This window comes from Thiopseudomonas alkaliphila (assembly GCF_001267175.1).
Classification (GTDB): domain Bacteria; phylum Pseudomonadota; class Gammaproteobacteria; order Pseudomonadales; family Pseudomonadaceae; genus Oblitimonas; species Oblitimonas alkaliphila.
The window spans coordinates 526,239-583,674 of record NZ_CP012358.1; the positions used below are offsets into that span (position 1 = coordinate 526,239).

A 57,436-nucleotide genomic window follows, 5' to 3' on the forward strand; every position below is an offset into this window, starting at 1 on the left:
TTTGTAGAGCTAACAGCGGTAAGCAACCTATCAGTAAGCCTAAGGTAGTCAGTGTGCCTACACCTTGGCTACGATAACGAAAGGCAAACACATCGGCTAATGAGGTTAACTGATACTTGCGGGCTAACTGTAAAAATGGATGCAGTAGAACTGGAGATAAGAAAAAAGCGCCAGAAATACCCAGATAAATCGCCAAGTAGCCATAACTGTATTGATGGGCTAGCGCCACCGAGCCATAAAATGCCCAAGCACTGGCATAAACTCCCAGAGATAAGACATAAATGGCTGGGTGTTGTTGAATCTTTTGCGGAATCCAGCCCCGTTCGCTGATCCACGCCACGCCAAATAAGCAGCCTAAATACACCAGGCTAATCAACAGTAGCTGATAAAGGCTAAAGTTCATCGTGTTTTCTATGGGGTTGCAAAAAGAAGGTCATCACGATTAAGCAAAACCACAAAATAAAGGGTCGATACCAGCTATTGGTGTTGCTTGCAGTCCACCACTCCATAATCGCTGGGGAAAACAAATACATGCTTACCACCAACATAAGCACTAATCGATGCAGATACATAGTTTGCCTAATTTTGTTGCATTAAACAGAAAATGAAGCTGTCACTTAAAGTAACAATTATTGATTCTTGGGCACAGACTAAGGCGGAACTAAGCAGGGCGCGATTAGACGTATTAACTAGCTAAACCTAAATTTACCCCCTAGAGTATAGAGAGTAACTGACGCAGAAATTACAGGAGTAAGCATGCAAACAAAATCAACAGATGTACTAATCATTGGTGCAGGCACTGCTGGCTTATATGCTTTGAGAGAAGTTAAGCGCGCTAAAAAAGACTATTTAGTCGTCGATACAGGGCCGCTTGGCACCACCTGTGCCCGGGTCGGCTGTATGCCCTCTAAGGTGTTACTGCAAGTAGCACAGGAAAACCAAGCGCTACAGCAACTAGTGCAGGATCAGGTCATTACAGCAAAGCCACAAGCGATTAATGATCAAGCCGCACTCAAGACGGTGCGCCAGTTACGTGACCGATTTGCCACGGGGGCAGCACAAGGTGCTCAGCGCGCAGCAGGTGAACACTTGATTATTGGCAAGGCATCGTTTTTATCACCTAATCGGGTGCAAGTGATGACTGCCGAGGGCCAACAGGTGATCGAGGCGCATTCCATAATCTTAGCCACTGGCTCCAGTCCTGTAGTGCCTGGTTTTTTATCTGCAGTGGCTGATCGCATGTTAACGACAGATGCTGTATTTGAGCTCGAACACCTGCCTAAGCGCTTAGGTATCATGGGGCTAGGTGCCATCGGCCTAGAGTTGGGCTTAGCCCTAGCACGCTTAGGTGTGCAAGTGACTGCAGCCGATATGGCTGATCAATTAGGCGGTATTCAAGATCCCACTATTGCTCAGGCAGCGCAGAAAATTTTCTCCAATGAGATGGATATCTGGTTAGGTCATCCAGCAGAGATTGAGCGTACCGAGCACGGGGTGCTACTCAAAGCTGGCAATCAAGCGGTTGAGGTGGATCAATTGTTGGTGGCATTAGGGCGCAAGCCAAATCTAGCTGAGCTGGCACTGGAGAAAGCAGGGCTACCTGTAGATGAAAAAGGAGTACCACTCTTTGATCCGCATACCATGCAAATTGGCGACACACGTATCTTTATTGCTGGCGATTTAAATGCTGATCGAACTCTGATGCATGAAGCCTGTGATGAGGGAGCAATTGCTGGTTATAACGCCAGCCGTACAGCGGTTACTGCTTTTGAGCGTAAAGTACCTTTAGCGATTGCCTTTACTCAACCAGATATTGTGAGTGTGGGAGCAAGTTTTCACTCATTAACTGCAGGCAATTATTTGGTGGGTGAAGCCAAAGCAAATGGGCGAGCAATTATTAAGCACGATGAGCAAAGTCTGATTCGCCTGTATGCGGACTCCCATTCTGGCAAGCTGCTCGGTGCCAGCTTATTGGGTGTCGATACGGAACACCTTGGGCACTTTTTAGCGCTAGCGATTATGCAGCAGATGACAGTTGCAGATTTGCTGCAGGCACCGTATTACCATCCAGTAGTTGAGGAGCAGCTGCAAGCGGCGTTACAAGATTTACTAAAACAGCTACCGCAACTGCAAACAGGCTTACCTTTTGGATTAACCCAAAAAAGTTAAGTGCACTAAGCTGGCGCTTAAAAATAAGCGCCAGCTCTTCTTAGGAAGTCCAAGGCTGTTGATCAATCAGCACCGAACACCAAGTGAACTAATCTCTAGTTCAGCACTCAATGCTGTGCTTATCTTTAGTAGTTCACAAATTTGCGCTCAATTTAAGTTAAGCTAGACAGGCTGAGTAACTGTTAATGTATGAAATCTTTTACTTACACCATGTCTATTAGAATTTAAGGAGTGTACATGACGCCTGAAGATGATCAGCAGCTGGTAGAGCGCGTTCAAAAAGGCGATAAGCGCGCTTTTGATTTGCTGGTACTTAAATACCAGCATCGAATTTTAGGGTTAGTAGTGCGCTTTGTGCATGATCCACATGAAGCACAGGATGTTGCTCAAGAAGCTTTTGTAAAAGCTTATCGGGCCTTAGGAAACTTTCGAGGTGATAGTGCGTTCTATACATGGCTATATCGAATCGCTATAAACACCGCAAAAAACTACTTGGTTTCACGTAATCGACGTCCACCCAGTAGTGATGTGGATGCGGGGGACGCTGAGTTTTTTGATGGTGATCACGCGCTGAAAGATATTGAAAGCCCAGAACGTATGATGCTGAGGGATGAGATCAAGTCAACGGTACAACATAGCATTAGCCAGCTACCAGAGGACTTGCGAGTAGCTCTCACTTTGCGTGAGTTCGAAGGATTAAGTTATGAAGACATTGCTACGGTTATGAAATGTCCCGTTGGAACGGTACGGTCACGAATTTTTAGAGCCAGGGAAGCAGTAGATAAGGCGCTACAACCTTTATTGAATAATGAAGCTTGACGAGTAATCGGTTGAGCAGGAGTGAGAGTAAATGAGTAATAAAGAAAGCTTGCAGCAAGCGTTATCTGCTTTGTTGGATAATCAAGCAGATGACTTGCAGTTGCAACGAATACTTCAATCCCTAGATGACTCAGAAGTACGTGAGACCTGGGTGCGCTATAATGTGGCACGCGATGCAAGTCTAGCTGCAGATGCACAGTTTGCAGGTGTCGATCTCTCTGCAGGCATCAAACAGGCGATCGAGCAGGCTGAAGATAGCTTAGATACTCAAACCTCTGAGCAACCAGCCGCTCGCTCAATGCCTGTTTTTGGTCGTTTAAGCAAAGTCGCGATTGCAGCCTCAGTGACCTTAGCGGTATTGGCTGGTGTGCGTTTTTTCAATCAGAGTGAATTAGCTTCCACAGAGCTTACGGCAGATGCTGGTGAGCCAATGGAAATGCTTGAAGCTGTGGGCATGCCTGGACAAACCTCCGAGTTAACCAGCTTTAATGAAAGCAAACATAGCCCAGTGGCAGAGGCCTTAGAAGGTGAGGGTAACTGGCATAATGATCGTCTGCCAGAGTATTTACGCCGCCATGCCCAGCAAGCACCTGCTCACGCCGATACCGATACCCAAGTAACGCCAGTTAATACCGCACAAGAGTAACCTCAGCATGAAATGGCTATGGGCTATCAGTATCCTGTGTATGACTAATAGCCCTGTGCTTTTAGCCGATCAAGCAAAAGACCTTACTTCCGAACAGTTGGCTTGGTTAGCGCACGCGCAACAAGCCGCTGTTCATACCAGTTACAGTGGCCACCTAGTCTATGAGCGCAAAGGCGTATTTGCTACCTACGCCACTCATCACTTGGCTCAGAATCATGGCTTTACCCAACGCATTGTTCGGCTAGATAATGCCCAGTATGAGTTGCTACGTAATCAGGAGGGTGTTTTGTGCAGTTTTTCAGAAACCAGCACGCAAACACCTTTTTATTTGTCTGACTGGCCAAGCAGCCTCGCGAGCTTACAACATATAGAGCAGAACTATCAGTTAAGCTGGGGGGAAGAAAGCCGAATTGCTGGCCGCCCAACCTATAGCCTCAACTTTGCCGCAAAAGATTCTTATCGCTACTCCATGCAACTCAAACTGGATCAACAAACGGGGGTTCCCTTACAAACCTTGCTGCTTAATAACCGCCAACAGCTGTTAGAGCGCACGCAGTATGTATCATTCGCTCCTGGCCAACCTGTTCCCAGTGCACTGCAGGCCTCAGCTAACTGCAGTCGCCAAACAGTGCAACAAAACTCGCATTCAGATAGCGTATGGGATCCTAAATGGGTGCCAACAGGTTTTGTTAAAGTGCAAAGTAGCGCTTTTCAAGTAGCAGGTAAAACCAATACCTACAACCGTAGTTACAGCGATGGTTTAGTACACTTTTCTGTATTTATTGAACCTAATCATTCGCGGGTTCGCTTGCCAGAAGTTAAAAAGTCACGCACTTTAGGCCCCACTGCGTTAGTCAGCTTATCTGGCTGTAAGCACGTTAAACCACCAGTGGTCATTACGGTTATAGGGGAGTTGCCGATGTTAGCTATAGAGCGTGTTGCGCATTCTGTATGTCCTAAAGGTAAAGGTCTGAACAGTGATTAAAGAGCAGGGCACAATTATTGCAACCGATGCCGTCAATCAAGTGGCTTGGGTTGCGGTACAAAAGCATACAGCCTGTGGAGCCTGTAAGGCTCGAGCAGGTTGCGGCCATGGTAAATTAGCCGATTTATTGCAAACAGCTAACAGTCCACAGGTAAGCACCCTTAATCTTCCTTTAAACTCCAACCAATATTTTACTCCAGGGGATACCGTCGAAGTGGCTATTCCCGAGCAAGGGTTATTGTTGGCTTCTGTTCTGGGCTATTTGCTGCCATTGCTTGGGCTATTGTCAGGCTTACTAACGAGTGCTGCATTCGATGCCTCAGAGCCACTGATAATTCTTTCAAGTTTTTTCGGGCTCTTTGCAGGCTTGCTGCTTGCTCGTATGATAAGCAATCGGTACATGCGGCGGGGCACGCTTGCTCCGCAACTTAGCAAAAGTTCTTCAATTACTAATTTAAGTTAATCTGATCGACGTTCTTATCATTTAGGAGTGTTAAATGAGCAAAATGAAAACGTGCATTGCCGCGGTATTTTCAGTCTTTTTATTGAGCAGCAATGTAACTCTAGCTAAAGAACTGCCTGATTTTACTCAGCTGGTAGAGCAGTCCTCCCCAGCAGTTGTAAATATCAGTACGCGGCAAAAAGTTAACACCCAGGCGCAGCGAGCACCACAGCATTTAATGCCAGACCTCGAAGGTTTGCCGCCCATTTTCCGTGAATTCTTTGAACATAGTTTCCCGCAGCCACGCCAAGCGCCACGCGGTCAGCAACCACAAGCACAATCTTTAGGCTCTGGTTTTATTATCTCGCAAGATGGTTATATTTTAACCAACAATCATGTGATCGATGGGGCTGACGAGATTTTAGTTCGCCTATCAGATCGCAGCGAGTTACAAGCTAAGCTAATTGGCGCTGATCCTCGCACTGATGTGGCGCTGCTTAAAGTAGAGGGTAAAAATTTACCTGTGGCTAAAATCGGTCAGTCGAACGATCTAAAGGTGGGTGAGTGGGTATTGGCCATTGGCTCACCTTTTGGTTTTGAACACTCGGTTACCAAAGGCATTGTTTCAGCTAAAGGTCGTAGCCTGCCCAACGAAAACTATGTGCCTTTTATTCAAACTGATGTTGCAATTAACCCAGGTAATTCTGGTGGCCCTTTATTTAACCTTAAAGGTGAGGTGGTGGGGATTAACTCACAAATCTTTACCCGTTCAGGGGGATTTATGGGGCTTTCCTTTGCGATTCCTATGGATGTAGCAATGGGTGTTGCCGAGCAGCTAAAAGCTGAGGGTAAAGTGAATCGTGGTTGGTTAGGTGTCATTATTCAAGAAGTGAATAAGGAATTAGCTGAATCCTTTGGTTTAGATAAGCCCGCTGGTGCTTTAGTGGTGCAGATTTTAGAAGATGGCCCTGCAGCTAAAAGCAAGCTACAAGTAGGCGACATTATTTTATCCGTAAACCAGCGAGCAATTACTTTATCTTCAGATTTACCGCACTATATTGGCACTTTAAAAGCAGGCGATACCGCCAAGCTGGAAGTGTTACGCTCGGGTAAAAAACAAAATATTGCAGTTAAAGTGGGTGGCTTGCCTGAAGAGGGAGCAGCACAAGCTAGCGCTGCTAAGCAAAGCAGTAATAGCCGCTTAGGTATGAGTGTGCAAGACTTGACCAAAGAGCAATTAAAGCAGCTGGAAATTACGAGTGGCGTGGTTGTGAATCATGTTGAACAAGGTCCTGCGGCATTAATTGGATTGCGTCCAGGTGATGTTATCACACACTTGAACCAGCAAACCATTGAGTCAGCTAAAGCCTTTAGTAAAATCGTCGCTGAGTTACCTGCCGGCAAATCATTGTCGATGCGAGTGCTACGTCAAGGGCGAGCCAGCTTCATTTCATTTAAATTATCTAAGTAATTGATAACACTCTAAAAAGCGGCTGAATAAGCCGCTTTTTGGTTTTTCTGGTTCGCATTTGCGAACAAAGGTGACGAGCGCTAGTTAAATCAAGTAAACTTAGCCCTATTTTTCGGCCAGCATCAGGTTGGCGCTACTTATTTTTGGTGAAGTTCTGTGAGTGACTTGAGTCATATTCGTAATTTTTCAATCATTGCCCATATTGACCACGGTAAGTCTACCTTGGCAGATCGATTCATTCAGATTTGTGGCGGCCTTAGTGAACGTGAAATGGCCAACCGCGTGTTGGACTCCATGGACCTTGAGCAAGAGCGTGGAATCACCATTAAAGCTCACAGTGTGACCTTAGGTTATACCGCAGAAGATGGTAAAACCTATCAGCTAAACTTTATTGATACGCCAGGCCACGTTGACTTTAGCTATGAAGTTAGTCGCTCATTAGCAGCCTGTGAAGGCGCATTATTAGTAGTCGATGCTGGACAGGGGGTTGAAGCTCAGTCAGTGGCTAACTGTTACACCGCCATTGAGCAAGGCCTTGAAGTGATGCCGGTGTTAAACAAAATTGATTTACCCCAGGCTGATCCTGAGCGGGTACAAGAAGAAATTGAGCACGTCATTGGAATTGATGCAACGGATGCCGTGACCTGTAGCGCTAAAACCGGACTAGGAGTAGAAAACGTTATTGAGCGTTTAATCAAAACTATTCCTGCTCCAGAAGGTGAAATTAATGCACCACTACAAGCCTTGATCATCGACTCTTGGTTTGATAACTACTTAGGCGTCGTTTCTTTAGTGCGCGTCAAACACGGTCGCGTGAAAAAAGGCGATAAAATTTTAGTGAAGTCGACGGGTAAAGTTCACCAAGTTGATAGTGTTGGGGTGTTTAATCCTAAACATACCAATACGGCTGAACTTAAAGCCGGTGAGGTTGGCTTTATTGTTGCGGGTATTAAAGAAATTCAAGGCGCACCAGTTGGTGATACCTTAACCTTATCTAACACACCTGAAGTAGAAATGCTGCCCGGATTCCAACGGGTAAAACCTCAGGTTTATGCCGGTGTATTCCCAGTTAGTGCCGATGACTTTGAAGCCTTTCGTGATGCTTTAGAGCGTTTAACCCTCAATGATGCCGCGCTACAATACGAGCCCGAAAGCTCGGAAGCTCTTGGTTTTGGTTTCCGGATTGGCTTTTTAGGCATGTTGCACATGGAAATTATTCAAGAGCGTCTCGAGCGTGAGTACGATCTTGATTTAATTACTACTGCACCAACGGTTGTATTTGAAACCGTGATGAAAAATGGCGACATTATTTATGTCGACAACCCTTCCCGGATGCCTGATCCTGCCAACATCCAAGAAATGCGGGAACCGATCGTTAAAGCCACGATCCTAGTTCCTCAAGAGCACCTTGGTAGTGTGATTACGCTCTGCGTTGAAAAGCGTGGGGTGCAAACTGACATGCAGTTTATGGGAAATCAAGTGCAAGTCTGCTATGACCTTCCTATGAATGAAGTGGTGCTTGATTTCTTTGACCGACTAAAATCAGTGAGCCGTGGTTACGCCTCACTTGACTACGCTTTTGATCGTTTCCAAGCAGCGAATTTATCGCGCTTAGATATTTTAATTAATGGCGAAAAAGTCGATGCATTGGCGCTGATTGTGCACCGTGATATTGCTGTTAGTCGTGGCCGTCTACTGGCCGAAAAAATGAAAGACTTAATTCCGCGGCAAATGTTTGATGTGGCCATTCAAGCGGCTTTAGGTGGACAAGTGATTGCCCGTACCACAGTTAAAGCACTACGTAAGAACGTACTGGCCAAATGTTATGGTGGGGACGTTAGCCGTAAGCGTAAACTGTTAGAAAAACAAAAAGCAGGTAAAAAACGCATGAAGCAAGTAGGTAACGTAGAAATTCCACAAGAGGCATTCTTAGCTGTGCTAAGAGTGGATGATTAATGCACATTGATTTTCCCTTGCTCTTAACCCTTGCGGTTATTATTACTGGAGCATTGGCATTAGTTGATAAGTTCTACTTTGCCAAGCGCCGAGAGCAAGCAGTTGAGCGTTATCGGCAGTCGGTAGCGACAATTGCGCCAGAAACCTTAGAGCAGTTGACTAAGCAACCCGCTGTACTTGAGTTTGGGCGCTCATTATTTCCAGTGCTGGCATTTGTTTTTGTATTGCGCTCATTTTTATTTGAGCCGTTTCAAATTCCCTCAGGCTCGATGATTCCCACTTTACAAGTAGGGGACTTTATTTTAGTGAATAAATTCTCCTACGGAATTCGCTTACCAGTGATTGATAAAAAGCTGATTCCGGTCGGTGATCCGCAGCGTGGCGATGTTATGGTGTTTAAGTACCCAGAAGATCCACGAATTAATTACATTAAGCGGGTAGTTGGGGTGCCAGGTGATCACATCGAATACACCTCAAGCAAGCGCTTGGTAATTAATGGCCAATCAGTAGCTGAGCAACTCATTGGCTCAGAGCCTGGCAGTTTAGGTAGTGCTAAAATTTACGCTGAATCCTTAGGGCAAGCAGAGCACCAGATTCGCAAAGAAATGGATCACTACCGAATTGAGCCAAGTCGTGAGTGGACAGTGCCTGAAGGGCACTATTTTATGCTTGGCGATAACCGTGACCGCTCAAAAGATAGCCGTTATTGGGATGATCCCCATATTAGCCCTGAGTTACAAGGTATGGTGCCAGATCATTATATTGTGGGCAAAGCCTCAGCCATTTGGATGACTTGGAAAACGCCAAAATTTAGCCATTTACCGAGTTTTGAACGCGCCGGTTTTATTCAATAATTGTGGCTCGCTGCTGCAGGCTACAGTAGCGAGCACCTCCTTCCGTTTTATTTAACAATACGTGTGTATTTCTAGTGAGCAACTCCCTACAAAAGCTACAAACTAAACTTGGCTACGAGTTTAATGATGCTGCGCTACTCAAAATTGCGCTAACTCACCGCAGTTATGCGGGAAAAAACAATGAACGCCTCGAATTCTTAGGCGATGCAGTTTTAAACTTTATTGCAGGTGAAGCCTTATTTAAGCGCTTTCCTGAAGCGCGCGAAGGACAGTTATCACGTCTACGCTCTCGCTTAGTTAAAGGCGAAACCTTAGCTATTCTGGCTAAGGGCTTACACCTAGGCGATCATTTATTGCTGGGTTCTGGCGAGCTAAAAAGTGGTGGGTTTCGTCGTGAATCTATTCTTGCCGATGCAATGGAAGCCATTATTGGAGCGATTTATTTAGATCGTGGTATGACAGCCGCTGGTGAGCGCATTTTGTTTTGGTTAGAGCCGCACTTTGAAACTTTAACGTTAGTTGATACCAATAAAGACCCTAAAACTAGACTGCAAGAACTTTTACAGTCTAGAGGCTGTGAACTGCCTAATTATGAAGTGATTAATATTCAAGGCGAGCCGCATTGTCGTGTATTTGATGTAGAGTGTAGCGTAAGTCTCTTAACTGAAAAAACCTATGGTCAGGGTGCTAGTCGCCGAATTGCAGAGCAAATGGCAGCAGAAGCTGCATTAACTGCGTTAAATCTTGAGAAAGGGGCAAAGCATGAGTGAGTTACGCTGTGGTTATGTCGCCGTGGTGGGGCGTCCAAACGTAGGAAAATCTACGCTGGTCAATCATATTTTAGGGCAAAAATTAGCCATTACCTCGCGCAAGCCGCAAACCACTCGGCAAAACATGCTTGGCATTAAAACCGAAGGTAACGTACAAGCAATTTACGTAGATACCCCCGGCATTCACCAAAACACGGTGACTGCCCTGAACAACTACATGAACCGCGTAGCCCAGCAAGCGCTACGTGATGTTGATGTGGCGCTGTTTGTGGTGGACCGGATGCGCTGGACCGAAGAAGACGAACTGGTGTTTAATCGCATCAAACACCTTAGTTGCCCATTAATTGTGGCGGTTAACAAAGCTGATCGCTTAGAAGATAAAACACAATTACTTGAGCACTTGCAGTGGCTGTCAGAAAAAATGCCCAATGCCGAGATTGTGCCAATTTCGGCGTTGCATAATCAAAACCTGGAGCGTTTAGAGCAGTTGGTTAATCAGTCTTTGCCAGTGAGTCCTTTTTATTATGCAGAAGAGCAAATTACTGATCGCTCCAGTCGTTACCTTGCGGCTGAATTAGTCCGCGAAAAAATCACCCGTCAGCTGGGGGCTGAACTGCCTTATCAAGCAACCGTTGAGGTGGAAGACTTTAAGTATGAAGGACGTATTTTACATATCCATGCGCTGATTTTAGTGGAGCGGGATGGACAAAAGAAAATCCTGATTGGTGAGAAAGGTGAGCGGATTAAGCGCATCGGCCAAGAAGCGCGAAAGGATATGGAGGTCCTATTTGACAGTAAAGTCATGCTGAATTTATGGGTTAAAGTCAAAGGTGGTTGGTCGGACGATGAGCGCGCGCTACGCTCGCTGGGTTACCTCGACTAACCCATGCATGCCTATGTGTTGCACTCACGGCCTTACAAAGAAACCAGCGCCTTGCTCGATGTGTTTACCGAGCAAGGACGACAACGGGTAGTATTGCGTGGGGCAAGGCGCAGCAAAGGGCATAAAGTGCAGCTATTTAGCTTATATGCCATTGAGTGGGCAGGGCGCAGCGAATTAAAAACCCTAACTCAGTTTGATAGCCTTGAGTTTACGCCACCACTTATCGGCGAGCGATTATTTTGCGGCTTTTACCTTAATGAACTATTAACTCGCTTATTACCCGAGCACGACGCTTACCCAGTCTTGTTTGAGCTTTATCAGGTGGCTCTTTTCGCGCTACGTGAACAGCAGCCCATTGAGCCGATATTACGGCAATTTGAGTGGCAGTTAATTGTGCAACTAGGTTATGGCTACTCATTAACTGAAGACAGTGACCAGCAACCGTTACAAGCTGAACAGTATTATCAACTACAACCCGATGTGGGCTTTTGTGCAAGCTATCCTCACCAGCAGCATTATCTCGGAGCTGATATTTTATGCTTATCCGAGGCTGACTGGGAGAAACAACACACCTTGCGCGTGGCCAAGCGTTTAATGCGCCAGACCTTAGCCTTTCACTTAAAAGGTCAGCCTATTATTAGTCGCGAGTTTTTTACTCGACCATTATGAGGAACAGATTATGAATCTTAAGCAGCGTATTTTACTGGGTGTAAACATTGACCATATTGCCACTGTTCGCCAAGCCCGCGGCACCAGCTACCCTGATCCAGTTAAAGCCGCGCTTGATGCCGAGCAAGCCGGAGCCGATGGCATCACCATCCACCTGCGTGAAGATCGTCGACATATTCAGGATCGTGACGTAAAACTGCTAAAAGCAGTAATGCAAACCCCAATGAACTTTGAAATGGGGATCACCGAAGAAATGCTGCAAATGGTAGAGCAAGTTAAACCCGCGCACGTTTGCTTAGTACCAGAAACCCGTGAAGAGCTAACCACTGAAGGCGGCTTAGATATCTTAGCCCAAGAGCAGCGAGTGCAGCAGGCGGTAGAACGCCTAACTAATGCTGGCTCAATCGTTTCAATTTTTATTGATCCAGAAGCCGAGCAAATTCAAGCCGCTGCACGTGTAGGCGCCACCACTATTGAGCTGCATACTGGCCGTTACTCTGAAGCAAACTGTGTGGCTACACAAACTGCAGAACTTAAGCGTATTCAAGCAGCGGTTAAAGCAGCGCAAGCACAGGGATTGATCATTAATGCGGGGCACGGCCTGAATTATCACAACGTAGAGGCCATTGCCGCGATCCCTGGCATTAATGAGCTAAATATTGGCCATGCCATTGTTGCTCATGCGCTATTTGTAGGCTTTGCTCAAGCTGTGAGTGAAATGAAACAGTTGATCACTGCTGCAGCTCAAGCTTAAGTCACTAGGGCCACCAAGTCTTTTAGTGACCAGTTATAGAGTTATAGTTTTAATACCGACTCTAAATAGGCATACTAGGCTTATCTGAAACTGACTTGGTGGTCTTATTATGCAAACAGTACCGCGTAAAGTTCGCGAATTTAAACGCCGTGAACAAGAAATTTTAGATACAGCGCTGAGTTTATTTTTAGCCCATGGTGAAGATAGCGTCACCGTGGAGTTAATTGCTAATACCGTTGGGATAGGTAAGGGCACTATCTATAAGCACTTTAAGTCAAAAGCTGAGATTTATTTGCGCCTAATGCTCGACTATGAGCGCGATCTTAACGCCTTATTTCAGTCTGAAAGTGTTGCCCGTGATAAAGAAGCTTTGTCGCGAGCTTATTTTGGTTTTCGCATGCGTGACCCACAGCGCTATCAGCTGTTTGATCGGCTGGAAGAAAAGGTCGTCAAAGGTCAGCAAGTGCCTGAATTGGTAGCCGAACTGCATGCTATCCGTGCCTCAAACTTTGAGCGCTTAACCGATTTAATTAAAGATCGGATTAATGAGGGCAAGCTCGAAGATGTGCCCCCGTATTATCACTATTGCGCGGCCTGGGCCTTAGTCCACGGCGCAGTAGCACTTTATCATTCGCCATTCTGGAGTAATGTTCTGGAGGACCAAGACGGTTTTTTCCAATTCTTAATGGATATTGGGGTGCGCATGGGTAACAAGCGTAAGCGTGAACACGACTCCAAGCTTGAAACAGAAGAATCTTAAGATCAGAGGTGAACATGAGCCAGTTGTTTCCTATTGAGTACATTGAGCCGGTGTTTCGTCCACCGAGTGAGGCCAATTCGTTAATTCTGCCGGTAACCAATGGTTGTTCATGGAATAAGTGCACTTTCTGTGAAATGTACACTGCGCCGCAAAAAAAATTTCGTGTACGAGATGAAGCGCAAGTCATTGAAGAAATTAAGCGCACCAGTGAGCAGTACCAAGTACGACGAATCTTTTTAGCCGATGGCGATGCCATGGCGCTTTCAACCCGGCGCTTAGTAACGATCTTAGAAGCTATTCGCCAATATATGCCTGAGGTGGAACGGGTCAGCAGTTACTGCTTGCCGAGTAATTTGAAAAACAAGTCCGTGGCAGAGCTCACAGAACTAGCTGAGCTGGGCCTAACCATGGCCTATGTTGGCTGCGAATCTGGAGACGATGAAGTACTACGTTTAGTCAATAAAGGCGAAACCTTTGCTAGCTCTGAAAGTGCCTTAAATAAACTCGGCGCTGCAGGGATTACCCGCTCAGTAATGATTTTAAATGGACTCGGTGGGCAACGCTTATCAGAGCAACACGCTACTCACTCGGCGCAGCTAATGAATGCTACCCAGCCAGAGTATGTATCCACGCTGGTGGTTAGCTTTCCTTTAGGCGAACAGCGCTTTCGCAGTGAATATCCCGACTTTCAACCCTTAACCCAGGTGCAACTTTTTCAAGAGCTTGAGTTATTTTTAAGCACGCTCAATTTACAGCAAACCGTATTTCGTAGCGACCACGCCTCCAACTATTTGGTGCTAAAAGGGGTGCTTGGAAAAGATCAAGCGCGCTTATTACACCAAGTGCGTCAAGCGATTGCCCATCCAGAACAGGCACACTTACGTCAAGAGTGGCAACGAGGACTCTAATCATGGCCAATACGCTGAGCTTGCAACAACTCGCCGAGCAATTAGAGCAACAGACCGAAGCGCCTGCGATTAACCAATGGCAACCCGCTGACTGTGGCCCTTTAGCCATGCGGATTGATCACCGTGGCCAATGGTTTTACCAGGGAGAGCCAATTCGGCGGGAGGCTTTAGTCAAGATCTTTAGCGATATTTTGCGCAAGGAAGGTCAGCATTATTATTTAGTAACGCCAGTAGAAAAATTTCAAATTCAAGTGGATGACTTACCCTTCATTACACAAGAGCTAGAAGTGAAGCAAGACCCAATAACCCAGCAGCAGCTACTGGTTTTAACCTTAAACCACGGGCTTAGCGTTACCCTCAGCCAAGCACAACCACTAATATTTGCGCCTAATGCGGAAGGTGATCTTTTGCCGGCAGTGTATGTGCAGCGCCAATTGTTAGCGCGTTTACATCGCAATCATTATTACCAGTTAGCTGAACTTGCTGAGCCAGCTGACTCCAACGCAGCTCAGGACTCAGAGCAATGGGGTGTATGGAGTAGCGGCCAATTTTTTCCGCTGATGCCGGCTGACCCTTCAGCCAATTTTAATCTCTAGGTAAAGCGTGCAGTTTATGTCAGAAGCATTAGTTATCGAAAACCTAAAAAAGGTGTATGGCAACGGCCATGTTGCCCTAAAAGGTATTGACCTTACCGTGCAAGAGGGCGATTTCTTTGCCCTGCTAGGTCCCAATGGGGCAGGAAAATCCACCACTATCGGCATTCTTTCGACCTTAGTGAATCCCAGTAGTGGTCGGGTCAAGGTGTTTGGTCACGACCTAGCCACTGACCCTTCGGCAGTTAAGCGCTGCCTAGGTCTAGTGCCTCAAGAGTTTAACTTCAACCAGTTTGAAACAGCCTTTAGTATTTTAGTTACTCAAGCAGGCTACTACGGTATTGCCCGTAAAACAGCGGTAGCACGTGCCGAAGCCTTACTTAAGCAGTTAGGCCTATGGGATAAACGTGATACCGCCTCACGCATGCTCTCTGGCGGCATGAAACGCCGGTTAATGATCGCTCGCGCGCTGATGCATGAGCCACGCTTGCTGATTCTTGATGAGCCAACAGCAGGGGTAGATATCGAATTGCGTCGCTCGATGTGGGAATATCTGACCGAGCTGAATCAACAGGGCACGACGATTATTTTAACTACTCACTATCTAGAAGAAGCTGAGCAACTGTGCCGCAATATAGCCATTATTGATCAGGGCGAAATTGTTCAAAATACCAGTATGCGCAAGTTGCTTGATCAGTTACGGGTAGAAACTTTTATTTTAGATTTAGCCCAGGCGCAAACTAAAGCCCCAGAACTACAGGGTTATCCCTGCCAATTAACCGATGCCCAAACCTTAGAAGTGCAGGTCGATAAAATTATGGGCATTACTGGTTTGTTTACCCAATTGGCCGAAAAAAATATCGAGGTGATGAGCTTACGCAACAAAAGCAATCGCTTAGAAGAGCTGTTTGTGTCCTTAGTTGATAAGCATTTAGAGGAGAAAAAACATGCAAACTGAGTTCGCATCTAACTGGATTGCCTTAAAAACTATTGTTTACCGCGAAGCACGCCGTTTTCTTCGAATTTGGCCGCAAACGTTATTACCTCCGGCTATTACCATGGTGCTGTATTTTGTTATTTTCGGTAATTTAATTGGCAGTCAAATCGGCGATATGCGCGGCTTTAGCTATATGCAATATATTGTGCCCGGTTTGATTATGATGTCAGTGATTACTAACTCGTACAGTAACGTGGTATCGAGTTTTTTTAGTGCTAAGTTTCAGCGCTCGATCGAAGAGATTTTAGTCTCACCGGTGTCTCCGCATACGGTATTGATCGGCTTTGTTTTAGGCGGTGTGATGCGTGGCCTGCTGGTAGCGGTGATTGTGACCTTACTGTCACTATTTTTTACCAAACTCACGATCACTAACCTATGGATAACCATCGTTGTGATTTTCTTTACCGCGACGGTATTTGCCTTAGGTGGCTTTGTTAACGCGGTGTTTGCCCGCAACTTTGATGATATTTCAATTATTCCCTCGTTTGTTCTAACCCCTTTAACCTATTTAGGTGGGGTGTTTTACTCGATTGACTTGCTCTCGCCATTTTGGCAAAAGCTGTCGCTGGCTAATCCAATTTTGCACATGGTTAACTCCTTTAGATACGGCATTTTAGGAGTTTCAGATATTAATATCTGGACCGCTATCAGCCTGATGCTAGTGACCACTGCTTTATTGTATGTATGGTGTATTCGCCTGCTAAAATCAGGCCGCGGCATGCGTCAGTAAACGTGACTTAGATAAACTCACTAAGCATAAAGTCACACAATTGGGTAAAAAGTTTGCAAGTTAAAATAGGGGCGTGCAAAATACGCCCTTATTCTTTTCCCGCAGATTGATGCTATGGACTCTATCAAATCTTTTTTGCGCTTGGTGACGCCTTTAGGGTTAGCTACTTTACTCTCAGCCTGTGCTTCTTTTAATGAACAGACCGAGTTGCGTGCGCATCCAGTGTCGGCCAAACACGTTAGCGCCAAGCAGCATGCTAAAGCCGAAGCCATTCACAGCTTACTGGACGATATTGAACAAACCACCAGTGACCTATTACTCGACAACAATGAATATCAGCTGCCAAGTTTAGCCGACTCTATTTTAGAAGGCGGCTTAAAGTTATTGGGCACGCCCTATGTTTGGGGCGGCAATAACTTAAAAACCGGATTTGATTGCAGTGGTTTTATTGGCTATGTTTATCGCAAGCAAGCCGGTATTGAGCTGCCACGAACTACAGCTGATTTGTACCGTATGGATGCCCCGGTAATTGCCCGTGCTGATTTAATTCCAGGCGATTTAATTTTGTTTAATAAGCGTGGGCGCGGACAAGTCAGCCATGTAGGCATTTACATGGGGGAAAATAAGTTTTTACACGCATCTAGCAATAAGCGTACCGGCGGGGTACGGGTAGATAGCTTAAGTAATAGTTATTGGAGCGCCAGCTTTATGCGCGGCAAACGTGTGCTTGAAGAAGGTTTTGCTGAGACTGCGATTAACTTAGCCAGCAACAAGTAATCAGCTGTTACTGGCAGCGATTGATCATTAATAGGGGTAACGATAGATGCCTAGAGTATGGTTAGTGGGGCTGGGAGTCAGTCTATTATTAGCAGGCTGCAGCAGTCAGCCTAAAGCGCCTAGTAGCTCCGTGAGTCAACCGTTACCTGAAATCACCTATAAACCGCAGACTGGGCACTCACAAAATGTCTTATTCCATGCGCTTGGTTTAATCGGAACACCCTACTTATGGGGCGGCAACACCCCCGAAACGGGCTTTGATTGTAGTGGCCTGATTGCCTATGTATATGATCAAAGCGCTGGGCTGCAATTACCCCGTACCACCTCGCAGATGCACAGTTATAGCTCAGCCCCCAAAGTGGCGCGTAATCAATGGCGTAGCGGCGATATACTTTACTTTGCTACTGCCGGCAATGGCAAAGTGAGTCATGCGGGTATTTATGTGGGGGAAGGACGTTTTGTGCATGCGCCGTCTTCTGGTGGCACCGTGCGTTTAGATCGCATGGATAATAGCTACTGGAGCAAAGCGTATATTGGTGCTAATCGTCCGCTAGCTAAAAACTAAACAAATTAATTCATCTATTTATACCGCCCCAGTGCTTTTTTGTACTGGGGCGTTTTGCGTTAGGCTAAGCCTAATAAGTTGGCCACATAGTCTGCGTCCTTATCACCACGGCCAGACAGGTTTACTAAAATCCGTTGTTCAGGATCCAAACTTGGTGCAGTTCGTATAGCCCAAGCTACCGCATGGGCACTTTCTAGAGCGGGGATAATACCCTCAACCCGAGATAAGCGCATAAAGGCATCTAAGCATTCTTGGTCTGTCACGCTGTCGTACGTCACTCGTCCATGATCTTTTAGATAACTGTGCTGTGGCCCTACGCCTGGATAATCTAAACCCGAAGCAATTGAGTGTACTGGCAGTGGTTGACCTTGTTCATCCTCTAATACATAACACGCCATGCCATGCAAGGTACTAGGTTTACCTAGTGTTAAAGTGGCTGAGTGCTGATCGGTATCAAGCCCTTTACCTGCAGGCTCAACACCTACCAGTTTCACTTCAGGATGGTCTAAAAATGCACTAAACATGCCAATTGCATTAGAGCCGCCACCGACACACGCAGTTACGTAATCTGGCAGTTGATTAAAGCGCTGAGTAAATTGCTGCTTTGCTTCTTTCCCAATAATTGCTTGGAAGTCACGTACCATTTTTGGGAAAGGATGAGGGCCTACCACAGAGCCAATAGCATAAATAAAATTATGGGGATCTTTTAGGTATTCTTCAAAGGCACTATCCACAGCATCTTTTAAGGTTGCAGTACCACGGGTTACAGGCACGATAGTGCAGCCTAAAATCCGCATTTTAACTACGTTGGGATGCTCTTTTTCAATGTCTACTTGGCCCATGTGAATTTCACAGGGGATTCCTACTAAAGCGCAGGCTGTAGCCAGTGCTACACCATGTTGACCGGCACCGGTTTCTGCAATTACCTTGGTTTTACCCATATATTTGGCAAGGAGGGCTTCACCTAAACAGTGGTTAATTTTATGCGCACCGGTATGGTTCAAATCTTCACGCTTTAGATAAATTTGTGCGCCGCCTAATTGCTCACTGAGGCGTTTGGCATGAAAAATCGGACTAGGGCGGCCAACATAGTCAGCAAATAACGAGGCCAACTCTGTTTTAAACTCATCACATTGGCAGATTTCTTCATAGGCTTGATTAATCTGATTCATGATTTCTTTGAGTGGCTCAGGCACAAACTGGCCACCATACTCACCAAAGAAACCTGCTTGGTTTGGCATTTCTGCAAACGCTAAGTCACTCATTGACAGATCCTTAATACTGTATTGTGTAGTTATTGACAATCATCGGCTTGGGCAGCGCGAACTTTTTTTACCGCAGTCACTTTAAAGCCACTACTATAGGCTTGACATAATTCACAGTCTGCCGCAGGTTGTTTAACCCCTTCCAATTCGGCAAAAACCTCTTGATAGGGTTCTACTGTTAGATTGTCATAGGCTGTTTGCAAGGTATTGAGCTGCATTTCATCGCCATACAACCATGCATCATCCTTGGCTTTACATTCCTTAAAAGCACTGACTTCATGGCCTAAAATAATATGCCCGCGCACTAACGAAGAAGAGGAGCTTGAAGAACAGGCAGAGAGCAAAATAAACGAGGCCCCTAACAGTAAGTGGGAGCAAGAAAGTTGTTTGAACATAAATTTCCTAACTGAAGGAGCTAAAATAAGGCTTCAGTATACGCATTATTCAGTAAGCTTTTCTGTACATAGAACTACACTGTAAGCATTAATTAGCGGTAGTCAATAATCAAATTATAGGCAACTTACTCTACGTAATGGTAAGTTAACCTTGACTTGAAAACCCATGGGTAGATTGCTAAAGCACAGCTGCCCTTGGTGCTGCTCTATAACTCGCTGCACAATGGTAAGCCCCAAACCGTAACCCTCGGCTGCATTCTGCCCAGCCACCCGATAAAAGGGCTCACTTAGCTTAGCTAAATGCTCTTCAGCCACACCTGGTCCATCATCACAGATAGTGATGCAAAGTTGCTGCTCAACTAACTGCCAACTAATTTGTACCTGATGCTGGGCAAAGCGCCAGGCATTACGCAGCAGGTTATCCAATGCTCGCTCAAAGGCAGCAGCTTGCACCTGTACCGATAACCCTTTAGGCCCTTGTAGCTTGATGGTTTTTTCCGATACGAGGCCTTGATAGGGACTAATTAATTGTTCGAAGAAATCATCTAGTGATAACCACTGCCAACTATGACTGTGGTCATCCAATCTAGCCAAGTCTAAAATTTCGCTAATTAATTGATCCAAACGATCACACTCTAGCTCCATTCGCTGTACTTGAGTTGGCAATTGTGTAGGCGTACTACGCTCAGTAAGTGCTAAAAGTAATTTTAAGCGGGCCAGTGGCGAGCGCAATTCATGGGAAACATCGCGCAATAACTGTTGCTGTCGATCGAGTAAGTGCTGTAAGTCCGTACCCATGCGTTTAAAGTCACGTGCCAACATGCCTAACTCATCCTGCCGCTGGGATAAAATCATTAGCGATTGCTGCTTAAAATTAGTATTAGCTAAATCTTGCACGGCTAAACGTAGGCGTTGAATGGGGCGAGTGATTGATAAACTTAAAAGCAAGCTAATGACTAATAGCAACAATAAAGTTACTGCTAAATAACTGCTTATTTTTAGCCAATGATTAAGCTGCCAGCGCTGCAATTCTTGTTGGGCGATTCGATAGACAAAGAGTAATTCTTGCCCTGTTGGAGTGTGTACCTCTTGGGTCACCCGGCGCCAGCGCGGGCCTGAGCCATGGGCCAGCCGTTTATCATGGTGTTTGGCAAGTTCTGGCGAGCGACTGACTAGTTGCTCATGATCTTCATTAATATCAAACACCTGAATATAGATACTGTGCTGTTTGCGCACTTCTTTAAGTAAGCGCGCTGTAGCTTTCGGATCATTGCTGGCTTCGGCTTGCTGCCACTGCTCTGGAAACTGCTGCAGTGCAGGGTGGTGATTTAACAACCAATAGTCTTGGTTAAAGAACTGCGCCAAGAGAAAGGTAGCGCCAACCACCAAGATTAATGCCAACCACAAAGCGGCAAAGACGCGCCAAAACAACGAGTGAAAAAATGTTGGCATTAATCTTAGCTATCCTACTTGAGGGTTATTAAGAGCGGTGCACCCGAGGTTCTGCGCTATCTGACTTGTGCTTGCGCTCTGGCTTATGTATGCCTTTATGATGCTTTTTCATGGTTGAGCGATGCTTTTGTTTTAACTCACTCCATTGCTTGCGCTGCTCTGGTGTTAAGATCTCTTGCATTTTTTGCTGCTGTTTTTCAGCTGAGCTTTTAAACTCAGCATGCATAGCTTTGCGCTTAACTTCAGGCAAGTATTTATCTTGAATTGCGCGTCGCTCTTGGCGTGAAGCTTCACGCACTGCTTGCAGTTGCTTAACTTGCTCATCACTGAGCTTAAGCTCCTGCTGCATTTGCTGAGCGTAACGATCATGCTTGGTCGTACGGCGAGTTTCTGCGTCTGCTGCTACTTTGGGTGCTGGCAATACTTTATGGATACCGGGTTTATTTAAGTATTGCTTGGCTTCTTCAGGTGGCATGGCAAAGCTAGTGATTGGAAGCGCGATACTGGTAATCAAGGCTAAAGGCGTTAAAAACTGACGCATAAGATGTTCCTCTCAATGACAGGGGTAAATAATTGAGTAATACCTCACTCAATGTCGATGGGGCTAGTATGCCAGATGCACAGTTTAGTGCTGTCAATCGAGTGTAAAGCTTAGGTAAAGGTGCGGTTACTGTTTAACGTAAAAATAACCACGACCACGTAGGGCCTGGATTCGGCTACTGCCATCAGCTAAATTACCCAGCTTTTTACGCAGGTTACTGATATGCATATCAAGACTACGATCAAACGCAGTTAATTTTTTTTCCAATGCTTGCTCAGACAACTCATCCTTACTCCATACTTCGCCAGGTCGGCTGAGGAGTAGGTCCAACAAACGTCCCTCAGAAACGGTGAGCTGATTTTGCTGATCGAAGGTTAATACATTGCCCGTGCTGCGCTGAAAGCGTAGATCGCCATATTCAAGCCAATCCTCCAGGGCCTTAGTATTATCTTCGGTAGTTGACTGGATCCGCCGATAAATTGCCTTGAGCCGCGCACTTAACTCACGGGGGTCGCAAGGCTTAGCTAAGTAATCATCGGCTCCCAGTTCTAACCCCAGCACCCGATCCATAGGCTCACCACGGGCCGACAGCATTAATACTGGCAGCTGTGGTAAGTTTTCCCGTAGTTCTTTTAACAGCTCTAAGCCATTGCCATCAGGCAGCATGACATCCAAAATCACTAAATCATAGCTCGCTTCAGTGCTCAGTAACTGCCGCGCATGTTGTGTGCTGTGGGCATAAAACACCTGATAGCCTTCTTGACTCAACCAAGCGCCTAATAGCTCGCAGAGCTCCACATCATCATCAATTAACAATAGCTGCTGCATGGCTTATTCAACCACAGGTAAAACCTGTTTAAAGGGTTTAACTATGACCTGCTGATAGACCTGCGCCGCACAATAAGGATCGGCTGCAGCCCAAGCTTTAGCCGCGGTCAATGACTCAAACTCAGCCACTACTAAACTGCCGGTAAACCCTTCAGCGTCGGGGTTAGGGTGGGGGCCAGCGAGCACTAAACGCTGCTGTTGCTGTAGCTGCTCTAAGCGCGCAAGATGAGCGGGACGTGCTGCCATACGTGCTTCTAAGCTGTCAGGCGCATCAGTGGCGATAATTGCAAATAAAGACATGGGCTTAATCCTTAGGTTGGTCGGAGCTGGCTGTATCGGCTTCCGGCTGAATATGACGTGCCATATAAATACCTTGAGCGACTAAAAAAATTAAGGTCATGCCTAAACTGCCAAACACTTTAAAATCGACCCAGATCTCATGGAAAGTAAAGGCAACGAACAAGTTGGCAGCGCCAGAAAAGATGAAAAATAGCACCCAAGCCCAATTTAGCTTGCGCCAAATCGCATCGGGTAGGTTAACTGCATGCCCCATCATGCGCTGAATCAATGGCTGCTTGCCGATAAACAAGCTGGCTAAAAAACCACTGGCAAATAACCAATTGACGATGGGCGCCTTCCACTTAAGGAAGGTTTCACTATGAAAGGTCAGCGTTAAGCCACCAAAAAACAAACAACCAAGTAACGTCAACCACTGGCCTTTCTCTAAACGCCGCTGAGCGATGAAAAGCAAACCATAGACAATCACTGAACTGATGATTAGCACAGCGGTAGCACTAAAAATACCACCAAACTCAAAACTATGGCCTAGTAACTCAACCGTATTAGGGCTGGTTTTATAGACGATGAAGAATAAGATGAGGGGGATAAAATCGATAAACTGTTTCACAATACAAGCCAATAGTGGATAGAGCAGGCATAATAGCAAACCCAGCCTAAAGCGTAAGCCCTTGATTTATGGATATTGATCTACATTGTCACAGCACTGCCTCCGATGGCGTTCTTTCCCCCACTGAACTGGTGCAACGCGCCGCTGCGCAAGGGGTAAAAACGTTAGCTTTAACCGATCACGACACCATTGAAGGCTTAGCTGAAGCCCAGCATGCAGCCAAACAGTGTGGGATCCAATTAATTAATGGCATTGAGCTATCGTGCAGCTGGAATGGCGCCACCATTCATATCTTAGGTTATGCCTTTGATTCACAACATCCGGCGATTATACGGGTGACTCAACAAATGCATCAGGCCCGCTGGGAGCGTGCAGAGCTGATTAGTCAGCGTCTAGCTAAAAAAGGCTTCCATGATGCGCTGGCCGGTGCCCAAGCAATTCAAGCAGAGTTAGGCGATAGCCAAAATGCTCCCGCACGCCCACACTTTGCTAGCTTTATGGTCCAGCAAGGTTGGGTAAAGGATTACAATGAAGCTTTTCGTAAATGGCTAGGAGCTGGCAAAGTCGGCGATGTTAAACAACATTGGCCAAGTTTTGAGGCAACCTTACAGGTATTAAAAGAAGCTGAAGCACTGATTAGTTTAGCTCATCCTTATCACTACAACTTTACCCGTACCAAGCGCCGGCGCTTGGTGGCTGATTTTGTCGAGCACGGTGGGCATGCTATTGAAGTAGTCAACGGCTGGCAGCCGGCTGAGCAAATAGGGGTGTTATCAATTTTAACTCGAGAGTTTGGCTTACGTGCTTCCGCCGGCAGCGACTTTCACTTACCCAAATCTTGGTCGGAACTAGGTAGCTACCGCGCGGTTCCAACAGATTTACCACTGTTATCTGAGTTATTTGCTTAAACGGGAGTTCTATTATGTCGAGTTTTTTTCAAATCCATGCCGAAAACCCACAGCATCGCTTAGTGTTGCAAGTGGTGGAAGTCCTCAAGCAAGGAGGAGTAGTCATTTATCCTACTGACTCATCCTATGCGCTTGGCTGCTTATTAGGTGAAAAACAAGCGATTGACCGTATTCGACAGCTACGCCAATTAGATGATAAGCATAATTTTACGCTGATTTGCCGCGACTTATCTGAGCTAGGGCTGTACGCCAAAGTTGATACCGTTGCTTTTCGCTTACTGAAAGCCCATACCCCAGGGCCTTATACCTTTATTATGAATGGCACCCGTGAAGTACCGCGGATGTTGATGCATGCTAAGCGCCGCACCATTGGTATTCGGGTACTGAGTAACCCCATTGCTCAAGCTATTTTAGAGGAACTGGGCGAGCCAATGTTAAGCGTCAGCTTGATTTTACCAGGGCAAACGCAGGCGATGAATGATCCCTATGAGATTCGTGATGCCTTAGAAAAACAAGTGGATTTAATTATCGATGGTGGCTTTACTGGCACTGAACCTTCAACTGTAATCAATCTGGTCGATGACCAAATTGAAGTGATTCGAGTCGGCTGCGGTGATCCGGCACCTTTTATGAGCTAAGCATGGAAACTGCCTCCCTAGTTACAGCCACTGAGCCTGCAATACTCACAGAACCACTGGCCCGGGTTTACGGTCAAGCGCTGATTGAAGCCCCACAAGACCTATATATTCCACCAGATGCATTGGAAGTGATTCTTGAGGCTTTTGAAGGGCCACTGGATTTGCTGCTGTACTTAATCCGTCGGCAAAATATCGATATTTTAGATATTCCAGTAGCGCAGATTACTCATCAATACATGGGCTATGTTGAGTTGATGAAGGCGGTCAAGCTGGAGCTTGCTGCTGAGTACTTAGTAATGGCTGCCATGCTGGCGGAAATTAAGTCGCGGATGCTGCTACCAAAGCCAGAGCAAGCGCCAGAAGAAGAGGCTGATCCACGGGCTGAGCTGATTCGTCGCTTGCAAGAGTATGAGCAATTTAAGCAAGCCGCTGAAGATTTAGATCAACTGCCACGCTGCGAACGAGATGTGTTTCCAGTGCAACTTGCTGCGCCCATTGCACCACAAGCAGCCACAGTATTTACCGAAGTAGCATTGCAAGAAGTATTACAGGCCATGGCCGACATCATGCGCCGCAGCGAACTATTTGAAAGCCATCAAATAAGCCGCGAAACCCTTTCGACTAGAGAGCGCATGAGCCTGATTTTAGACAAAGTAAAACAGGGCGGTTTTGTGCCTTTTTCTGAGTTATTTACCCTTGAAGAAGGGCGGTTAGGAGTGGTGGTTAGTTTTATGGCGACCCTAGAACTGGTGAAAGAAGCCCTGATTGAACTGGTGCAAAACGAGCCCTATAGTCAAATTTATGTTCGAACCCTAAGTCATGAGTAATGCCATTATCCTTCCTGAGCTGGTCCGCATCCTTGAAGCCTTATTACTGGTGCATCCTAAACCATTAACTATTGAGCAATTGCAACAGCTCTTAGAGTCAAAAGCCTTCACAGCCAGTAAAGCTCAATTAAAGCAGGCTCTGACTGCGCTAGCTGATGCCTATCAACAGCATGCATTAGAGTTAGTCGAGGTTGCTAGCGGATATCGACTACAAATCCGTAGCAGCTATAACACCTGGACCCAAGTTCTGAGCGAGGAAAAACCCAGTAAGTTTTCTCGGGCAATGTTAGAAACCCTAGCGCTGATTGCCTATCGCCAGCCGATTACTCGCGGTGAAATTGAAGAAGTGCGCGGAGTCAGCGTCAGCAGCAATATTATGCGCAGCCTACAAGAGCGTGAATGGATTCGCGTGGTAGGCTATCGAGAAGTACCAGGTAAACCGGCAATGTTTGCTACCACTAAAGCGTTTTTAGATTACTTTAATCTAAAGGGGTTAGATGAGTTACCGAGCTTGATGGCGCTCCGGGATTTATCTGAAATCGAGCGTAGCATTCCACAACAACTACCGTTAACGGCCAGCAACGAAATCACCACCGAAAAACTCTTAACCGAACACACCCAAGCAACAGAAGAAGTCAGCTTCAGAAGTTTGCTCAATGAGCTCGATGCGATGGAAGAACATCTAGTCACAGAGTTTAAAGACTTAACCCCAACAGATGCGGCGCAGGATTAATCAATGCTGAGTCTGGTTAGCGCTAAAGCTTTGGACGCTAGCAAACCAACTACTGTTATGACGAGTCAGACATAATAGCTATAATCAATATTATGTTAAATTGCGGCTATTGCATGTTTTACTTTTACTTGTTGTCGCTGATTGGTTTACGTTATGGCCCTGCTCTTGATTAGCCAGTTGCCTGAATAAATAGTCGTTGATAAAAAGCTAACTCGCGCTGCAAAGCATCTGCCAATATTTGGCTATCTCTAAAACCGTGACCTTGGTTTGGATACTCATAATACTCGGTTAGCACTTGGTTACGCTGTAGCTGTTGCCACATACTTTGGGTTTGCTCAGGTACGACCACCACATCTAACGCACCTTGAAAGAAAATCAGCGGAGTTTGGATCTGATCAGCTAAATAAATTGGGCTATGGGTCTGATAATAATCACGCGCTTGCTGCGGATCACCCAGCAGCCAATCTAAATAGTCACCTTCAAATTTATGAGTCGCTTGGCGTAAATTCAGCGGATCAGTCACCCCGTACCAACTGGCCGCTGCGGCAAAGATGGGCAGTTTTGCCACAGCCATTAAGGCACTGTAGCCACCGGCACTGGCGCCTCGAATGACTACTTGGGCTGGATTAATCGCGGCATGTTCGATCACATAATCTACCACCGCTGCAATATCGGCAATTTCTGCCTCTCCCCAGCGCTGCTGCAAAGCATAACGATAAGTTCGGCCAAAACCGGTACTGCCACAATAATTAATATCCACCACTGCAAAACCGCGCTGCGTCCAAAACTGGATTCTCGGATCAAACACTGGATAAGCTGCCGAAGTTGGTCCACCATGCAAAAACACCACTAATGGCGTTAATTGAGCGCTATCTGGTAGCGAATAAGCGCTATTTTTCGCCTTAAACAAAAAAGCGTGGGTGGTTTTTCCAGCGCTTGTCGAAATGTGTAGTGGCTCAGGAGTCGCAATGTCACTGCTATTTAAGCCAATACTCAGTTGCTTAATGCAGTGCTCTGTAGCGCTGGCTCGATGCCACAACATCACAGCAGACCCCGCTTGACTGTAAGAAGCAATAGCAATGATATATTCAGCGGTAACCGCTAGATGCCGAATCCGCGACGCAGAATTAAAGAGCTGTTGAGTCATGCTGTGAGTGCTCAGCGAATAAATTCCACAATGGCCAAAGCCTTGCTCAAACCAAGTGATCAGCAACTGGTTCTGATCCAGTGGCCAATAATTACAGCCGCCCATCTGCCATGGTGCACCCGCCATATCAGCCTGTAATTGGGTTAACTGAACAAAGCTGCTATCCGACTGCTCAGCCCATGGCTCCCAGTAGCCGGCTTGATCATTAAGTGCAAACAGCTGCTGTCCATTAAATCGTGGTTGCTGCAATGCAGCATCACCTTGCTCACCCGCTATAGTTTTAATCGTAACCCCTGGATCAAACCACGGCGTACTAACTGCAGCGCGCTCAGCTAACAGTAACCGAGTTTGGGTCCAAGGTTGATCAGGACGATCCCATTCAATCCAAGCTAGGCGTAAACCATCGGCACTTAATACCGGCGAGCTATAAAAGTCAGCGCTTTGCTGTAATACCTGGCGCGCCACTAACTTAAACTGAGCATCCAAACGCAAACAAACTAAGCGATGCACTACCCTTGCCGCTTCTTCAGCTTGCTCAATTGCAATCAGGCAATGCTGCGCAGAATCATACAATGGCTCGGCATAACGACAGTGTGGATAATCAGTAATTGGTTGCGGCTGGCTTAAAGCCACGCGCCGTTGCAGATAAATTTGCTGATCTGCTTCGTTAATAAATAACCAATGCAGATCGTCGATCACACTAAAAGCACCACCGCCATACTCATTAACTCTAGAGCGTACGGAGTAATCTTCGCAGGTCAATAACACTGGCTGACGCTGGATAAAGTCTGCGCTATAGAGCAAGGTGCGACCATCGATTGGACTGTATTCAGTCCAATACACTGCTTGCTCAGTTGCTTTAAGCTCCATTAGCTCAGCACTGGCTTGGGCGGCTAATTCAGCGCTCCAGCTGCTGCGCCAAAAACCTGGTAAGTCCTGCATAATTTAAGCCTTAGCGATCAATTTGGAAGCGGCGGCATTACGAAACTGCATATCGGCCACGGTTAACTGGCTAGTATCTGCAGCGTAGCGCGCCTCAAGAATAACCCCGTGATAGTCCGACTTACTGCACACAGGGTCGGCATTTTCTGCTTGTCCCGTCAGCATATAGGCCTGACAGCGACAACCGCCAAAGTCATGTTCTTTTTCAGGGCAAGAACGGCAAGGCTCGGGCATCCAATCAAAGCCTCGAAAGCGATTAAAGCCAAAGGAGTCATACCAAATACTGTGCAAACTTTGGTTTTTAACATTCGGAAATTCGATCGGTAATTGCCGCGCGCTATGGCAAGGCAAAGCTGTACCATCCGGGGTAATATCTAAAAATACCGCCCCCCAACCACTCATACAGGCTTTAGGTCGTTCCTCATAATAATCAGGGGTCACAAAAATCAACTGGCAAGGATGATTTTTCTGCTGCAGTTTTTCTCGCCAGCGCTGGGTGGCTTGCTCTGCGAGCACTAATTGCGCCTTAGAGGGCAATAACGCTTCACGGTTTAAGTGAGCCCAACCATAAAACTGGCAAATAGCCAACTCGACAAAATCAGCTTCCAACTCAAGGCAAAGCGCAATAATTTGCTCAATTTGAGCAATATTTTGCCTATGAATGACAAAATTCAGCACCATCGGGTAACCAGCTGCTTTAACTGCTTTAGCCATAGCTAGTTTTTGCGAAAAGGCTTTTTTCGAGCCAGCCAACATATCGTTAACACTGGCGTCTGCGGCCTGAAAACTAATTTGAATATGATCTAACCCTGCCTCGCTTAAACTCTGCAAGCGAGCTTCAGTCAAGCCAATTCCAGATGTAATCAGATTCGTGTAGTAACCTAAATCTCGGGCTGCTTTAACTAGCTCCGCTAAGTCTTGCCGGACTAACGGCTCGCCCCCTGAAAATCCCAGCTGCGCGGCACCTAATTTACGACCTTGTTCAAACACCGAAATCCATTGTTCAGTGCTAAGTTCTTGTTTGCTGTGGGCAAAGTCGGTCGGGTTAGAGCAATAAGGACACTGCAATGGACAACGATAGGTCAGCTCGGCCAATAACCAAAAAGGTGGCTTAACCAAAGACTCATTACTAGCAGTTTTCGATCCAGAACTTAGCATAAGCCTCCTCCAAAAATGCGAGCACATCATCAGTCAGTGCAGCATCGGCTTCTGGAAACTGAAGCTGTAAAGCCTGAATGATTTGCTCGACGTTTTGCTCGGCATTGACTTGCTGCAAAATACTGGCCGCACTTAAATTAAGTTGAATCATGCCTTCGGGATAGAGCAACACATAACCCTGCTGCACCTCCTCCCACTGCAAACGAAAGCCTCGACGAATCCGCGGAATAGCCGTTAACTCAATACTCATAAGCTAATCCCCTTATGCCACACAGGCTGGTCAGTTACGCTATGGTACGGTGGACGATTTAACTCATAGGCCATGCTCATGGCATCTAACATGCACCATAAAACATCCAATTTAAATTGCAGTATTTCCAGCATTCGCTGCTGTTGTTCATAGCTGGTGTAGTGCGCCAAGGTGATTTGCAAACCATGCTCTACATCGCGCCGAGCTTGACTAAGACGAGTCCTAAAATAGTCATAACCGCTTTGTTCAATCCATGGATAATGCGTAGGCCAAGCCTCTAAGCGTGATTGATGAATATGCGGAGCAAATAATTCGGTCAGCGAACTACTGGCTGCCTCTTGCCAACTGGCACGGCGTGCAAAGTTAACATAAGCATCCACTGCGAAACGCACCCCTGGCAAAACCAGTTCACCGGATAATACTTGGTCCCGATCCAAGCCAACAGCTTCGGCTAAACGCAACCAAGCTTCAATCCCGCCTTCACTATCAGGTAAACCATCATGGTCTAACAGCCGCTGAATCCAATGCCGACGCACTTCTCGATCGGGGCAGTTAGCCATAATTGCCGCATCTTTCATCGGGATATTAATTTGATAATAAAAACGATTAGCCACCCACCCCTGAATCTGTTGTTTAGTTGCCGTACCGTTATGCATCGCCACATGGTAAGGATGATGAATATGGTAATAGGCCCCTTTGTCTCGGAGCGCCTGCTCAAATTCGGCAGGGCTTAATGCACTTGCTTGCTTCATGGCCGGCCTTACACTTCAAAGTGCATCCCATCAAATGCGACTTCAACATTCGCTGCCTGCACCAAGGCGCGCTCTGGCGAGTCTTCATTTAAAATGGGATTAGTATTATTGATATGAATTAAAATTTTTCGTGCTTCGGGGTAAGCACTAAGCGCTTGCAGCATACCGTGCTCGCCACTTTGTGCTAGATGCCCCATTTCACTACCGAGCTTGTCACCCACGCCAGCTAATTGCATTTCATTATCATGAAACACGGTGCCGTCCACCATTAAGCAGTCGGCCCGCTGCATCCAACTGGCGACATAGTCATCAACCTGCCCCAAGCCTGGGGCATAAAATAAGCTGCGCTGACTGCGTAAATCCTCAATAAACAGGGCGATATTATCGCCACGATCAGGATTGTTACGTCGTGGCGAATAAGGTGGTGCATTGCTTAAAATAGGTACTGCGGTAATCTGCAGTTGTAGGCAGCCAGGTATGCTAAACGGTGTAAAGTCTAAAGCAATGGGCTGATACTCAAGCCCACCATTCCAGTGCGATAAAATATTAAATACTGGAAAGCCTTGGCTTAAATCCTGATGTACCTGAGGGGTGCACCACACCTGATGCGGACAGCCTTCACGCAAGGTCAGTAAACCTGTGACATGATCAATTTGACTGTCCATTAAAATAATTCCGGCTAAAGCAGTATCGCGTTTTGCCCGTGCCGGTTGGAGCGCAGAAAACTGCTCAAACTGCTGTCGAATATCAGGTGAGGCATTGCATAAAATCCATTGCTCGCCATCATCACTAATGGCAATTGAGGATTGGGTTCTAGCCGTTGCCTTAAGCGTGCCCTGACGTAAGCCATGGCAGTTATCACAATTACAGTTCCACTGGGGAAAGCCCCCACCAGCAGCCGATCCTAACACATGAATATACATGCCTGACTCCCTAAAAGCCCCAGCGAACTGGGGCTTTATCGATTAACGATTGGAAATATAGAGCGTTACTTCAAAGCCCATACGCATATCGTTATAAGTCGGTTTAGTCCACATAGCACATTCCTCATTGTTATTAGAATTCCGGTTAATTCCGGAGCTCTATTAATAGCGATTTATGCCTCAGTTAAAAACGGCACTTTAGAACTAATTTGCGCAAACATTAGTACTCTGCTTTAGAGTGCTCCTCTGGCCAATTAGTTTGATTAAAAAAAAGCGCAGTCCTTAGACTGCGCTGTTTACCCTCGCTGTTTATCAGCTCACTGCTTAGAAGAAACCTAGCGGATTAATGTCGTAACTCACTAGTAGGTTCTTGGTTTGCTGATAATGAGCCAGCATCATTTTATGAGTTTCACGGCCAACCCCTGATTTTTTATAGCCACCAAAAGCCGCATGAGCAGGATACAAGTGATAGCAGTTAGTCCAGACTCGGCCGGCTTGAATACCACGTCCCATGCGATAGGCACGATTGATGTCACGGGTCCACAAACCTGCACCTAAGCCAAACTCGGTATCATTGGCAATGGCTAGCGCTTCAGCTTCATCTTTAAAGGTGGTTACAGCGACTACGGGGCCAAAAATCTCTTCTTGGAAGATGCGCATTTTGTTATGGCCTTTGAGCATGGTTGGCTGAATATAATAGCCATTGGCATAATCTCCCTCTAACTGCTCAGCCTGACCGCCGGTGATCAGTTCAGCGCCCTCTTCTTTGGCAATATCCATATAGGAAAGAATCTTCTCAAACTGCTGTGCAGATGCTTGAGCGCCGACCATGGTCTCAGTATCCAGTGGGTTACCCCGACGAATCTGCTTAACCTTCTGCATCACCACTTGCATAAACTCGTCGTAAATCGACTCTTGGATCACCGCTCGCGAAGGACAGGTGCACACTTCACCTTGGTTAAAGAACGCCAGTACCAAGCCTTCAGCGGCTTTTTCAATAAACTCAGGCTCGGCCTGCATAATATCTTCAAAGAAGATATTGGGTGATTTTCCGCCTAACTCCACCGTACTCGGAATAATATTTTCTGCGGCACATTTCATAATATGTGAGCCGACTGGTGTAGAGCCTGTGAAGGCAATTTTTGCGATACGGGTACTGGTTGCCAACGCCTCTCCAGCTTCACGACCAAAGCCTTGAACGATGTTGAGCACGCCTGGTGGCAATAAATCGCCAATGACTTCCATTAAAATGGTAATCGAGAGCGGAGTTTGTTCAGCAGGCTTCATCACAATACAGTTACCAGCTGCTAAAGCAGGAGCCAGTTTCCATGCGGCCATTAGCAGTGGGAAGTTCCATGGAATAATCTGCCCAACTACGCCTAGTGGCTCGTGGAAATGATAGGCTGCGGTATGCTCGTTAATTTCCGCTGCAGTCCCCTCTTGAGCACGTAAACAACCAGCAAAATAACGGAAGTGATCAGCGGCTAAGGGGACATCGGCATTGAGTGTCTCGCGCACGGCCTTGCCGTTATCCCAAGTCTCAGCAACAGCTAGTAACTCTAGGTTTTGCTCAATTCGATCAGCAATTTTCAACAAAACTAAGGCGCGTTCTTGAACTGAGGTCTTTCCCCAAGCACTGGCAGCGGCATGGGCTGCATCAAGAGCTAAATTAATGTCATCGGCATTAGAGCGTGGGAATTCACCACAGATTTCACCGGTGACTGGGGTGGTATTAGTAAAATATTCGCCATTCACTGGTGGCACAAACTCACCATTAATATAGTTACCGTAACGGGGCTTAACGGTGAATAAAGCGCCTGGAGTACCTGGTTGTGGGTAAATCATCTGTCGTTTCCTCATTATTGTTGTGCTAACGCTGTGTTATCTAGTCACTGCTAAGCAGTCACTGCACTTGCATACTTGGATCATAGCGACTGAATAAACTCCGCCCTATTCACCTAATGCAGCAGAAATCTACTCATTTAGTAGTAAGCGAATCGAGTAGTAGTGCCTAACCATTGCTTAACGCCAGGCTTAATCAGCGCTATTGAGTAATTGAAAAGCCTGCTTTTCGTAGGTTGGATACAGATGGCTAACCGTCCGCGTCAGCTCATAACGGGTCAAACTGATTGATTTAAACTGTGCTGGAATATCACTACGCAGCACTTGATTCATATCTTCACCAGTGGCGGCCGCGTGACGCAACAATTGATCCAGCCAATTTAAATAGGCATGCATTTGTGCAAAAGGTGCTTGATTGTTAGCTATCGGTCCATGGCCTGGCACAATCACACGCCATGGCAATTGCTCTAACTGAGTTAAATCAGCCTGCCAAATAGCTAACCCAGGGGTGTGCGGGGTGGTCAAAGCGCGCTGATAAAAGACTAAGTCACCGGCAAATAACACCCCTGTTTGTGGATCAAATACGACTAAATCAGCCCCGGTATGGCCGCTCAAAGCATACAGCTGTAACTGATAGTCGCCTAGTTTAAGTGGGCCGGCAGCTACCTCTACATTGGGCAGTAACACTTCGGTGCCGCGCATCCCATCTCCCACTAAGCGATACATATTTTCCGCCAGTGCTTCACCCTCCTGCGCCAGTAACGCGGTAGTTGATGTTAAGGCCGCAATAGGAATATCACTAAAGGCTTGATTGCCCAAAACGTGGTCTGGGTGATGATGGGTAAGCAGAACCTTAATGATCGGTTTATCACTAACCTCGGCAATCGTTTGCCGAAGCGCTTGCCCATATAAAAATGAGGGTCCGGTATCAATCACCACCACACCGACCGGCGTTTCAATAAAGCCAACATTAACAATGTTACCGCCATTTTGCGGACTGAAATTATCAGTTGAACCTTCAACCACCCAGGTGTTTGCAGCGATTTTTTGGGCGCTTAAGGTGTATTGAGCTTGTAACTCAAGGCTGCATAAACAGATTAAAACACCTGCCACTAATCGACGTAACACAGGCTTTACCTCGCTCCAACGGTTGCGCAAATAGACACACCTTTAACCGGCTAAGGCAAATGCGCTAAAAACTGATTGCCATTATTATCGCTGAGCCATAACTCTGTCGCTTGATGCTGAGTAAGACCCAGAGTGAGTGTTGGATTTTCACTCAGCGCAGCAAACAACTCTAAATCAGCTAGCACTTCGCCCCTGGCAGTACGCAGCTCGGCCTGATTTAAATAAAACTCAGGAATAGCACTGTTTAATCCATTATCCATAGGATGAGCAATCGTGAGCCGTAAGCGACTATGGCTGCCGACTTCAAAACGGGCCCCCAACACCTGTCCTAGGTTTTTCTCCCAGCCTGCTTTCGCCTGTAATGTACTGGGCATGGTACAACCACCTCCAGCAGCATCAATCCAAGCACTGCCCACATGCCACAGCCCATCATCCATTAGTAATGCTGCTCGGATCGGTGTAGCCTGCTCCACCCGAATGCGCACCGCTAAGAAGTTTTCCACCTGATCGGGCTGCAGTACGTTTAAGCTCAATACCTTGGGTATTGGATTTAATTCTGCCCAAATAATCATCTTTTGCACTTTACCCGTCAGGGCACGGGCATCGACTTCAATGGGTACCTGGGCAGAGTCTTCAGCAAACGCTGGCACACTGACCTGAACCTGGGCGTCAAATACATAGGGCTGCTGCTCGAGCATTCGCAGATGAAAATAATCCCACATCGACGACTGTAATGGGTCTGCTGGCACCTCAGCCCACCCCCAAGCAGGTGCAGCCAGCAATCCAACGACTAACAAACTTCGAGCTAACTTCATGGGCTCAGCTCCTACTTGGCAGGCGGTATAGGCTTACTCTTCGACGCGGCTTTCAATATAGGTTCTGATCGCCCAGAGCGCTTCTTGACTAATAAACTCGGCCATTTTTGGCATATAAATCGCCCCATTGCGCACCGCACCATTAATCACCCGCTCTTTGTACCACTCATCCCCTTCAAGACCTGGCTCAAGTAAGCGTAAGTCAGGGGCAATACCTCCTGATACCGCTTCTAAACCGTGGCAGCGGGCACAGTTTTGATTATAGGCAGATGAGCCAATTTCAACGGCTAAGGCATGATCTTTATTAGGTTCACGGTAGGGGTTTTCATCTAGCCACTCCTCACCTAATGGCGTCAGTCCGTCCACATTCACAGCTTGAGGTACCACATCGCCATGGGCATTGGCCAGCAGGTTAAAACTAAAACCTGCAATTAGAGCTAAGGCGGTGCTTGCTTGTGTTATTTTCATTATTCTCACCCTTGAATTAAGCGCTGTAACGCATAAAAGAAAATTCAGGGGCTCATCTTAAAAAGCTGCTTCTAGGCTGAGTACGCTGCTTTAGTTTCCTCGCTCTCCTCCCTTAGTACAGGGTGTAAAGATGCGGTTTCTCTTGGCTTAAGTGCTAGTGCCAAGTTATAGCGCTACTGGGAATTTATCCCGTAAAGTGCGGGAGTTTTTCCGTAGTGTTTTGTTGCGTAGTTTCCCAACATAAGCCCAGTCGCCCACTGCAACTATTTCAGTGTTTGACCTAATAACAACAATTGATGGGAAGTACGCTAATGACCATGAACTCATTACCTAGCTCTGCCAAACCCTTAGCTTTGTGCGTTAAAGGCATTGCCTTAGGCATTGGCTTGCTGGCTGCCACTAGCAGCTTGGCCAAACCTGTGACTTGGGAAGATATTGCTAAAGATCACCTCACAACCACCAACGTCTTGCAGTACGGCATGGGCACTAATGCACAGCGCTATAGCCCGTTGGCTGAAATTAACGATCAAAACGTGTTCAAGTTAACCCCTGCCTGGACTTACTCTTTTGGCGATGAAAAACAACGCGGCCAAGAATCTCAAGCGGTGGTGCATGATGGGGTCATTTATGTCACTGGCTCTTACTCACGGGTTTGGGCACTGGATGCCAAAACCGGACAGCGCCTCTGGAGTTATAGTCATCGTCTACCCGATGATATTCGTCCTTGCTGTGATGTGGTTAACCGTGGTGTGGCGATTTACGGTGATCTGGTTTATGTGGGTACCCTCGACGCCCGCGTCGTCGCACTGAATAAAGACACCGGTAAAGTGGTATGGAATAAAAAGTTTGGTGACCATGCCGCAGGTTACACTATGACTGGTGCACCGACTATCATTAAAGATAGTCAGTCGGGCAAAGTTATGTTAATTCACGGCAGCTCTGGCGATGAGTTTGGCGTGGTGGGTCAGTTGTTTGCTCGCGACCCAGAAACCGGTGAAGAACTATGGATGCGCCCCTTTGTTGAAGGGCACATGGGCCGTTTAAATGGTAAAGAAAGCACTCCTACCGGTGATATTAAAGCGCCTTCTTGGCCAGATGATCCGAACCACCCTACAGGTAAAAAAGAGGCCTGGAGCCAAGGTGGCGGAGCGCCATGGCAGAGCGCTAGCTTCGACCCAGAAACCAATACGATTATTATTGGTGCCGGTAACCCAGCTCCGTGGAACGGTTGGGAACGTACCGCCGATGGTGGTAACCCTCGTGATTACGACAGCCTTTACACTTCAGGGCAAGTTGGAGTTGATCCCACCACTGGTGAAGTTAAATGGTTCTACCAACATACTCCTAACGATGCCTGGGACTTCTCTGGTAATAACGAGCTAGTGCTATTTGATTACAAAGATAAAGATGGCAAAGTCACTAAGGCCACAGCCCACGCGGATCGAAATGGTTTCTTCTATGTGGTTGACCGTACCAGCGGCAAGCTAAAAAATGCCTTCCCCTTTGTCGATAATATTACCTGGGCTAGCCATATCGACCTAAAAACCGGTCGCCCGGTTGAGGTTGAAGGGCAACGCCCACCTAAACCGGCTCCTGGTGAAAAACGTGGTGCCTCGGTTGAGGTCTCGCCACCATTCTTAGGTGGCAAGAACTGGAACCCCATGGCTTACAGCCAAGATACCGGCCTATTCTACGTACCAGCTAACCACTGGAAAGAAGATTACTGGACCGAAGAAGTGGCTTACAAAAAAGGCTCAGCTTATCTAGGTCAAGGCTTCCGAATTAAACGCATGTATGACGACCACGTAGGTATTCTGCGAGCAATGGATCCAACCACAGGAAAAATTGCTTGGGAACATAAAGAGCGACTACCGTTATGGGCAGGTGTTTTAGCCACTAAAGGTAATCTTGTCTTCACCGGAACCAGTGATGGTTACTTCAAAGCCTTTGATGCCAAAACCGGTAAAGAACTGTGGAAATTTCAAACCGGTAGCGGCGTGATTTCCCCGCCTGTGACTTGGGAAATGGATGGTGAGCAGTATATTGGCGTGACCTCAGGTTATGGCGGTGCCGTACCATTATGGGGAGGCGACATGGCGGAACTCACTAAACCCGTTGCCCAAGGTGGATCATTCTGGGTGTTCAAATTACCGGCTTGGGATAAATAATCGCTAAGCACTACTCGTCAGCCACTGAATATCAGCCATCACCGCCAACTATAAGGTGATGGCTGCTTTAAGGAGCGCGTTTTATGTATCAATACACCCTACCTCTACTTGGCTTAGTTTTCAGTTTTAGCGTGCTAGCCGATGACGACAGCCAGGCTCGCAGCATTAATGGCTGCACCTTAGAGCCCGGCGCTGACTGCCCGGGAATGGATTTACGCCAAGCCGATTTAAGTAACTTAGATCTTAGCCGAATCAACTTAAGCCAAGCCAACTTAAGCGGCGCTAACCTTCGGCATACCAAGCTGGACTTAGCTAGCTTAGAAGGCGCTAACTTAAGTCAGGCTAACCTCACCCGTGCCAGCTTGCAGCAGGCTCGTTTACAAGGTGCTAACTTATATAAAACACAATTAGTGGCGATTAATGGCTGGGCCATGCTGGCCCAAGGTGTACAAGCCGAAAAAGCTAACTTCTATGCTGCTAACTTAGAGTTTTCTCGCCTGTCCGGAGCCAAACTCATGGGCGCTAACTTGACTGCCAGCAATTTAGAGATGGCTTGGTTTACCCGTGCTGATTTACGCAAAGCCAAGTTGATAGACAGTAATATGCAAGAAGCCAAACTGAGCGAAGCCAATATGGCCAAGGCTGATATGAGTGGTGCACGCCGGCATTACGCCACCTTTTTAGGCGCGCATATGGATGGCTGTAAAAACTGCCCGTTAGACTGGTAACCCATTATTAGCCGCCTACGCAGGGTGGCTAACCAGCCTACTCTGGTGAGTTTACGCTAAGCGCACCAACCCCATATCAATGGCTAAATGCACTAACTCCGCCTGATTACTGATCTGCAGTTTATGTTTTAACAAAGTCATGTAGTTAGCAACCGTTTTACTACTGATACAAAGAGTCTCAGCAATCACTGCAGTACTCATGCCCCGCGCTACCATTAAAAACACCTCGTGTTCCCGTGGTGTCATGCTAGCTAAGCGGCTGTCAGTTTGGTTATCCGTGCTCTGCTGATAGGCTAATTGCGTGGCCAACTCGGGCTCAATAAAGTGATAACCAGTAACTAAACGCTTGATAGCTTCTTGCAGTAGCGCCAGCGAGCTAAATTTAGAGAGATAACCTGAAGCACCACTGGCTAAAGCTTGGCGTACAGTAGCTAGCTCTCGATGCTGAGTTAAAAAAGCCACCGGCAGTTGCGGAAAACGCTGTTGTAAGCGGCGACACAGCTCGATTCCACTGAGCTGCGGTAGACTTACTTCAAGCAGCACCAATGAAGGTATACGCTGATTGAGTACAGCTAAAGCCTGCTCGGCGCTATCTGCCTCGAGCAACTCAAGCTCAGAAAATAACGATTGCAAGATCGTGATTAAGCCTTGACGTACTATTGGGTGAGGTTCAACCAGTAACACTTTCATCAGCACTCCATAGCAGGTTATTAATCGAGTCACTAGCCTAACCAGAGAGCGCCCTATACCATCCACTACCTTGGTACTGCTTCGCTGCTACTTTATAGCGGCTTTTGCCATTACCCAGCCGCTCAGTATCGTCACTTAAATTAACGCTAAACAGCAAAAGCAGTACTTTAGTACTGGGTTTCACCGCTTAATGTAGGATGTTCAAGCCGCTCAATTTTGCATTAAATGCCTACTCCTTGGTGTGTAAGGCTGTTGCTATGTCGATGCTTAAGTTCTCTTGGTGCCTGTTACCAGGCCTACTTTTTAGCAACTGGCTTGCCAGTACTGCCGCGATGGCCAGTCACTTTTCCGATGAAGGCTATCGAATTCAACATTATCGCAGCCCGACACCGACCACGAATGTCTGGGCTCAGGTGATTACTGCCGAGCAACTACTCGCGCTTCGCACTACCTATCCAGAACTGGTCTTGGTCGATGTGTATCGTAATCCTTGGTTGCATGGCCAATTTACCGCTACTGAACCCCATGCTAATCTGCCGGGCAGCCTATGGTTAGCCAACTGTGGGGATGGTGTTTTAAGCGAGGCATGGCTTAGCTATTGTCAACAATATTTAGCCCAAGCAACCGCGGATAATTTCCACCATCCGATCGTGTTTTACTGCCGCTCCGATTGCTGGCTTGGTTGGAATGCCAGCCAGCGGGCTTATCAATGGGGTTACCGACAGCTGTATTGGCTACGTAATGGCATTGATGAATGGCAACAACAAGGGTTGCCTTTAGTCACGGCGCAGCCTGCTCCCTTTATTCCTTAACTGCCTTTAGCTAACTAACAATAATGAGGTCAATGACCATGTACAACATCCTAATTGCCGATGATCACCCATTGTTTCGTGAAGCGATTTGCGGCGTGATTCAAGCGGGTTTTCCAGGTGCTCACTTGGTTGAAGCCGAAGATCTAGACACCGCGATGAGCTTAATCCAAGCACAGGAGGATTTTGATTTAATCCTCTTAGATTTAAATATGCCTGGCATGCAAGGGCTAAATGGCCTAGTTAATTTACGTAATGAAGCACCAACGATTCCGGTGGTGATTGTCTCGGCCGAGCAAGATAAACACATTGTGCTGCAAGCAGTAACCTATGGCGCCGTGGGGTTTATTACTAAATCTACCCCGCGCGAGCAAATGACCGCTGCCTTAGAGCAAGTGCTCAATGGCCATATTTATTTACCGTCCGATATCATTCGCGCCGAGGCCAGTCAGCGCCGTGCTCCTAAAGAATCCAGTATTCCACCGGAACTACTGCAGGCACTCACGCGTAAACAGTTACAGGTGCTAGAGCGCATGACCAAAGGCGAATCCAATAAACAAATTGCTTATAATTTAGATATTGCAGAAACTACAGTCAAAGCGCATGTTTCGGCGATTTTACGCCGACTCAATGTACACAACCGAGTCCAGGCGATTTTGTCGGTCGGCGATATTGATTTTTCAGTGTATCTACGCCGCTAGCTGCTATTAGCTCAGGATTAGACTTGACGCTGTTGCTCCAATAGGTGGCCCATAGTGATCTTTAAGCGCATGGGCTTCACCGGCTTATGCAACAAAGTGTAACCGAGCTGGCGCATTTCTTGTTTTAACTCTTTGCTGTAGTTGGCGGTAATCATTAACGCTGCTACCGGCTGCTGTCGCTCCTGATTAATTTCTAATACTACATCTAAGCCATTTACATCATGATCGAGGTGATAATCAGCAATTAACAGATCTACCGGCTGATTAAGGCCACCCACTTGCTGTGCCAAGTCAGTTTTTGATAGTCCCGTATGAACCTCACAGCCCCATTCCCCCAGCAAAGTCTGCATCGCTTGGCAAATAGCAGGGTCGTTATCTAGCACCCAAACTTTAGCACCTTGCAACTGATTTAAGCTGTGGGTAGGCAACTCTAGCTCACTAACCAAAGGAATATCCGTGGTGCGCGCTAAAGGCACTTTAATACTAAAACAAGAGCCTTGGCCTAAACTGGAGCGCACTGCAACAGGATGATTTAAAATCCGCGAGATTTTATCAACGATCGCCAGCCCTAGCCCCAAGCCTCGATCATGCTGCGCTCCATGCCAATCACCACGCTTAAACTCTTGGAAAATTTCTTGTTGTTTGTGCGGGGCAATACCTACACCGGTATCCCACACTTGAATCAACAGCGCCCCTGGCACACGGCGGCAGCCAAGTAATAAGCGGCCGTGCTCAGTATAGCGAATCGCATTGGTTAAAAAATTCCGCAAAATGCGTGCCAGCAAATGAATATCACTATTCACCACCGCCGTTGATGGTACAAAGCTTAATCCTAAGCCCACACTGCTGGCTAGTTGTCGATACTCTGCTGCTAGGTTTTCCAGTAAATCATTAATTGCAAAAGCGGCTAAATCCGCTTTAATAACCCCTGCATCCAGCTTAGAAATATCCACTAAAGTCCCTAGAAGATTTTCCACATCATCCAATGAGTTACCAATATTGCGCATTAAATGGCTGTAACGTGAGTCTTGTAACTGTTCAACCAAAGCGCCAGTAAACAAGCGCGCCGCATTCAATGGTTGTAATAAATCATGGCTTACGGCAGCAAGAAATTTGGTTTTAGAAAGGTTAGCTTCTTCAGCCTCACGTTTAGCTTCTAGTAAGCGGGTTTCGATTAATCGGCGCTCTTGAATTTCAAGCACTAATTGCTGATTTAATTGCGTCAGCTCAGCGGTGCGCTCGGCTACACGCAATTCAAGATTTTGATAGGCTTGATGCAAGGCTTCAGCGGTGCGCCGCCGTTGGGTAATATCACGCACCAGAACGAAAATACCCACCACTTGGCCATCGGCTTGGCGGTTAGGCACATAGGAGCGCTGCATGAAGCAAGTGTGTCCGCGCTTATCGGTTTCCGCCACCTCGAAAGTTAAACTTTCTCCGGCCAGTGCCCGACGGATATAAGGCTCTAAACGGGTCATATGCTGTTGGTTATGCACTTCGCTTAACGGCAAGCCTATCGCTGTGCCTCGTGGCCAGTCATACCATTCTTCATAGACCTTATTTAAGAACTCATATGAAAGGTCGCGTCGAACATAAGCAATCATGGCGGGCACATGATCGGTAATTAAACGGATCCAATTTTCACTTTTACGCAGGGCTTCTGCGTGTTCATAACGTTCCGTAATATCAGTAAAGGTGGCAACATAGCTACCTTCAGGCAGGGCATGGACACAAATATCCAGCATCCGCCCATCGGTCAAACGCTGCTCACTTTGCGCACAAGTGGCTAACTCATTCGGCAAGTTGAGCGCACACTGAGTCTGCATGAGCTCAGTAAATAGTGTATTCGGAGCAATGTCGGCTAAACCATACAACTCTAAAAAACGATGATTCCATAGCTCAAGCACACCTTGGGAGTTCACCATGGCCACCCCCTGAGATAGGTTATCTACGGTTTGCTGTAACAACACTGTTTTCTGCGCCAGCGCTTGCTCACGCTGTAATTGTTCACGTAGTTTTAACTCGGTAATATCGGTGTACAAAATCACCAAGCCACCTTCAAGGGTCGGGCGCTCAGTTACCTGCAACCAACGCCCCGAAGACAAGCGATACAGCATACGCTGGGCACCACTGCGTTGAGTTTCTTTAACCAGCCCCGAGCGTTCGATAATACGTTTCGCTTCAGCTAAATGGATACCGGTACTGATTGGGTTACCGTGCCTAGCCCAGAAAGACTTAAAGTGCCGATTAAATAAAATAATCCGCTGTTGTTGATCAAACAGCACAAAACCATCACTAATACTTTCAATCGCATCGACTAGATGTTGGTGTGCAACTTCTGCTTTGTGTCGTTCTTGGGTCAGCAAGCTATTACTGGCTTTGAGTTGAGTTAAGGCATGGGTGAGTTCATCGGTGCGTTCACGCACCTGTTCGGCTAAAACCACCGAATGACGAAATGCTGCGTAGGCTTCATTGCTGTGCAGTTTGCCGGACTCTACCCGTTCAATCAGCGCCGCATTAATTTTACGGAGCCTGGCTATTTCTTGATTAGCGGCAGCCAGTTGCTCTGCAGCTGGCTGTTGCGGCTCAGCTGCGGCGTTGTTTGTATTTTTTTCCAATGGCCACCCCAGTAAAGGTTTGATTGACATGCATCCCGTTAATTTGCTCGCCGTAGGTATTAAAGCCAACCACCTGCTGCTCGATTAAAATTTGCTCAACCCTTTGGTGCTGTCCGGTAATTTCGCTTTCTAAGCGGCGAAGCACACAGTCGCAACCGATCGTCAGTAGTAACTCGCCTAGGCGTTGATTAATGCCTGCAAATAACTGATTTAAGGTGTCAATTAAGCTCTGACGCTGCATAGCGGTCAGTACGATGCCATTATCTACTGCACAGTAAAAAGTCAGGCTTTGATTAGGATTAGCTTTTTGAATGGCGCGGGGATAATAGTTTTCACCAATTTTAACCGCCAACGGATGGCAGGCAAACACATCCATTCCCAATTGCTGCGCAGCGGTTAGTTGCTGATAAGCGCTTACTGCAGGTTCTGCATTCACCTCTAATACTTGGCGCAGCTGGCTATCAACCTTGGTCACCACCAACTTTTCGGCCGAGGGTGTGAGGTGGTGCATATTAAATACCTCAAACTCCAATGGGGTATTAATCAACACCACAATCGCTGCCCCACTATGAAAACGGCCCTGATAATAGACATGGGTTTGACTTAAGTAATTGTCATCACCGGCCGAGCCACCAAATAAAGGAATACCACCTAAAGCAGCGCTAAGTGCAGCGAGCACTGTTTCTTCGCGGCTAGCTAGACCATCAAATAAGGTTAAAACAAAACTATGGTCTTTAATTGGTAGCACCGCTTGGGTGCTGCTGCGGCACTGATTAATTAGGCTTCCGACCAATTCTTGGGCTTTGATCAGCGAGAACTGCTCCATTTCTTCAATCAGTGCGGCCCCTACAGTAAAAAGCTGACGACTAAAACCAAGGGCACAAATACACCCGCGAGCATAACCAAAGGGGGTAATTTCTCCGGCGGTGGTGCAACCAACCACCATCACCTCAGGCTGACTTTGCTCAATGGCTATCGATAAGCGAGCCAAATCAAATTCTGCCGAGCAAAAAAACAGCACAAAACCAATCTCAGGATCAGCCAGTTGCGCGGCTAATTCTTGCGCCGCCTGCTGGGTGTCTAAGGCATAAGAAACCGCACGGGTAATTACTTGATTCATTTGCTGCATCGCCCTGCTGCTCCTTATTAACCCTAAGTAAAGAATGGCCTACCAGCAAACTCTTCATGCTTTATAGACAGCGCACAATGCTTAAAGACCGAGCTAAATATTAGCAGTCTTTAAGCATTGAAAATGGACTATTCTTTACTACTTTGTGGCTACCAATTCACCACTGCACCTACAGCAAACGTATTAGTCTTTTCGTTCAGTGCCTTGTTTTTATGGCCCTCCAGCTTAAACTGGTTGTACTCTGCCACTAACTGTAAATGGCTATTCACCTCTCTAAAATAAGCCAGTGCCCGCGTATTGTAGTCGGCTCCGCTGGAGACTAAGCCATTGCCGTCATCTTTGGTTTTGCCATAGCTCAGCGCCACACGGTTTTTATCAAAGCGATAGGAACCTTGCAGTAAATAACCGGTGCTATCAATATCTCGCAAAGTGGCTTTACCTAGATTATTGGTAAAGAACGGATTTAAACCCTTCGCAGTAAAACCTGAAGCGGTTAACATCAGATCACCCAGGGTCGCCTGCACCCCATAGCCTAATCCTTTAGAGGTGACGCGGCGCTGTGTTGCGTCGGTATTATCTGACGTTTGATGGGTGCCATTGAGCCATGAGTAAATAGTGGCCTTGCTTAAGTCTAAGTTATAAGTGACTTCGCTCTCAAAGCGTGGGTTTTTCTGATAAGCCTTACCCAAGGCCCCATTATCCGTGGTATCGACAGGATCCATTACCCCAGCAGCCACGCGCACCCCGTGGAACTGAGGAGAACGGTAAGTAATTTGCGAAGTAGGAAATGGATAAGGATAACCACTGCCAATATTACCAAAGGACACCCCACCGCCATCGACTAAACCCAAGGTGTCACTGACCTGACCATAACCTGCAAGCAAATGATCAAGTAAAATATTCGAACGTGCAAATAAGCCAAAGTCCTTACCAAGTAATACCTCACCCCACGACCCTTTAACCGTCCCGTAAAATTGGCGCACATCGATATCTGTACCGGTGCCATTATCTTGGCTGTCATTAATTGTTACCCAAAATGAAGCCCGGGCGCCTAGGGTTAAATCATCAATTTGCTGGCTCATATTAAAGCCAAGATAATTAGGCAAAAATCCCATTTTTACCCGTGATTGCCGCCGATCTAGCGACTCACCACTGGCTGCATCGCGCTTAATTTTACTGTTGACATAAAACGCATTGATATAACCATCGGTCGCAAAGGTCGTCCCCTCTTGCTCGTATAGCATAATTTCAGCATGGGCCATGGGCGTTGCACCTAATGCAGCACTGGCAAGGGCTAGCGGTAAAGCCGCTTTAAAATACTTAGTCATCATGTCTCTCCAGAAAGTGTGGGCTGAGGGTTCAACCACTGAAGAGCGATTTTTCATGGTCTGCCGAGGGAAACCTACAGCGTTTTGGTTGCTGTTTACCTCTCTTTGCTGCTAGCTCGGCTTATGTAACGCCGCCGCGACTTAAGTCCTTGTGCGGCCTAGCTAAGCCGTGTTGTTATAGTCGCACAGTGCTAAAGTCATAATTTTGTCATCTGTAACAGAGCTAATAGTAATTAGCCCTTACCAAGTGGCCATGCCATTAGTTAGCCACGACACAGTTTGTCGCGCATAGGGTGTTTAATCCTTTTCTTAGGTTAGGAGTGTTGAATGGATTGGAATCAATTACTAAATCGTGAACGTCTCTGTAAGTTAACCCACAGCCCTGAAGAGCTGGGGCGTAGTCCATTTCATAAAGATCATGACCGGATTATTTTCTCGGGTGCTTTTCGCCGCTTAGGCCGTAAAACCCAAGTACACCCTGTATCCAGCAATGATCATATTCATACTCGTTTAACCCACTCATTAGAGGTGAGTTGCGTCGGGCGCTCGCTGGGCATGCGGGTTTCCGAGATGATCCGTGATCAATTACCTAGTTGGTGCAGCTCGGGTGATGTGGGAATGATTGTGCAATCGGCCTGTTTAGCCCACGACATTGGTAATCCGCCCTTTGGTCACTCCGGTGAAGACGCTATTCGCCATTGGTTTGCTCAAGCAGCCGAGCGTGGCTGGTTAGACGATATGGGCGATAAAGAGCGCAATGACTTTTTAAGTTTTGAAGGTAATGCCCAAGGCTTGCGCGTCCTCACTCAGCTGGAGTATCACCAGTTTGATGGTGGTATGCGACTGACTCACGCCACCTTAGGTGCCTTTTTAAAATACCCTTGGACCTCTGAATATGCACCGGCCGATGGCTATAAAAAGCATAAGTTTGGCTGCTACCAAAGCGAACTACCTTTGCTGCGCACCATTGCCGAAAAACTAGGACTGCCTGAAATCGAGCCTAACCGCTGGGCCCGTCACCCGCTGGTGTATCTAATGGAAGCAGCAGATGATATTTGCTATGGCCTGATTGACTTAGAAGACGGCCTAGAAATGGAGCTATTGGAATATGCCGAAGTGGAAGCCTTACTCTTGGGCTTGGTTGGTGATGACTTACCGGAAACCTATCGTCTACTTGGCCCCCAAGATTCACGCCGACGCCGTTTAGCGATTTTACGCGGCAAGGCCATCGAGCACCTAACCAATGCCGCGGCCAATGCCTTTGTTGAGCAATTACCCGCCTTAATGCAAGGCGCACTGCCCGATGATTTAGTTGAGCACATGCATGGCCCAGCAAAAACCTGCGTGCTTTCGGCTAAAAAAATGGCGCGGGAAAAAATCTTCCAAGATAAACGCAAAACCTTGCATGAAATTGGTGCCTACACCACCCTCGAAATTTTACTCAATACCTTTTGTGGTGCCGCTCTGCAGCAGCACAGCGGTCAGGCTTTGTCGTTTAAAAATCAGCGCGTTTTTGATTTACTCGGTAATAACGCACCCCGCCCAGAAGATACCCTGTATATGGCCTATATGCGGATTATTGACTTTATTGGCGGTATGACCGACAGCTACGCCACTGAAATGGCCAAAGAAATGACTGGTCGCTCAAGCCCGACGTAACTTAAGGAGTTCTAATGTCACTCTCAGATCGAGCCCTTGGCTGTTTACTTGGCTTAGCCATTGGCGATGCGCTAGGCACTACCTTGGAGTTTTGCCCACGCGACAACTACCCAGCGCTGACGGATATGATCGGCGGCGGCCCATTTCAGCTACAGCCTGGGCAATGGACCGATGACACCTCGATGGCGTTATGTCTGGCCGATAGTTTATTAGCCGTGCAAGGCTTTGATTCTGCCGACCAAATGCAGCGTTACCTTAACTGGTATCGCTTAGGTGAGCGCAGCAGCACTGGGCAGTGCTTTGATGTGGGTTGTACCGTAGAAGATGCGCTGCTTAGTTTTACGCAAAACCAAAATCCGTATGCCGGCAGCACCGATCCCTATAGCGCCGGTAACGGCAGCTTAATGCGCTTAGCCCCGATTGCCTTGTATTATCATCGCTCACTGGCCAATACCTTGCATTACGCTAAGCTCAGTTCGCTAACCACCCACGGCGCGCCCGAGGCAGTAGAAGCCTGCGTGCTGTTTGCTTGGCTATTAAATGCCTGCCTATATCAAACTTACCCTAGCATTCAGCAGCTATTAACCGCCCCTGCGCTAACGCAACTGAATCTGCAATGCCCCAAGCTGCAAGCCATTGCTAAGGCTGATTATTTAACTAAAACACGCACCGAAATTCATAGCAGTGGTTATGTGGTTGATAGTTTAGAAGCCGCGCTCTGGTGCTTTGCGCAAACCGACAACTTTGATCAAGCGGTACTGATGGCGGCCAATTTAGGCGATGATGCCGATACCGTAGCGGCTATTTGTGGGCAAATCGCTGGCGCGTGGTATGGACTTAACGCAATTAATCCAAGCTGGCGCCAACGCTTATACCTAGCCGATGAATTGCAAACCTTAGCTAAGCAGCTTGTCGCTTAGCTAGGTAGCACGATCGATTTACTCGGATTAGCGCCGCTATTTAGCTTATACTTTGCCAGTACCAGACAGAATCAATTTTTAAGAGCGCTCTTAACTTAATGGCTAAATTCTTTTTATTTTTTATTCTATTTATTTTATTTCTGATCATTCGCGCGCTTTATAGAGTGACCCGTACCGCGATTGATGCCGGCAAAGCTGCTTATGACTCAATCACTGATAGCCGCAACTTTGACGAGGCCTATCAAAACTTTGCCAAGAATCTTAACCAATCACGCAATACACGCCGCCAGTCAGCTAAACATAGCCAACTTCAGTTATTAGAAGAAGTGGTGGCGTTAATGGCTAAGGTTGCGGCCAGTGATGGTCGCGTCAGCCGTGCTGAAGTGGAGTATATGAGCGATACCATTGTCAGCATGACCGATAGCCTACGTGCTGCAGGCGTACAGCCAAGCATTACCGAGCAGATTAAACAAAACCTGTTTAGCCTGGCCAACTCAGCTAAACGCGATAACCAACCGCTGGCTTATTACACGCGTATACTCGCGCGCACTGATACTGAGCTGCGCAAACGGGTAATGCTGCAACTAATTAGCTTTGCCAGTATTGATGGCATGAGCCAAAATAAATTACAGCTATTAGTCAGCATTGGCGCTAACCTAGGCTTTAATTCAGCAAGCGTACAACAGTTTATCCAGCAGGTCTTTGGTAATAGCCAGCAAGCCGAAGCAAAAACCACTAATCCCTATGAGGTCTTAGGCTGCCAAGCAAGCGACAGCTTCGACACCATCAAACTCGCCTACCGCCGCCTAGTAAAAAAATACCACCCCGACTACATGCACGGCCAAGGTGCCGACGACGAAGCCGTTCAACAAGCCACGCAAAAAATCCAAGAAATTAACGCGGCTTATGAGTTGATTAAGAAGATGAGGGGGTAATGTGCTCATCTTCAGTTACTAGCCATAGGTAAACCGTGTCTTTTACGAATTATAGTTTTCTATAGGCGTATTAGCGGCACCGAAAGGGATATGAACAGAGGCGATAGAGTCTGCTGTTTTTTCAACATGAGTTACTTGATCATCAAAGAAAATATGGGGCTGCAAGATTTCTAGCACTTTTCTTTTTTCGATCCCTCCCAGAAAAAACGCCTCATTAATTGTCTCTATACCCCACGAGCGCAATGAATGTATCACTCTTTTATGAGCAGGAGCATTTCGTGCGGTAACGATAGATATCCGTAGTCTACTTCTATATTCTGGATGCGCTGCCTGATACCTTAACTCTGCACTTTGCAACCTGGAAAGTTGTTTTAATAATCTATGAAGAGGTCCGATATTGGAAGGTTGTTCAGCTAAATTACTTTCATTTTCAATGAATGCGGGTAATCCACCTTCTTTGAAAACTTTTTCAGAAGCATCATCAGCAATAACCCCATCAAAATCAAACGCAATCCTTAGTTCTTGATCATTTTCAAAGTCTACTATTTGTCCTTTTAGTATAAGTCCCGCAGGATAGCCCGCATTAATTGCCTGGTTAACATCAGCTTCATTTGCAGATAAAAAAAGACTAATGTTAAGCGCATTTATATATTTGTGAGGGGTTCTTCCCTGCAAAAAAATAGCTCTTTTAATATCAAGATTATAATGCTCAATAGAGTTCATAACTCGCAACCCAGTATTGGGATCATTACGAGATAATAAAATTACTTCTACAAATGGCTTTTCTTTTGGAAAAATACTATTAATACTTAGCAACCGCTGAATAAAAGGAAAAGCAACTCCTTTTTCTAAAGGCGTATTTTCATTTAGTTTTTGATACGTACGGTACTCCAGCTCTCCTTGTGTTCTAAATACTTGATCAGATTCCTCTAAGTTAAATAAAGCACTCGAGGCTAAACCTATCACTAGCTTTTGCTCTAAACTATATCCACTCATTCTTATCTCCTTATAATTTAGCCTCTAAACCTCTCATCCAACCGACTCATCCCCATGCCCTGCCCTTTACTGACTTTAATTTGCACTGGAATACGTTCTTTAAGGGCTTCGACGTGGCTAATGACGCCTACCATTTTGCCGCTAGCATTTAGGTGATCGAGGGCTTCTAGGGCGATATCCAGGGTTTCGCTATCAAGAGTGCCAAAGCCCTCATCAAGAAAGAGTGATTCAATCTTGGTTTTATGACTCACTAAATCAGACAGCGCGAGCGCTAAAGCTAAACTCACTAAAAAACTCTCACCGCCGGATAAGGTTTTAACATCCCGCACCGCATCGGCCTGCCAGGTATCTTCAATGGCTAGCTCTAACTCTTTATTCGACTGGCGCACCAATACATAACGTCCATGCAAACGAGCTAAATGCTGATTAGCCAAATAAGTTAGCTGATCTAAGGTAATGCCCTGCACATAGCGTCGGTATTTAGCACCATCAGCCGAGCCAATTAAGCCATCTAAACGTGCCCACTGCTCACACAGTGCCTGTTGCTGTGCTATTTGCTGCTGTACGCCAGCTACCGTAGTGCGTTGTGCCTGATCATTTTCCAGCTTGCTGGTAATCGAACCAAATTGTTGATGCAGTGTAGTCAGTTGCGCTTCTAGCGTTAGCAGTTGTTGCTCAATTTCTGCCAGCGTAAATTGAGGCTGGCTGGACTCATGCTTAAAGCGAGCCAATTGAGTTTCTGCTTGCTGCAGCTGCACTAAAGACAGCTGCTGTTGCTCAGTCAGTGTTTGTAATGTTTGCTCAATTATTGCCACTTGCTCAGCCGACAATAATGCTGCGTTAAACGCTGCCTCACTGGCAAAACCCTGCTCTGCTAATAAGCTCTGCCATTGCCGTTCTTGCTCGGTCAGTTGCTGGTGCTGCTGTTGTAGTTGTTGCTGCAGTAATTCAAGTTGCGAGTTTTGTTGTTGATAGCGAGCCAACAATTGATTAAATGCCTGCTGCTCAGGCAAGGTTAATGGCGCGCAGTCTTCAGTCAGTCCAGTTTCTGGCAAGGCTAACTGCTCGGCTTGAGCCTGCCAAAAGGTCAGCTGCTGAGCTAACTGCTGTAACTTAGCCTCTTGCTGAAACGTACTTTTTTCCAGCTCAACCATCTCAGTTTGCCATTGCTGTGCTTGCTTTAAATTCTGCTGCTGCGCTTGTAGCCATGTTTTAACCGCGGCGTAATCAGCCAAAGCTGCCGTAACCTTGGCTGCAGTTAGTTGCTGCAACAAAGCATTTTGCTTAGTTTGCTCAGCCTGCTGCTTTTCTGTCCGTTCAGCAGTTGCTTGACTTAACTGCAGCTCGTACTCAGTTAAACGTTGAGTTTCAGTCGTTTGCTGAGCAGTTAGCTGCTGCAGAGCAATGGCCGCCTGCTGCTTGGCCGTGGTGAGCTGCTCATGCTGCTGAGTAAAGTGGCTTAAGCTGCGTAATTGCTCGCTGTGTTGCTCAATTAACCCGCTCAACTCACTGGCCGAGGTCAGGGATAACTCGGCTAAACATTCGGTTAGTTGTTGAGCAAGTGCTTGGGCGGCTGACTGCAACTCGTCAATGCGCGCTTGGCTATTAGCTTGTTCAGTGCGTAACTGTATCTCTTGATTACCAAGCAACTTGCCCTCGTTGGTCAGTTGCTCTAACTGCTCCTCTAACTGCTGTAAGGCCTGTTGCGTGGTAGAAGGATCAACAGTCTGATACTGCGAAACACTGGGATGCTCTAAGGAGCCACACAGCGGACACGGCTCATCGGCCTGCAGTTGAGCACGATACTCTGTTAGCGACTGCACGGTTCGCTCAAGCTCATAAATTCGTTGCTGATCTTTTTTCTGCTGATTCAGCTGCGTCCAGCGTTCACGTAGTGCCACTAACTGTGCCGATAGCTGCTGTAATTGCTGCGTTTTTTCAGTAACAAGCTGCTGCTGATGCTGCAGCGAGTGAGCCATATTGCGCTGATCATCCAGCAGCTTTTTTGCCGTAGCAGCGGTTTGTAGCTGCTGGTTTAGCTGCTGACTGTGCGCCAATAATGAATCAGCACGATCTGCCCAATAGGGATAGCGCAGCTTCAGTTCTGCTAATTGCTGCTCAATGTGCCGTACTGCTTGCTCGTGCTCTGGCTGCTGCTGGCTCAATTCCGCTACCACTTGCTGCTGTTTTAGCTGGGCTTGCTTAGCTTTTGCCTGGTGAGTATCAGCGGTTTGCAGCTGATCAATGGCGCGTCGCCATTCACCGAGTTGCTGCTCCCAGTCACTAAAATATGGTGCGAGCTGCAAAACTGATTGCTGCTCGGCGATTTGCTGTTGCAAATGGCGCTGCTGGGTTAATGCCAACGCCTGCTGTTTTTGTATGCTGGCTTGCGCCTGTTGTAAATACTGCAGCGCCTGCTGAACTTGCTGGGTGAGCTCGGTTTTAAGCACGGGCAAAGCATGCTGCGCAGTCGTCACTACCTGTTGCTTAGCCTGATACTCCTCGCGCGCTCTAGCTAGCTGCTTAAATTCGGGGCACAGCTTGGCTGCTGGCTGATGGCGTTTAAGCTGTAATTGCTCAGGCTCTGCCGCTTGCAACTGTTGCATCGCTTGCTGTTGCGCTTGTTGCTTCTCGCTGATGATCGTGGTTAAACGCTGTAATTGCTCATACCATTTTTGATCAGCTTGTAAGCATTTTTGCACACTTCGTTGCTGTTCTGTTTGCTGAGTAATTTGCTGCTGCTGAGCTTGCAGTTCTTGAACTTGCTCAGCACTTAATAAGGCTAAATGCTCAGTTTGTGCTTGCAAGCGCTTAACCACTTCTTTTTGCTCACGATGCTGCTCAAAGACTTTTTTCGAGATTTCGCCATAAATCTCGGTGCCGGTCAGTTGCTCCAATAATTCCGCCCGCTCACTGCTTTTAGCTTCTAAAAAGGCAGCAAAACCACCTTGGGCAAGCATCATTGATTTAGTAAATCGCGCAAAGTCTAGCCCAGTTAGCTCTTCAACTAACTTAACTTTCTCACTGAGTTTATTAGTCAAAATGCTGCCATCGGCAGTGACTAACTCAGCATGGGCTGGCTGCAATTTTCCGTTCGCCGAGTTCTGCGCTCGATGCTGACTCCAAAATGCCCGGTAACGCTTACCCTTAATTGCAAACTCTACCTCGGCCAAACACTCAGCGGTGGAGCGAGTCATTAACTCATTAGTGTTTGCAGAAATTACACCCATCCGCGGCGTGCGATGATACAGCGCCAAACAAATCGCATCGAGCAACGTAGTTTTACCCGCGCCCGTCGGGCCAGTAATAGCAAATAAGCCGCCTTGAGCAAAAGGCGCTTGGGTAAAATCAATTTTCCACTCGCCCTTTAGCGAGTTCAGATTTTTAAGCCGTAAAGTTAAAATACGCATCAGACTGACTCCGACTTATCTGGCGAACTGACGGAGGCCTCAGCCAGCGGATCCAGTAACTGAGTTAACACCTGTTGATGTAGCTGCTCTAACTGCTGTTGCTGCGCGGAGGTGAGTTGCTCCTCAGCCAAACGCTGGGCAAATACTTGCTCGACACTCAATTCGGCCAAACTGGTTTGGCTATCCTCACTGGTCAAACTAGTTGCTGCTGAGCGCTGGCGTTTAATCCGTAATACCTCAAGCGGCAAACCCTCGCACAGCGTGTCAATGCGCTGGGCAAGACTGGTTAAATAAGCCTCATGCTGCACTTCTATTTCCAGCCAAGCGCCAGGGCGATCTATAGCCACCTGCTGTAATTGCTGCTCAATGGCTGATAAATCGCCGACGATACGAACCAATGGCTGAAACAATGGCACGGTTAATTCTTCAATAGCCACTACCTGCTCTTTAGCGCACTCCACCAGCACCACTTGCTTATCACGCCCGACCTCATCAAAACTCAGCGGAATTGGTGAGCCGCTGTAACGCACATGGGCTTGCCCAGCCACTTGCTGTGGCCGGTGAATATGCCCCAATGCAATGTAATCGGCTGGCGGAAAAGCATCGCTAGGAAAAGCTTTTAAATTGCCCACATAAATATCCCGCACCGACTCACTCAAGCTAGCGCCTAAGGTGGTGAGATGTCCGGTTAAAATAATCGGTAGTTGCAAACGCTGTTCAGCCAGAAAAGCTTGGGCCGCAGCAAACAGTTGCTGATAGTGCGCGGCAATCGCTTGTTGCAGCGCCTGTTTTTTCTCAACGCTAGACTCTCCAGCTTGGCTTAACAGCATATCCCGAGGGCGCAAAAAAGGGATCGCTGCCACTAAGGCAAAGGGATGTTGTTGCCGAGATAACAACACCAGTTGCTGAGTTAACTCTTCTGCCGGTTGAGTGATCACCCGCGTTGAGAGCTGAGCTAACAGGTTTTTGCTTTCATTAAGCACTGCTACTGAGTCATGATTACCGGCCAGCACAATTAACTGACAATCTAGCTGGTGTAAATCAATCACCAACTGGTTATATAGCTCACGGGCATAACTGGGCGGTGTGCCAGTGTCAAACACATCGCCGGCGACAATAATTGCACTGATCTCATGCTGCTTAACTTGCTCAAGCAACCAAGCAAAAAAAGCACGATGTTCAGGCAAGCGGGACTTGCCCATAAAGTTTTGCCCTAAGTGCCAGTCCGAGGTATGCAAAAAACGCATGTTAACTTCCTATAGTTAATCGCTAGCAAATAGTTTTTGGCCGCTTTTTTAGCTTCTTGTTATTGCCGCATTATTCAATAAAAAATATACGTTTTAACGTATTGTAAGGATCAGCGTCCTGCCCGTGACTCTCGAATATAAAAGCGCGCTTTTTGTGCTTTTTGTGTACAACCACGGTAGCCTTCAAATTGTTGCTGGGTTTTGGCCGCTGTTAATAAGGTTAAGGCTTTAGAGTAGCTGACGCTGCCGGCAAACCCTTCCACCTTGGCAATATCTAGCTCTTGCCAAGCGGCATCCAGTTGGCTGGCGCAACTACTACGATGACTCACCTTGGCCGAGCAACCGGCCAGCGACAAAGTGACAAGCACCAATAACAGCGTACTACGCTTGAGCATTAGGCATCTCTTTGAGCATTCTTTTTCGGCTCGGCACAAGGCGTGGTAGTTTGGCCGAGTAATAAAGGTTGGCTAGTAGAAATCCAATCGCTGAGTAAGCTATAAGCCACTGCCAGCAAAGTTGGGCCTAAAAATAAGCCCATAAAACCAAAGGCAAAGAGCCCACCAAAGACGCCCATCAGCACCACCACTAAGGGTAAATTACCGCCACGGCTAATGAGGTAGGGTTTTAAGAAGTTGTCTACGCTGCTGATCACCAAAAATCCCCATAAACTTAAGAAAATTCCCATCCCCACTTGATCTTGCCAAAATAGCCAAGCCGCAGCGGGTGCCCACACCAAAGGGGGCCCCATGGGAATTAAGCTCAGCATAAAGGTCAAAATCGCCAGGAAAATAGCACCCGGTACACCTGCCACCCAAAAGCCAAACAAAGCGACCAAAGCTTGCGCCACCGCGGTTCCTATGACTCCATTCACCACTCGCTGAATAGTACCGGCAATTAATGTGGTGTAATGCTGGGCCCGGTCACCAATTAGGCGCTGCAATAAATCTTCAGCAAAGGCTGCTAAGCGCGGGCCATCGCGATAGAAGAAAAACACCAAAATAACACTCAGCGCTAGCTCTAAAATGCCTGCGCCAATTCGTGCACTGCGAGCTAATAACCAGTTACCGACTTGCCCGGTATAGGGCTTGATATTGGCTAACCAAACCGAGCCTTGTTTATCTAAGGTGCTCCAGTAAGCCACTAATCGATCACCAATAAATGGCACTTTTTCTAGCCATGTCGGCGCCTCGGGAATACCCGTAACCCTGAGGTTTTTAACCAGCTCCATTCCTTCACGAATATGGTCAGCAATGTTAAAACCAAGCCAAACTAGGGGCATAGCGATTAAGAAAATCCACACCCCAGTTAAAATAGCCGCCGCTAAACTGGTATTGCCCTTAAGTGCTCGGGTAAGCAAACGCATAATCGGCCAACTAGCAAAAGCTAAAACCGCGGCCCAAAATAACGCTGATAAAAACGGCATCAGCACCCAAATACAAGCAGCGAGTAAGGCTAACAGTAAAATCTGCGCCAACAAGCGATCATTATTAAACACTTTCATCCTTCGCTCTCATGCACTTAGCGCTTCTTTAAAATTAATCCAGGCGCTGGCTGGTTAGCATCGACTGCCAGTTGCTGTGGACGAACTCCGGCAGCCAACAAGGCCGCTTGCCAATCAGCGGCATAAGCGCCTTGCAAGCTCACTTGCAATAATGCATTACGCTTAATGCTGCGCGCTAACAACTGCACCCACTCAGGGCTTGGTGCTTGGGTTAAATGGGTCAGCGCTAACTCACCTTCTTTGTTGAGCTGTTTCAGCAAGGTGGCAGGCTCTGGTAAAAGATCACTCGGCAGGTGCTCCAATTGCATCTGTTCTTGGTGCAGATAGGAGCGGCCATTACCGCGCTTAATCGCATAAAAAGCAATCACGCTGACTTGCTGATAATCAGGGTCTTGCGGCAACAGCATTAAAGCATAAGCCTGATTATCATCAGGGCCGTATAACCGCGAGTTATTAAACACGCTATTGGCCCACAAACTACTAGCACCACATTCACGACCTTCGCACCAGTACAGGGTATGTGCGCCCTGCTTGCGCCAATATTGGCGCACCTCGGCAAAGGCGCGCTCTGCACTATGCAATCCGGCTATTTGCCAAGTTTGGGTGGTTTTACTGCCAACGCCTCGCAGTTCAGCACTGTAACGCAAGTTACCACTGATGCGGCGCACAGAACCGGCAGGATAGACCTGTTCGGCCAATGGATACTCCGCCTGCTCTAACTCAGTCGCACCAGTAAAGGCTTCCAACTGCTCAACCTGTGCCTGCGCGACTGTACTGCTAAACAGCGCAGCCACTAACCAGGTGCATACACCATATTTATTCAATTAACGCACCACCATGCTTTTCGCATCAGTTAAGGATTGCTCTACAGGTCTACTCGGTGGTAGCTCAAGACCTTTTTGCACCGCTGGCCGCTCAGTTATTTGCTGT

General features: G+C 47.0%; 59 protein-coding genes (2 of these 59 only partly in view). 30 read left to right on the plus strand and 29 right to left on the minus strand.

Annotated elements, in window-relative coordinates; genetic code table 11:
- On the minus strand, positions 1–403 hold the start of the coding sequence (locus tag AKN87_RS02565) for a sensor histidine kinase (protein WP_053102356.1). It extends 2,585 nt beyond the left edge of the window; 403 of the gene's 2,988 nt are visible here — the first part of the coding sequence; it begins with the start codon at positions 401–403; its stop codon lies off the left edge, out of view.
- Positions 404–756: 353 nt separating this feature from the next.
- On the opposite strand from AKN87_RS02565, the gene AKN87_RS02570 reads away from it, so the two are divergent.
- The 19 genes from AKN87_RS02570 (at position 757) to AKN87_RS02660 (ending at position 17,748) form a co-directional block, all read left to right on the plus strand.
- A complete protein-coding gene (locus tag AKN87_RS02570; protein ID WP_053102357.1) occupies positions 757–2,169 on the plus strand; it encodes a dihydrolipoyl dehydrogenase in 1,413 nt (470 codons plus the stop codon).
- Between the two features lie 237 nt (positions 2,170–2,406).
- Entirely contained in the window at positions 2,407–2,988 is a 582-nt protein-coding gene (gene rpoE, locus AKN87_RS02575; RefSeq protein WP_053099519.1) for an RNA polymerase sigma factor RpoE, read from the plus strand.
- 31 nt (positions 2,989–3,019) lie between these two features.
- Positions 3,020–3,634 (plus strand): sigma-E factor negative regulatory protein, encoded by a 615-nt coding sequence (locus AKN87_RS02580; protein ID WP_053102358.1) that lies wholly within the window; start codon positions 3,020–3,022, stop codon positions 3,632–3,634.
- A 40-nt stretch (positions 3,635–3,674) separates the two neighbouring features.
- Positions 3,675–4,619: a MucB/RseB C-terminal domain-containing protein gene (locus AKN87_RS02585; protein ID WP_158487685.1), complete on the plus strand. Its 945-nt coding sequence runs from the start codon at positions 3,675–3,677 to the stop codon at positions 4,617–4,619.
- Positions 4,612–5,082, plus strand: a complete 471-nt coding sequence (locus AKN87_RS02590; protein WP_053102360.1) for a SoxR reducing system RseC family protein — start codon at positions 4,612–4,614, stop codon at positions 5,080–5,082. The genes AKN87_RS02585 and AKN87_RS02590 overlap by 8 nt, the downstream gene beginning before the upstream one ends.
- A 34-nt stretch (positions 5,083–5,116) precedes the next feature.
- On the plus strand, positions 5,117–6,532 hold the full coding sequence (locus tag AKN87_RS02595; RefSeq protein ID WP_053102361.1) for a DegQ family serine endoprotease: 1,416 nt from the start codon (positions 5,117–5,119) through the stop codon (positions 6,530–6,532).
- A gap of 156 nt (positions 6,533–6,688) precedes the next feature.
- Positions 6,689–8,488: a translation elongation factor 4 gene (gene lepA / locus AKN87_RS02600; protein WP_053102362.1), complete on the plus strand. Its 1,800-nt coding sequence runs from the start codon at positions 6,689–6,691 to the stop codon at positions 8,486–8,488.
- The gene (gene lepB, locus AKN87_RS02605) at positions 8,488–9,342 is read left to right on the plus strand and encodes a signal peptidase I (protein ID WP_053102363.1); all 855 of its coding nucleotides are present in this window, start codon (positions 8,488–8,490) and stop codon (positions 9,340–9,342) included. Before lepA ends, lepB begins: the two co-directional genes overlap by 1 nt.
- 74 nt (positions 9,343–9,416) lie before the next feature.
- A complete protein-coding gene (gene rnc / locus AKN87_RS02610; protein ID WP_053101852.1) occupies positions 9,417–10,112 on the plus strand; it encodes a ribonuclease III in 696 nt (231 codons plus the stop codon).
- Positions 10,105–10,995: a GTPase Era gene (gene era, locus AKN87_RS02615; RefSeq protein WP_053099527.1), complete on the plus strand. Its 891-nt coding sequence runs from the start codon at positions 10,105–10,107 to the stop codon at positions 10,993–10,995. Before rnc ends, era begins: the two co-directional genes overlap by 8 nt.
- Before the next feature lie 3 nt (positions 10,996–10,998).
- Positions 10,999–11,664, plus strand: a complete 666-nt coding sequence (recO, locus tag AKN87_RS02620; RefSeq protein ID WP_053102364.1) for a DNA repair protein RecO — start codon at positions 10,999–11,001, stop codon at positions 11,662–11,664.
- Between the two features lie 10 nt (positions 11,665–11,674).
- A complete protein-coding gene (pdxJ, locus tag AKN87_RS02625) occupies positions 11,675–12,418 on the plus strand; it encodes a pyridoxine 5'-phosphate synthase (protein ID WP_053099529.1) in 744 nt (247 codons plus the stop codon).
- Between the two features lie 109 nt (positions 12,419–12,527).
- Positions 12,528–13,178 (plus strand): TetR/AcrR family transcriptional regulator, encoded by a 651-nt coding sequence (locus AKN87_RS02630; protein WP_053102365.1) that lies wholly within the window; start codon positions 12,528–12,530, stop codon positions 13,176–13,178.
- A 14-nt stretch (positions 13,179–13,192) separates the two neighbouring features.
- On the plus strand, positions 13,193–14,086 hold the full coding sequence (locus AKN87_RS02635) for a radical SAM protein (RefSeq protein ID WP_053102366.1): 894 nt from the start codon (positions 13,193–13,195) through the stop codon (positions 14,084–14,086).
- Between the two features lie 2 nt (positions 14,087–14,088).
- Complete coding sequence (locus tag AKN87_RS02640) at positions 14,089–14,682, plus strand: DUF1285 domain-containing protein (RefSeq protein WP_053099532.1); 594 nt, start codon at positions 14,089–14,091, stop codon at positions 14,680–14,682.
- Positions 14,683–14,698: 16 nt separating this feature from the next.
- Entirely contained in the window at positions 14,699–15,637 is a 939-nt protein-coding gene (locus AKN87_RS02645) for an ABC transporter ATP-binding protein (protein ID WP_053102367.1), read from the plus strand.
- Complete coding sequence (locus tag AKN87_RS02650; protein ID WP_053099534.1) at positions 15,627–16,406, plus strand: ABC transporter permease; 780 nt, start codon at positions 15,627–15,629, stop codon at positions 16,404–16,406. The genes AKN87_RS02645 and AKN87_RS02650 overlap by 11 nt, the downstream gene beginning before the upstream one ends.
- A gap of 114 nt (positions 16,407–16,520) precedes the next feature.
- Entirely contained in the window at positions 16,521–17,183 is a 663-nt protein-coding gene (locus tag AKN87_RS02655; RefSeq protein WP_053099535.1) for a C40 family peptidase, read from the plus strand.
- A 46-nt stretch (positions 17,184–17,229) separates the two neighbouring features.
- A complete protein-coding gene (locus AKN87_RS02660) occupies positions 17,230–17,748 on the plus strand; it encodes a C40 family peptidase (protein WP_053102368.1) in 519 nt (172 codons plus the stop codon).
- Positions 17,749–17,807: 59 nt separating this feature from the next.
- Here AKN87_RS02660 and trpB read toward each other — a convergent pair whose 3' ends face one another.
- The 7 genes from trpB to AKN87_RS02695 all read right to left on the minus strand — a co-directional run bounded on the left by trpB (position 17,808) and on the right by AKN87_RS02695 (position 23,136).
- The gene (trpB, locus tag AKN87_RS02665; RefSeq protein WP_053102369.1) at positions 17,808–19,013 is read right to left on the minus strand and encodes a tryptophan synthase subunit beta; all 1,206 of its coding nucleotides are present in this window, start codon (positions 19,011–19,013) and stop codon (positions 17,808–17,810) included.
- Between the two features lie 29 nt (positions 19,014–19,042).
- Positions 19,043–19,408: a hypothetical protein gene (locus AKN87_RS02670; protein ID WP_053102370.1), complete on the minus strand. Its 366-nt coding sequence runs from the start codon at positions 19,406–19,408 to the stop codon at positions 19,043–19,045.
- A 114-nt stretch (positions 19,409–19,522) separates the two neighbouring features.
- Positions 19,523–20,860 carry a sensor histidine kinase gene (locus AKN87_RS02675; RefSeq protein WP_053102371.1) on the minus strand — a complete coding sequence of 446 codons (1,338 nt, stop codon included), beginning with the start codon at positions 20,858–20,860 and terminating at the stop codon, positions 19,523–19,525.
- Between the two features lie 28 nt (positions 20,861–20,888).
- Entirely contained in the window at positions 20,889–21,401 is a 513-nt protein-coding gene (locus tag AKN87_RS02680) for a Spy/CpxP family protein refolding chaperone (protein ID WP_053102372.1), read from the minus strand.
- A 126-nt stretch (positions 21,402–21,527) separates the two neighbouring features.
- Positions 21,528–22,229: a response regulator transcription factor gene (locus AKN87_RS02685; protein ID WP_053102373.1), complete on the minus strand. Its 702-nt coding sequence runs from the start codon at positions 22,227–22,229 to the stop codon at positions 21,528–21,530.
- Positions 22,230–22,232: 3 nt separating this feature from the next.
- On the minus strand, positions 22,233–22,529 hold the full coding sequence (locus tag AKN87_RS02690) for a YciI family protein (protein WP_053102374.1): 297 nt from the start codon (positions 22,527–22,529) through the stop codon (positions 22,233–22,235).
- A gap of 4 nt (positions 22,530–22,533) precedes the next feature.
- Positions 22,534–23,136 carry a septation protein A gene (locus AKN87_RS02695; protein WP_053099543.1) on the minus strand — a complete coding sequence of 201 codons (603 nt, stop codon included), beginning with the start codon at positions 23,134–23,136 and terminating at the stop codon, positions 22,534–22,536.
- 68 nt (positions 23,137–23,204) lie between these two features.
- Here AKN87_RS02695 and AKN87_RS02700 point away from each other — a divergent pair, with 68 nt between their 5' ends.
- From AKN87_RS02700 to scpB, 4 genes are read left to right on the plus strand one after another with little or no spacing between them, the layout of a single operon-like run.
- A complete protein-coding gene (locus AKN87_RS02700) occupies positions 23,205–24,044 on the plus strand; it encodes a PHP domain-containing protein (protein WP_053102375.1) in 840 nt (279 codons plus the stop codon).
- Between the two features lie 14 nt (positions 24,045–24,058).
- A complete protein-coding gene (locus tag AKN87_RS02705; protein ID WP_053099545.1) occupies positions 24,059–24,682 on the plus strand; it encodes an L-threonylcarbamoyladenylate synthase in 624 nt (207 codons plus the stop codon).
- 2 nt (positions 24,683–24,684) lie between these two features.
- The gene (locus AKN87_RS02710; protein ID WP_053102376.1) at positions 24,685–25,509 is read left to right on the plus strand and encodes a segregation and condensation protein A; all 825 of its coding nucleotides are present in this window, start codon (positions 24,685–24,687) and stop codon (positions 25,507–25,509) included.
- On the plus strand, positions 25,502–26,242 hold the full coding sequence (gene scpB, locus AKN87_RS02715; RefSeq protein ID WP_053099547.1) for an SMC-Scp complex subunit ScpB: 741 nt from the start codon (positions 25,502–25,504) through the stop codon (positions 26,240–26,242). Before AKN87_RS02710 ends, scpB begins: the two co-directional genes overlap by 8 nt.
- Positions 26,243–26,411: 169 nt before the next feature.
- On the opposite strand, the gene AKN87_RS02720 is transcribed toward scpB, so the two are convergent.
- The 10 genes from AKN87_RS02720 to pedF form a co-directional block, all read right to left on the minus strand.
- Positions 26,412–28,331 carry an alpha/beta hydrolase family protein gene (locus tag AKN87_RS02720; protein WP_053102377.1) on the minus strand — a complete coding sequence of 640 codons (1,920 nt, stop codon included), beginning with the start codon at positions 28,329–28,331 and terminating at the stop codon, positions 26,412–26,414.
- A gap of 3 nt (positions 28,332–28,334) precedes the next feature.
- Positions 28,335–29,489 carry a pyrroloquinoline quinone biosynthesis protein PqqE gene (pqqE, locus tag AKN87_RS02725; RefSeq protein WP_053102378.1) on the minus strand — a complete coding sequence of 385 codons (1,155 nt, stop codon included), beginning with the start codon at positions 29,487–29,489 and terminating at the stop codon, positions 28,335–28,337.
- On the minus strand, positions 29,461–29,739 hold the full coding sequence (pqqD, locus tag AKN87_RS02730) for a pyrroloquinoline quinone biosynthesis peptide chaperone PqqD (RefSeq protein ID WP_053099550.1): 279 nt from the start codon (positions 29,737–29,739) through the stop codon (positions 29,461–29,463). Before pqqD ends, pqqE begins: the two co-directional genes overlap by 29 nt.
- The gene (gene pqqC / locus AKN87_RS02735; protein WP_053099551.1) at positions 29,736–30,491 is read right to left on the minus strand and encodes a pyrroloquinoline-quinone synthase PqqC; all 756 of its coding nucleotides are present in this window, start codon (positions 30,489–30,491) and stop codon (positions 29,736–29,738) included. The genes pqqD and pqqC overlap by 4 nt, the downstream gene beginning before the upstream one ends.
- Before the next feature lie 8 nt (positions 30,492–30,499).
- The gene (gene pqqB / locus AKN87_RS02740; RefSeq protein WP_053102379.1) at positions 30,500–31,414 is read right to left on the minus strand and encodes a pyrroloquinoline quinone biosynthesis protein PqqB; all 915 of its coding nucleotides are present in this window, start codon (positions 31,412–31,414) and stop codon (positions 30,500–30,502) included.
- A gap of 42 nt (positions 31,415–31,456) precedes the next feature.
- Positions 31,457–31,528, minus strand: a complete 72-nt coding sequence (pqqA, locus tag AKN87_RS12480) for a pyrroloquinoline quinone precursor peptide PqqA (RefSeq protein ID WP_080995574.1) — start codon at positions 31,526–31,528, stop codon at positions 31,457–31,459.
- 210 nt (positions 31,529–31,738) lie between these two features.
- Positions 31,739–33,259 carry an acetaldehyde dehydrogenase ExaC gene (gene exaC / locus AKN87_RS02745; RefSeq protein WP_053099553.1) on the minus strand — a complete coding sequence of 507 codons (1,521 nt, stop codon included), beginning with the start codon at positions 33,257–33,259 and terminating at the stop codon, positions 31,739–31,741.
- Between the two features lie 189 nt (positions 33,260–33,448).
- Positions 33,449–34,369: a quinoprotein relay system zinc metallohydrolase 1 gene (locus AKN87_RS02750; RefSeq protein ID WP_053103609.1), complete on the minus strand. Its 921-nt coding sequence runs from the start codon at positions 34,367–34,369 to the stop codon at positions 33,449–33,451.
- A 65-nt stretch (positions 34,370–34,434) separates the two neighbouring features.
- Positions 34,435–35,199, minus strand: a complete 765-nt coding sequence (locus AKN87_RS02755) for a quinoprotein dehydrogenase-associated SoxYZ-like carrier (RefSeq protein WP_053102380.1) — start codon at positions 35,197–35,199, stop codon at positions 34,435–34,437.
- Between the two features lie 33 nt (positions 35,200–35,232).
- Positions 35,233–35,667: a cytochrome c-550 PedF gene (gene pedF / locus AKN87_RS02760; protein WP_053102381.1), complete on the minus strand. Its 435-nt coding sequence runs from the start codon at positions 35,665–35,667 to the stop codon at positions 35,233–35,235.
- Positions 35,668–35,978: 311 nt separating this feature from the next.
- On the opposite strand from pedF, the gene exaA reads away from it, so the two are divergent.
- Entirely contained in the window at positions 35,979–37,835 is a 1,857-nt protein-coding gene (gene exaA, locus AKN87_RS02765) for a quinoprotein ethanol dehydrogenase (protein ID WP_053102382.1), read from the plus strand.
- An 83-nt stretch (positions 37,836–37,918) separates the two neighbouring features.
- The gene (locus AKN87_RS02770; protein WP_053102383.1) at positions 37,919–38,563 is read left to right on the plus strand and encodes a pentapeptide repeat-containing protein; all 645 of its coding nucleotides are present in this window, start codon (positions 37,919–37,921) and stop codon (positions 38,561–38,563) included.
- Between the two features lie 51 nt (positions 38,564–38,614).
- Here AKN87_RS02770 and AKN87_RS02775 read toward each other — a convergent pair whose 3' ends face one another.
- Positions 38,615–39,253, minus strand: coding sequence for a response regulator (locus AKN87_RS02775; protein WP_053102384.1), 639 nt, complete (start codon positions 39,251–39,253; stop codon positions 38,615–38,617).
- 263 nt (positions 39,254–39,516) lie between these two features.
- Between AKN87_RS02775 and AKN87_RS02780 the strand changes: the two genes are divergently transcribed.
- Both AKN87_RS02780 and AKN87_RS02785 read left to right on the plus strand, forming a co-directional pair.
- A complete protein-coding gene (locus tag AKN87_RS02780) occupies positions 39,517–40,065 on the plus strand; it encodes a rhodanese-like domain-containing protein (RefSeq protein WP_053103610.1) in 549 nt (182 codons plus the stop codon).
- A 38-nt stretch (positions 40,066–40,103) separates the two neighbouring features.
- Positions 40,104–40,763 carry a response regulator gene (locus AKN87_RS02785; protein ID WP_053103611.1) on the plus strand — a complete coding sequence of 220 codons (660 nt, stop codon included), beginning with the start codon at positions 40,104–40,106 and terminating at the stop codon, positions 40,761–40,763.
- 17 nt (positions 40,764–40,780) lie between these two features.
- Here AKN87_RS02785 and AKN87_RS02790 read toward each other — a convergent pair whose 3' ends face one another.
- From AKN87_RS02790 to AKN87_RS02800, 3 genes are all read right to left on the minus strand, one after another.
- Positions 40,781–43,411 carry a PAS domain-containing hybrid sensor histidine kinase/response regulator gene (locus tag AKN87_RS02790; protein WP_080995483.1) on the minus strand — a complete coding sequence of 877 codons (2,631 nt, stop codon included), beginning with the start codon at positions 43,409–43,411 and terminating at the stop codon, positions 40,781–40,783.
- Complete coding sequence (gene nosP, locus AKN87_RS02795; RefSeq protein WP_053102385.1) at positions 43,350–44,510, minus strand: nitric oxide-sensing protein NosP; 1,161 nt, start codon at positions 44,508–44,510, stop codon at positions 43,350–43,352. The genes AKN87_RS02790 and nosP overlap by 62 nt, the downstream gene beginning before the upstream one ends.
- Before the next feature lie 149 nt (positions 44,511–44,659).
- The gene (locus tag AKN87_RS02800) at positions 44,660–45,841 is read right to left on the minus strand and encodes a porin (protein ID WP_053102386.1); all 1,182 of its coding nucleotides are present in this window, start codon (positions 45,839–45,841) and stop codon (positions 44,660–44,662) included.
- A 324-nt stretch (positions 45,842–46,165) separates the two neighbouring features.
- On the opposite strand from AKN87_RS02800, the gene AKN87_RS02805 reads away from it, so the two are divergent.
- From AKN87_RS02805 to AKN87_RS02815, 3 genes are all read left to right on the plus strand, one after another.
- Positions 46,166–47,497: a deoxyguanosinetriphosphate triphosphohydrolase gene (locus AKN87_RS02805; protein WP_053099563.1), complete on the plus strand. Its 1,332-nt coding sequence runs from the start codon at positions 46,166–46,168 to the stop codon at positions 47,495–47,497.
- Positions 47,498–47,511: 14 nt separating this feature from the next.
- Positions 47,512–48,417 (plus strand): ADP-ribosylglycohydrolase family protein, encoded by a 906-nt coding sequence (locus tag AKN87_RS02810; RefSeq protein ID WP_053102387.1) that lies wholly within the window; start codon positions 47,512–47,514, stop codon positions 48,415–48,417.
- A 98-nt stretch (positions 48,418–48,515) separates the two neighbouring features.
- Positions 48,516–49,352 carry a DnaJ domain-containing protein gene (locus AKN87_RS02815; RefSeq protein ID WP_053102388.1) on the plus strand — a complete coding sequence of 279 codons (837 nt, stop codon included), beginning with the start codon at positions 48,516–48,518 and terminating at the stop codon, positions 49,350–49,352.
- A 42-nt stretch (positions 49,353–49,394) separates the two neighbouring features.
- Here the strand turns inward: AKN87_RS02815 and AKN87_RS02820 are convergent, their stop codons facing one another.
- The 7 genes from AKN87_RS02820 to AKN87_RS02850 form a co-directional block, all read right to left on the minus strand.
- Positions 49,395–50,348 (minus strand): 5'-nucleotidase, encoded by a 954-nt coding sequence (locus AKN87_RS02820; protein WP_053102389.1) that lies wholly within the window; start codon positions 50,346–50,348, stop codon positions 49,395–49,397.
- Positions 50,349–50,365: 17 nt separating this feature from the next.
- On the minus strand, positions 50,366–53,758 hold the full coding sequence (locus AKN87_RS02825) for an AAA family ATPase (protein WP_053102390.1): 3,393 nt from the start codon (positions 53,756–53,758) through the stop codon (positions 50,366–50,368).
- Positions 53,758–55,005 (minus strand): exonuclease subunit SbcD, encoded by a 1,248-nt coding sequence (gene sbcD / locus AKN87_RS02830; RefSeq protein ID WP_053102391.1) that lies wholly within the window; start codon positions 55,003–55,005, stop codon positions 53,758–53,760. The genes AKN87_RS02825 and sbcD overlap by 1 nt, the downstream gene beginning before the upstream one ends.
- 110 nt (positions 55,006–55,115) lie before the next feature.
- Entirely contained in the window at positions 55,116–55,400 is a 285-nt protein-coding gene (locus tag AKN87_RS02835) for a hypothetical protein (RefSeq protein ID WP_053099569.1), read from the minus strand.
- Positions 55,400–56,500: an AI-2E family transporter gene (locus tag AKN87_RS02840; protein WP_053103613.1), complete on the minus strand. Its 1,101-nt coding sequence runs from the start codon at positions 56,498–56,500 to the stop codon at positions 55,400–55,402. The genes AKN87_RS02835 and AKN87_RS02840 overlap by 1 nt, the downstream gene beginning before the upstream one ends.
- A gap of 23 nt (positions 56,501–56,523) precedes the next feature.
- Positions 56,524–57,330 (minus strand): DUF4892 domain-containing protein, encoded by an 807-nt coding sequence (locus tag AKN87_RS02845; protein ID WP_053102392.1) that lies wholly within the window; start codon positions 57,328–57,330, stop codon positions 56,524–56,526.
- A protein-coding gene (locus tag AKN87_RS02850; protein WP_053102393.1) for a glutathione S-transferase family protein crosses the window boundary here: on the minus strand, positions 57,331–57,436 show its end. 554 nt of this gene lie beyond the right edge of the window; the window shows 106 of its 660 coding nt (coding positions 555–660); its start codon lies beyond the right edge, outside the window — the gene reads right to left on this strand; it ends in the stop codon at positions 57,331–57,333.

Coding starts and splice junctions, on each gene's coding strand:
- AKN87_RS02570 (WP_053102357.1), top strand. CDS start 757: ATGCAAACAAAATCAACAGATGTACTAATCATTGGTGCAGGCACTGCT.
- rpoE (WP_053099519.1), top strand. CDS start 2,407: ATGACGCCTGAAGATGATCAGCAGCTGGTAGAGCGCGTTCAAAAAGGC.
- AKN87_RS02580 (WP_053102358.1), top strand. CDS start 3,020: ATGAGTAATAAAGAAAGCTTGCAGCAAGCGTTATCTGCTTTGTTGGAT.
- AKN87_RS02585 (WP_158487685.1), top strand. CDS start 3,675: ATGACTAATAGCCCTGTGCTTTTAGCCGATCAAGCAAAAGACCTTACT.
- AKN87_RS02595 (WP_053102361.1), top strand. CDS start 5,117: ATGAGCAAAATGAAAACGTGCATTGCCGCGGTATTTTCAGTCTTTTTA.
- lepB (WP_053102363.1), top strand. CDS start 8,488: ATGCACATTGATTTTCCCTTGCTCTTAACCCTTGCGGTTATTATTACT.
- era (WP_053099527.1), top strand. CDS start 10,105: ATGAGTGAGTTACGCTGTGGTTATGTCGCCGTGGTGGGGCGTCCAAAC.
- recO (WP_053102364.1), top strand. CDS start 10,999: ATGCATGCCTATGTGTTGCACTCACGGCCTTACAAAGAAACCAGCGCC.
- pdxJ (WP_053099529.1), top strand. CDS start 11,675: ATGAATCTTAAGCAGCGTATTTTACTGGGTGTAAACATTGACCATATT.
- AKN87_RS02630 (WP_053102365.1), top strand. CDS start 12,528: ATGCAAACAGTACCGCGTAAAGTTCGCGAATTTAAACGCCGTGAACAA.
- AKN87_RS02635 (WP_053102366.1), top strand. CDS start 13,193: ATGAGCCAGTTGTTTCCTATTGAGTACATTGAGCCGGTGTTTCGTCCA.
- AKN87_RS02640 (WP_053099532.1), top strand. CDS start 14,089: ATGGCCAATACGCTGAGCTTGCAACAACTCGCCGAGCAATTAGAGCAA.
- AKN87_RS02645 (WP_053102367.1), top strand. CDS start 14,699: ATGTCAGAAGCATTAGTTATCGAAAACCTAAAAAAGGTGTATGGCAAC.
- AKN87_RS02650 (WP_053099534.1), top strand. CDS start 15,627: ATGCAAACTGAGTTCGCATCTAACTGGATTGCCTTAAAAACTATTGTT.
- AKN87_RS02655 (WP_053099535.1), top strand. CDS start 16,521: ATGGACTCTATCAAATCTTTTTTGCGCTTGGTGACGCCTTTAGGGTTA.
- AKN87_RS02660 (WP_053102368.1), top strand. CDS start 17,230: ATGCCTAGAGTATGGTTAGTGGGGCTGGGAGTCAGTCTATTATTAGCA.
- trpB (WP_053102369.1), bottom strand. CDS start 19,013: ATGAGTGACTTAGCGTTTGCAGAAATGCCAAACCAAGCAGGTTTCTTT.
- AKN87_RS02670 (WP_053102370.1), bottom strand. CDS start 19,408: ATGTTCAAACAACTTTCTTGCTCCCACTTACTGTTAGGGGCCTCGTTT.
- AKN87_RS02675 (WP_053102371.1), bottom strand. CDS start 20,860: ATGCCAACATTTTTTCACTCGTTGTTTTGGCGCGTCTTTGCCGCTTTG.
- AKN87_RS02680 (WP_053102372.1), bottom strand. CDS start 21,401: ATGCGTCAGTTTTTAACGCCTTTAGCCTTGATTACCAGTATCGCGCTT.
- AKN87_RS02685 (WP_053102373.1), bottom strand. CDS start 22,229: ATGCAGCAGCTATTGTTAATTGATGATGATGTGGAGCTCTGCGAGCTA.
- AKN87_RS02690 (WP_053102374.1), bottom strand. CDS start 22,529: ATGTCTTTATTTGCAATTATCGCCACTGATGCGCCTGACAGCTTAGAA.
- AKN87_RS02700 (WP_053102375.1), top strand. CDS start 23,205: ATGGATATTGATCTACATTGTCACAGCACTGCCTCCGATGGCGTTCTT.
- AKN87_RS02705 (WP_053099545.1), top strand. CDS start 24,059: ATGTCGAGTTTTTTTCAAATCCATGCCGAAAACCCACAGCATCGCTTA.
- AKN87_RS02710 (WP_053102376.1), top strand. CDS start 24,685: ATGGAAACTGCCTCCCTAGTTACAGCCACTGAGCCTGCAATACTCACA.
- scpB (WP_053099547.1), top strand. CDS start 25,502: ATGAGTAATGCCATTATCCTTCCTGAGCTGGTCCGCATCCTTGAAGCC.
- AKN87_RS02720 (WP_053102377.1), bottom strand. CDS start 28,331: ATGCAGGACTTACCAGGTTTTTGGCGCAGCAGCTGGAGCGCTGAATTA.
- pqqE (WP_053102378.1), bottom strand. CDS start 29,489: ATGCTAAGTTCTGGATCGAAAACTGCTAGTAATGAGTCTTTGGTTAAG.
- pqqD (WP_053099550.1), bottom strand. CDS start 29,739: ATGAGTATTGAGTTAACGGCTATTCCGCGGATTCGTCGAGGCTTTCGT.
- pqqC (WP_053099551.1), bottom strand. CDS start 30,491: ATGAAGCAAGCAAGTGCATTAAGCCCTGCCGAATTTGAGCAGGCGCTC.
- pqqB (WP_053102379.1), bottom strand. CDS start 31,414: ATGTATATTCATGTGTTAGGATCGGCTGCTGGTGGGGGCTTTCCCCAG.
- exaC (WP_053099553.1), bottom strand. CDS start 33,259: ATGATTTACCCACAACCAGGTACTCCAGGCGCTTTATTCACCGTTAAG.
- AKN87_RS02755 (WP_053102380.1), bottom strand. CDS start 35,199: ATGAAGTTAGCTCGAAGTTTGTTAGTCGTTGGATTGCTGGCTGCACCT.
- pedF (WP_053102381.1), bottom strand. CDS start 35,667: ATGAAAATAACACAAGCAAGCACCGCCTTAGCTCTAATTGCAGGTTTT.
- exaA (WP_053102382.1), top strand. CDS start 35,979: ATGACCATGAACTCATTACCTAGCTCTGCCAAACCCTTAGCTTTGTGC.
- AKN87_RS02770 (WP_053102383.1), top strand. CDS start 37,919: ATGTATCAATACACCCTACCTCTACTTGGCTTAGTTTTCAGTTTTAGC.
- AKN87_RS02775 (WP_053102384.1), bottom strand. CDS start 39,253: ATGAAAGTGTTACTGGTTGAACCTCACCCAATAGTACGTCAAGGCTTA.
- AKN87_RS02780 (WP_053103610.1), top strand. CDS start 39,517: ATGCTTAAGTTCTCTTGGTGCCTGTTACCAGGCCTACTTTTTAGCAAC.
- AKN87_RS02785 (WP_053103611.1), top strand. CDS start 40,104: ATGTACAACATCCTAATTGCCGATGATCACCCATTGTTTCGTGAAGCG.
- AKN87_RS02790 (WP_080995483.1), bottom strand. CDS start 43,411: ATGTCAATCAAACCTTTACTGGGGTGGCCATTGGAAAAAAATACAAAC.
- nosP (WP_053102385.1), bottom strand. CDS start 44,510: ATGCAGCAAATGAATCAAGTAATTACCCGTGCGGTTTCTTATGCCTTA.
- AKN87_RS02800 (WP_053102386.1), bottom strand. CDS start 45,841: ATGATGACTAAGTATTTTAAAGCGGCTTTACCGCTAGCCCTTGCCAGT.
- AKN87_RS02805 (WP_053099563.1), top strand. CDS start 46,166: ATGGATTGGAATCAATTACTAAATCGTGAACGTCTCTGTAAGTTAACC.
- AKN87_RS02810 (WP_053102387.1), top strand. CDS start 47,512: ATGTCACTCTCAGATCGAGCCCTTGGCTGTTTACTTGGCTTAGCCATT.
- AKN87_RS02815 (WP_053102388.1), top strand. CDS start 48,516: ATGGCTAAATTCTTTTTATTTTTTATTCTATTTATTTTATTTCTGATC.
- AKN87_RS02820 (WP_053102389.1), bottom strand. CDS start 50,348: ATGAGTGGATATAGTTTAGAGCAAAAGCTAGTGATAGGTTTAGCCTCG.
- AKN87_RS02825 (WP_053102390.1), bottom strand. CDS start 53,758: ATGCGTATTTTAACTTTACGGCTTAAAAATCTGAACTCGCTAAAGGGC.
- sbcD (WP_053102391.1), bottom strand. CDS start 55,005: ATGCGTTTTTTGCATACCTCGGACTGGCACTTAGGGCAAAACTTTATG.
- AKN87_RS02835 (WP_053099569.1), bottom strand. CDS start 55,400: ATGCTCAAGCGTAGTACGCTGTTATTGGTGCTTGTCACTTTGTCGCTG.